The sequence below is a fragment of the Sphingobium sp. IP1 genome (genome assembly GCF_002708645.1).
Taxonomy (GTDB): domain Bacteria; phylum Pseudomonadota; class Alphaproteobacteria; order Sphingomonadales; family Sphingomonadaceae; genus Sphingobium; species Sphingobium yanoikuyae.
Map to the genome: position 1 here is coordinate 1 of NZ_NOIW01000046.1, position 41,339 is coordinate 41,339.

General features: G+C 62.6%; 37 protein-coding genes and 3 pseudogenes. 10 read left to right on the forward strand and 30 right to left on the reverse strand.

Annotated elements, in window-relative coordinates; all coding sequences use genetic code 11:
* Positions 1 to 203 precede the first annotated feature (203 nt).
* The 10 genes from CG471_RS16240 to CG471_RS16285 all read right to left on the reverse strand — a co-directional run bounded on the left by CG471_RS16240 (position 204) and on the right by CG471_RS16285 (position 14,279).
* Positions 204 to 2,360 carry an acyltransferase family protein gene (locus CG471_RS16240; RefSeq protein ID WP_180275723.1) on the reverse strand — a complete coding sequence of 719 codons (2,157 nt, stop codon included), beginning with the start codon at positions 2,358 to 2,360 and terminating at the stop codon, positions 204 to 206.
* 8 nt (positions 2,361 to 2,368) lie between these two features.
* On the reverse strand, positions 2,369 to 4,786 hold the full coding sequence (locus CG471_RS16245; protein ID WP_099232499.1) for a sialidase family protein: 2,418 nt from the start codon (positions 4,784 to 4,786) through the stop codon (positions 2,369 to 2,371).
* Between the two features lie 37 nt (positions 4,787 to 4,823).
* The gene (locus CG471_RS16250) at positions 4,824 to 5,714 is read right to left on the reverse strand and encodes a WecB/TagA/CpsF family glycosyltransferase (RefSeq protein ID WP_206379312.1); all 891 of its coding nucleotides are present in this window, start codon (positions 5,712 to 5,714) and stop codon (positions 4,824 to 4,826) included.
* Positions 5,715 to 5,801: 87 nt separating this feature from the next.
* Positions 5,802 to 6,749, reverse strand: coding sequence for a hypothetical protein (locus CG471_RS16255; RefSeq protein ID WP_143560229.1), 948 nt, complete (start codon positions 6,747 to 6,749; stop codon positions 5,802 to 5,804).
* A 378-nt stretch (positions 6,750 to 7,127) separates the two neighbouring features.
* On the reverse strand, positions 7,128 to 8,531 hold the full coding sequence (locus CG471_RS16260) for an O-antigen ligase (protein ID WP_163000242.1): 1,404 nt from the start codon (positions 8,529 to 8,531) through the stop codon (positions 7,128 to 7,130).
* A 382-nt stretch (positions 8,532 to 8,913) separates the two neighbouring features.
* A complete protein-coding gene (locus CG471_RS16265; protein ID WP_099232502.1) occupies positions 8,914 to 10,131 on the reverse strand; it encodes a hypothetical protein in 1,218 nt (405 codons plus the stop codon).
* Positions 10,118 to 11,656 carry an MBOAT family protein gene (locus CG471_RS16270; RefSeq protein WP_099232503.1) on the reverse strand — a complete coding sequence of 513 codons (1,539 nt, stop codon included), beginning with the start codon at positions 11,654 to 11,656 and terminating at the stop codon, positions 10,118 to 10,120. The genes CG471_RS16265 and CG471_RS16270 overlap by 14 nt, the downstream gene beginning before the upstream one ends.
* A 45-nt stretch (positions 11,657 to 11,701) precedes the next feature.
* The gene (locus CG471_RS16275) at positions 11,702 to 11,941 is read right to left on the reverse strand and encodes an acyl carrier protein (protein ID WP_069338914.1); all 240 of its coding nucleotides are present in this window, start codon (positions 11,939 to 11,941) and stop codon (positions 11,702 to 11,704) included.
* Positions 11,942 to 12,054: 113 nt separating this feature from the next.
* Positions 12,055 to 13,194, reverse strand: coding sequence for a glycosyltransferase family 4 protein (locus tag CG471_RS16280; protein WP_143560231.1), 1,140 nt, complete (start codon positions 13,192 to 13,194; stop codon positions 12,055 to 12,057).
* 62 nt (positions 13,195 to 13,256) lie between these two features.
* Positions 13,257 to 14,279: a glycosyltransferase gene (locus tag CG471_RS16285; protein ID WP_099232505.1), complete on the reverse strand. Its 1,023-nt coding sequence runs from the start codon at positions 14,277 to 14,279 to the stop codon at positions 13,257 to 13,259.
* 442 nt (positions 14,280 to 14,721) lie between these two features.
* Here CG471_RS16285 and CG471_RS16290 point away from each other — a divergent pair, with 442 nt between their 5' ends.
* The gene (locus CG471_RS16290) at positions 14,722 to 16,233 is read left to right on the forward strand and encodes an oligosaccharide flippase family protein (RefSeq protein ID WP_099232506.1); all 1,512 of its coding nucleotides are present in this window, start codon (positions 14,722 to 14,724) and stop codon (positions 16,231 to 16,233) included.
* A 337-nt stretch (positions 16,234 to 16,570) separates the two neighbouring features.
* Here the strand turns inward: CG471_RS16290 and CG471_RS16295 are convergent, their stop codons facing one another.
* The 3 genes from CG471_RS16295 to CG471_RS16305 form a co-directional block, all read right to left on the reverse strand.
* Entirely contained in the window at positions 16,571 to 19,969 is a 3,399-nt protein-coding gene (locus tag CG471_RS16295; RefSeq protein ID WP_143560234.1) for a DEAD/DEAH box helicase, read from the reverse strand.
* A 166-nt stretch (positions 19,970 to 20,135) separates the two neighbouring features.
* Positions 20,136 to 21,437, reverse strand: coding sequence for a glycosyltransferase (locus tag CG471_RS16300; protein WP_099232508.1), 1,302 nt, complete (start codon positions 21,435 to 21,437; stop codon positions 20,136 to 20,138).
* Positions 21,438 to 21,829: 392 nt separating this feature from the next.
* On the reverse strand, positions 21,830 to 22,366 hold the full coding sequence (locus CG471_RS16305; protein WP_234831553.1) for an alpha/beta fold hydrolase: 537 nt from the start codon (positions 22,364 to 22,366) through the stop codon (positions 21,830 to 21,832).
* Between the two features lie 223 nt (positions 22,367 to 22,589).
* Here CG471_RS16305 and CG471_RS16310 point away from each other — a divergent pair, with 223 nt between their 5' ends.
* Positions 22,590 to 23,540, forward strand: a complete 951-nt coding sequence (locus CG471_RS16310; protein ID WP_099232509.1) for an NAD(P)/FAD-dependent oxidoreductase — start codon at positions 22,590 to 22,592, stop codon at positions 23,538 to 23,540.
* Between the two features lie 33 nt (positions 23,541 to 23,573).
* Here CG471_RS16310 and CG471_RS16315 read toward each other — a convergent pair whose 3' ends face one another.
* On the reverse strand, positions 23,574 to 23,837 hold the full coding sequence (locus CG471_RS16315; RefSeq protein ID WP_099232510.1) for a hypothetical protein: 264 nt from the start codon (positions 23,835 to 23,837) through the stop codon (positions 23,574 to 23,576).
* Between the two features lie 89 nt (positions 23,838 to 23,926).
* Between CG471_RS16315 and CG471_RS16320 the strand changes: the two genes are divergently transcribed.
* The gene (locus CG471_RS16320) at positions 23,927 to 24,130 is read left to right on the forward strand and encodes a hypothetical protein (RefSeq protein WP_099232511.1); all 204 of its coding nucleotides are present in this window, start codon (positions 23,927 to 23,929) and stop codon (positions 24,128 to 24,130) included.
* 627 nt (positions 24,131 to 24,757) lie between these two features.
* Here CG471_RS16320 and CG471_RS16325 read toward each other — a convergent pair.
* Positions 24,758 to 25,369 (reverse strand): transglutaminase family protein, encoded by a 612-nt coding sequence (locus CG471_RS16325; RefSeq protein ID WP_306552756.1) that lies wholly within the window; start codon positions 25,367 to 25,369, stop codon positions 24,758 to 24,760.
* Between the two features lie 36 nt (positions 25,370 to 25,405).
* Positions 25,406 to 25,528, reverse strand: coding sequence for a hypothetical protein (locus CG471_RS31710; protein WP_306552757.1), 123 nt, complete (start codon positions 25,526 to 25,528; stop codon positions 25,406 to 25,408).
* A 155-nt stretch (positions 25,529 to 25,683) separates the two neighbouring features.
* Between CG471_RS31710 and CG471_RS16330 the strand changes: the two genes are divergently transcribed.
* Positions 25,684 to 27,189 carry an AarF/ABC1/UbiB kinase family protein gene (locus tag CG471_RS16330; protein WP_099232512.1) on the forward strand — a complete coding sequence of 502 codons (1,506 nt, stop codon included), beginning with the start codon at positions 25,684 to 25,686 and terminating at the stop codon, positions 27,187 to 27,189.
* A gap of 40 nt (positions 27,190 to 27,229) precedes the next feature.
* On the opposite strand, the gene CG471_RS16335 is transcribed toward CG471_RS16330, so the two are convergent.
* From CG471_RS16335 to CG471_RS16355, 5 genes and pseudogenes are all read right to left on the reverse strand, one after another.
* Complete coding sequence (locus tag CG471_RS16335) at positions 27,230 to 27,565, reverse strand: response regulator (protein ID WP_257211573.1); 336 nt, start codon at positions 27,563 to 27,565, stop codon at positions 27,230 to 27,232.
* Positions 27,566 to 27,765: 200 nt separating this feature from the next.
* A complete protein-coding gene (locus tag CG471_RS16340; protein WP_099232513.1) occupies positions 27,766 to 28,101 on the reverse strand; it encodes a hypothetical protein in 336 nt (111 codons plus the stop codon).
* 53 nt (positions 28,102 to 28,154) lie between these two features.
* Positions 28,155 to 29,078: pseudogene (locus CG471_RS16345) on the reverse strand (cation:proton antiporter); the annotation flags it as partial.
* A 225-nt stretch (positions 29,079 to 29,303) separates the two neighbouring features.
* Positions 29,304 to 31,196, reverse strand: coding sequence for a molecular chaperone HtpG (gene htpG / locus CG471_RS16350; protein WP_099232514.1), 1,893 nt, complete (start codon positions 31,194 to 31,196; stop codon positions 29,304 to 29,306).
* 614 nt (positions 31,197 to 31,810) lie between these two features.
* Positions 31,811 to 31,996: a YdcH family protein gene (locus CG471_RS16355; protein WP_037520926.1), complete on the reverse strand. Its 186-nt coding sequence runs from the start codon at positions 31,994 to 31,996 to the stop codon at positions 31,811 to 31,813.
* 206 nt (positions 31,997 to 32,202) lie between these two features.
* On the opposite strand from CG471_RS16355, the gene CG471_RS16360 reads away from it, so the two are divergent.
* On the forward strand, positions 32,203 to 32,619 hold the full coding sequence (locus CG471_RS16360; protein WP_099232515.1) for a low affinity iron permease family protein: 417 nt from the start codon (positions 32,203 to 32,205) through the stop codon (positions 32,617 to 32,619).
* Positions 32,620 to 32,710: 91 nt separating this feature from the next.
* On the opposite strand, the gene CG471_RS16365 is transcribed toward CG471_RS16360, so the two are convergent.
* Complete coding sequence (locus tag CG471_RS16365) at positions 32,711 to 33,265, reverse strand: DUF4142 domain-containing protein (RefSeq protein ID WP_099232516.1); 555 nt, start codon at positions 33,263 to 33,265, stop codon at positions 32,711 to 32,713.
* A gap of 137 nt (positions 33,266 to 33,402) precedes the next feature.
* Between CG471_RS16365 and CG471_RS16370 the strand changes: the two genes are divergently transcribed.
* Both CG471_RS16370 and CG471_RS16375 read left to right on the forward strand, forming a co-directional pair.
* Positions 33,403 to 33,825 carry a DUF3597 family protein gene (locus tag CG471_RS16370; protein ID WP_099232517.1) on the forward strand — a complete coding sequence of 141 codons (423 nt, stop codon included), beginning with the start codon at positions 33,403 to 33,405 and terminating at the stop codon, positions 33,823 to 33,825.
* A 118-nt stretch (positions 33,826 to 33,943) separates the two neighbouring features.
* Entirely contained in the window at positions 33,944 to 34,336 is a 393-nt protein-coding gene (locus tag CG471_RS16375; RefSeq protein ID WP_306552759.1) for a response regulator, read from the forward strand.
* Positions 34,337 to 34,354: 18 nt separating this feature from the next.
* On the opposite strand, the gene CG471_RS16380 is transcribed toward CG471_RS16375, so the two are convergent.
* Both CG471_RS16380 and CG471_RS16385 read right to left on the reverse strand, forming a co-directional pair.
* Entirely contained in the window at positions 34,355 to 35,554 is a 1,200-nt protein-coding gene (locus tag CG471_RS16380; RefSeq protein ID WP_099232519.1) for a zinc-dependent alcohol dehydrogenase, read from the reverse strand.
* 5 nt (positions 35,555 to 35,559) lie between these two features.
* The gene (locus CG471_RS16385) at positions 35,560 to 36,123 is read right to left on the reverse strand and encodes an SRPBCC family protein (RefSeq protein WP_099232520.1); all 564 of its coding nucleotides are present in this window, start codon (positions 36,121 to 36,123) and stop codon (positions 35,560 to 35,562) included.
* 158 nt (positions 36,124 to 36,281) lie between these two features.
* Between CG471_RS16385 and CG471_RS16390 the strand changes: the two genes are divergently transcribed.
* The 3 genes from CG471_RS16390 to CG471_RS16395 all read left to right on the forward strand — a co-directional run bounded on the left by CG471_RS16390 (position 36,282) and on the right by CG471_RS16395 (position 37,830).
* The gene (locus tag CG471_RS16390) at positions 36,282 to 36,842 is read left to right on the forward strand and encodes a PRC-barrel domain-containing protein (protein WP_099232521.1); all 561 of its coding nucleotides are present in this window, start codon (positions 36,282 to 36,284) and stop codon (positions 36,840 to 36,842) included.
* Between the two features lie 100 nt (positions 36,843 to 36,942).
* A complete protein-coding gene (locus CG471_RS31380) occupies positions 36,943 to 37,068 on the forward strand; it encodes a hypothetical protein (RefSeq protein WP_257211574.1) in 126 nt (41 codons plus the stop codon).
* Between the two features lie 66 nt (positions 37,069 to 37,134).
* Positions 37,135 to 37,830 (forward strand): hypothetical protein, encoded by a 696-nt coding sequence (locus CG471_RS16395; protein WP_257211575.1) that lies wholly within the window; start codon positions 37,135 to 37,137, stop codon positions 37,828 to 37,830.
* A 326-nt stretch (positions 37,831 to 38,156) separates the two neighbouring features.
* Here CG471_RS16395 and CG471_RS16400 read toward each other — a convergent pair.
* The 6 genes and pseudogenes from CG471_RS16400 to CG471_RS16425 all read right to left on the reverse strand — a co-directional run.
* Positions 38,157 to 38,324 (reverse strand): annotated as a pseudogene (locus CG471_RS16400) (acetyl-CoA C-acyltransferase); the annotation flags it as partial.
* 72 nt (positions 38,325 to 38,396) lie between these two features.
* Positions 38,397 to 38,870: a chaperone modulator CbpM gene (locus CG471_RS16405; RefSeq protein ID WP_257211576.1), complete on the reverse strand. Its 474-nt coding sequence runs from the start codon at positions 38,868 to 38,870 to the stop codon at positions 38,397 to 38,399.
* Entirely contained in the window at positions 38,867 to 39,760 is an 894-nt protein-coding gene (locus CG471_RS16410) for a DnaJ C-terminal domain-containing protein (RefSeq protein ID WP_099232522.1), read from the reverse strand. The genes CG471_RS16405 and CG471_RS16410 overlap by 4 nt, the downstream gene beginning before the upstream one ends.
* Before the next feature lie 185 nt (positions 39,761 to 39,945).
* On the reverse strand, positions 39,946 to 40,323 hold the full coding sequence (locus CG471_RS16415) for a CrcB family protein (protein ID WP_099232523.1): 378 nt from the start codon (positions 40,321 to 40,323) through the stop codon (positions 39,946 to 39,948).
* 215 nt (positions 40,324 to 40,538) lie between these two features.
* Positions 40,539 to 40,970, reverse strand: a complete 432-nt coding sequence (locus CG471_RS16420) for a PaaI family thioesterase (RefSeq protein WP_036529323.1) — start codon at positions 40,968 to 40,970, stop codon at positions 40,539 to 40,541.
* Positions 40,971 to 41,074: 104 nt separating this feature from the next.
* A pseudogene (locus CG471_RS16425) lies at positions 41,075 to 41,339 on the reverse strand (transcriptional regulator); the annotation flags it as partial.

Sequence of the window (41,339 nt, forward strand, 5' to 3'; positions counted from 1 at the left end):
GGATCGGGCAAAGGACCCTTTCCTGACGCGCGGAAATGACAATGGAATTGCACTATCAATGAGATATTTTAATCACAAATCAAATAGTTTAATTCGCAAATTCAATTATATATTAAAATATAACGTGCCAATTGCGTAATTAGTATATTTATACATAATATATATCAATTGATTGAATAATTTTATGCAGAGAATTATCAGGTTTACCGCAATTGTTGATTGAGTTCGAAAATAATAATTTCACGGAAAACTGCATTCGCAAAAACGATGGAAAGGTGACTATTGTCATTATAAATGATAATTCCATTGCGGATCACAGGACAACGTGTCGCGCCGCAGAACAGGGAAACGGTATCCCAGAGGCGCACGCCCGGTTCGTTGCGCACACGATCGAGCACCGCATCAGGCCCGAAATGATCTGAACGCCGCATATCACAGCGCTGCGGCGCATCACGATTGCGATCGATGCATTCGGGCACACCATAGGATTCGGTCCGCGGATTGTCCCGGATCGCAAGAACCTTGGCTCCCCCGGCGACCAGGCGCCGCCAGACCTGCACAAAGCCCTCGGGCACAACCTCCCCGCGGTTTCCAGACCCTGGCCGGGTCGCGGTCGTGATCACCAGATCGGGCCTGAGCGCAATAGCGCGATCAACGGCTTCGCGCGCCCAGCGCCGACAGGCCTCCGCCTGCCCACCGGCACTTCTGGGCCCGATATAGGTCCCATCGATCGGACAGGCACTTTTGGTGATCGTCATCAGCCGCCAGTTGCGCTCCTTTGCGATCCGTTCGAGCGCCGGAAACCATTGGGTGGAATGGGAGCCTCCGATAAGCAGCAGACTATAGGCGCGCGGATCCTTGCTGCCAAAGCTGCACAGCACGACCTTGTCGGAATGGGAACCGGTATCGCAGCCATTGGAGTAGAGCGCCGGTAACATGCCCTTGACGGCAATCAACTGGCGGTCAATGTCGGCAGGAAGCGGCTCGCTCGTCTCGTCGATCGGTCCCATGATCGTGGGCACGACATGATGGGCCGCATAGTCCGCTGCGATTGCCCCGAAATGCGCCTGCCATGAGAGCAGGAAGACCGCCGAGGGCAAAGCCATGACGAGGCCTGCCAGGAACGGCCGCGCAGGCAGCGCGAAGCGCTGGAACAGCCACCCTGCCCTCACCTTGCCCGCAGATGAATGACCAACCGTCGCATCTCGCGCAGCCCCTGCGGAATGCCATCGCCCCGTCCAGCGCTGCATCGGCCGCTCGACCAGCATGTTGATCAGCGCTGCGGCAAGCAAGGCCAGGAGGATGACGCAGCCGCCCAATGTTGGCCCAAGTCGCGTCGTTCGCGCCAGTTCCTGCACGGCAACGAGGATCGGCCAATGGGCAAGGTAGAAGGCAAAGGATAGTCGCGCCAGTTGCTGCAGCAAGGGCAGCTCAAGCAGGCGCGATGCCAGCGAGGGGCGCACGCCTTCTGTGCCTGCCATCAGAACCAGGGCGGCGCCCATGACGGGCACGAGCGCCGCAACGCCTGGAAATGGTGCGTCACCCGGCACGATCCAGACGCATGACAGGATGAGGAGGAGGCCCGCCGTGCGGGACGCAGCAGCCCATCTGCCCGTCCATTGGGCATGGACGCCAAGACAGGCACAGATGCTGCCCACCATGAATTCCCAAAGCCGCGCGGCGGGATTGAAATAATGTGGCGCGGGATTCTTGGCGAGGACCCAGAGTGCAAAGGCAAAGGAGAAGAGGCCAAGCAGGAGGCTGGCGCATGCCAGAAACCGCCGGTCATCGCCGCGCCTGCCGGCTAGGCGCGCGCATTTCCCCACCAGCACCAGCCAGAGCGGCAGAAAGGCGTAGAATTGCATCTGGGTCGACAGCGCCCAATATTGCTGGAACGGGCTCGCAGGCTGACCGCGCGCGAGATAATCGGTCGACTCCCGCAAGAGCTGGAGATTTTCCAGCTGAAGGAGCGACATCCAGCCATGGAGCGCGAAGCTGCGCCAGAGCGAGATAGGCTGGACGAACAGCCCGGTAAGCAATGTCAGGAACAATATGGTGAAGGCTGCCGGGCAGATGCGCAGGACAATCCGCCCCCAGAAGGCGAAACAGTCCACCCGCCCCTTTTCATCCATCCGGGAAAGCAGGGAGCCTGTGAGCAGATAGGCGGAGATGACGAAGAAGACATCGACCCCGCCCGACACCTTGCCGACCCAGATATGACATATGACCACAAGAGCCATGCCGATGGCGCGCAGGCCCTCAATATCCTTGCGGCGCGGCGCCGCGGCGGGCGACATGGACTTGCCATTGCCGCCCGCATCAGGCTGCCCCGGCTCCAGCGCAAATCCAGAAGGGCGCATGCCGCCCCCTAGCCTCCCACTTTCGAGCATTGGCGCGGCTCAAGGCTGGCGAGCGGCGCTGGCTTGCAGGGGGCAGGCTCGCCCCAGATCCACCCTGACCCCTTATATCCAAGATAGACACGACCAAATATATCCGGATCGCCGGCCATAACAGTTACCTGATCGAGCGTGCCCGCTGGAAAATCGACAAGACGCTGCCAGCCCTTCGTGTCATCAACCGATCGCCAGATACCATAGATGCCGCCCACACGCCCCGACAGGAATATGGTTGGATAGGCAGCGCCGGGCGCCGCCTTGCCAAAGGCAACATCATCGACCCGGTCGACCGTCTCCAATATGCTCCAGTGCGCGCCGCCATCGAGGCTGCGCCGCAATCTCGTGTCGGACGCGGTCGAATGACCGCTGGTGAAAAAGAGATGCCCCTCCTTGCCGGGCACTGCCCGTAACTTGGCGGCATAATTGCTTTGTGGCGAGATTTCGCCGCCAAAGACCTTCTGCCAGCTCTCGCCGGCATCGCGCGAGCGCCACAGGCCTGCCAGAAGCACGTTGGGCGCCTCGCCGCTATGATAAAGATAGAAGGTCCCACCCTTCACCTTGTCTGCGGCCAAGGTCTTTCGCTGGTAGTAAAACTCCTTGAACGAGCCTGGCGTGTCACCAACCGCGCCGGGAAGGTTGACGGGCCGCCAGCTTGCGCCCTGGTCGCCTGTCACGAATGGCTGCCGGTTGAAGGCCGGCGCCCAGACGATATTCTTGGGATCGCTCGCCGACACTGCGATCGTGCCAAAGGACATACGCCAAGCGTCGTCCTCCTTGGTCCCCGGCGGCACCGGCAGGCTCGCAAATTTGCGCCAGCTGCGCCCCCCATCCTTGCTGGTCCCCGCCAGCACGGCATTGCCATCCTGCCAGCAGCAGGAAAGCCGCGTATCGCTTGCATTGGTGACCATGAACCTGGGATCGGCCGGGCTCCAGTCAAGCTGCTGCGCTGCGATCAGCACACGCTCACGCGGGCCATAGCCGGTCGAATAGGCGTTGAGATCATCCTTGACGTGGATGCCAAAATCCCAGGCAGCAAAGGCGGGTGACTGGCCCGGCGCCTGGACCACGTCATTTGCGACCAGTTCCTCGATCCCGCGGCTCTGGCTTTCCCACTGGGCAACGACGCTGCCGGGCGGCAGGTCGGCGTGAAAAACGCCCATGCCTGCGGCAACCCAGAGACGATTGGGGACCTTTGCGTCGAAACGGATATCGGCGGTTGCAAAGAAGGACTGATCCGCGATCCTGAGCCATGGCGGGTCCTTCTCGCCCGCGCGCGCCGTGTGCGACAGGCTGCCCCATGTCCGGCCGCCATCGGACGACTGATAGCCCGCCCCGCTTCCATCGAACACCACGAGCTGATCGGCGGACGGGCTGGCCGCGATCGCGACAAAGCCCATGGGCGGCAGGCCGGCCTGCTCGGAGACGTTGCGCCAGCTGCCCTTTTCATAGGCCCAGATCGCCTGACTCTTCTCGTCCACGCAAAAGAAGACACCATTGCGGTCGAAGACGGCCCGGCGGATCGTCATCGGATGGGCAGTCCCGCTGGAGAGCGGCGTGAAACTGAGCCCCTTGTCGCTCGAGACATAGACGCCGCGCCCCGAGACTTGGGAAAATATCCGGCCGCTCGCCCTGCCGCCAAGGGCCTGCTCGAACCAGATCATGGTCCCGGGCATCTGAAGGCCAGGGGCGTCCGAGCGATCCACGCCAACGGGAATGGAGGAAACACGCGTCCAGTGCGCCCCGCCATCGGCCGAGCGCCACAGCCCGTCAAAAGGCGAGCCGAGAAATACCAGGTCCGGATTGACCGGATCGACGGCAAGATAGGGGCCTTGCGTCCGGTAGGCGCTGTTTGCGTCCCATCCAAGAGGCTCAGGCATGGACGGCAATGTCCAGTTCCTGCCCCCATCATCGGTCCGATACACACGTCCCTTGATCGCCATGTAGATGCGATCCGGGCTCGAGGGCGCGACCGCGATTTCATAGACACCCTGCGCGATGCCGTCCTGAACGCGATCAACCTGCGGCATGGCCGGGGCAGTGAGCAGTTGCTGCCAGCGATCACCCTTCGCGTCCCAAATATAGGCGCCATAGACGTCGGTGCGCACCACCATCGTCTTGCCCGAGGGATCCTGCGACAGGCCGGTGATGAACCCGCCAGCCCCGATCGCGACGGCTTTCCACTGATAGGCTTCGTTCGCGATCGGACCCCCGGCCCTCGAGAGGGCGGGCGGCGGTCCGTGCGCTGCACTTTCCTCGCCCAGCAGAAAATAGGCTCCAGCCCCTGCCAGCGCGAGGAAGGAGAAAGCGGCACCCATGCCCGCCCATTTCCTGTTGTTCGAGCGAGGTCTGGCGAACTGCTCATAACGGATTGCGCTGCGATCCTTCTGCATGATCCCCCTTTTGATGTTCGATTATGTGGATATCGCGTCAGCCGCGGGTCTTGGTGGCAAGATGATAAAGCGCCAGCGGGCTCGTCACAAGATAGCGCCAGCCCAGGCGAACAGGTTCTCGCGCCGCCCGGTAGAGCCATTCGAGCCCCAGTCGCTGCATCCAGTAGGGCGCTCGCGACACGCCGCCGCCATAATGGTCGAAGAGCCCGCCACAGGTCCTGATCCAGGCGAGCCCCGGCAGCGCCTCGCGCACCCTGGCGGCAAATATCTCCTGGCGCGGGGTGCCCATGCCGACCCAGAGTATCTGCGCGCCCGATCGGGCTATGGCGCTGATGATCATGGGCTCCTCGGCATCCGTGAAATAGCCATGGCGCACGCCGGCAATCTTGAGATCGGGGAAGCGGCTGCGCAAATGCTCGGCCGCCCTTGCCGCGACCCCTGGCCGCCCGCCCAGGAAATAGAAGCTGATCCCCTCCCTTGCCGCCAGCGCGGCGGCATCGAGCAGGAAGTCGGTGGTTGCGGCCCGTTCGACCAGCGGCGTCTTGCTGAATATCCGGCTTGCAAATACCAGCGGCATGCCATCGGCATCGATGAGATCGGCCTGGTCCATTGCCGCGCGCAACCCGGCGTCGGAATGATAGGCGGCCACAATGCTCCCGTTGGCAGAGGTCACGAACCGAGGCAATTTGAGATCCCCCGCTCTTGCCGCAACCGCATCGCGCGCCATCAGCCGGGCAAGGTCAAGCCGGGTCATTCTGGCGATCGCAAGCCCCCCGATCATCTGCGTTTCGATAGCAGGGGGAAGAGCAAGGCCGCTCGCGCCGGCATCAGCCAGATTGCCCGACCTGCCCGGATCGCCGCGTTCGGTTCCATTGCCAGGCCCCGCTTCTTTGCCGGCTTCCGCCTCATCAAGGGGAATTTTGCCCATGGCCTCGCCTTTCTCAACGGTCGATGGCGCGGCGTGTGCGCGCTGTTCTGCCCAGTCCCTACCCATGCCTGTTCTTGCCCATGCGCCTCAATCCCTTCTTGCCGTGACCAGGGCCATGGTCGCGTCGCTGGCTGGTCCCGAAAATGAACGTGACTGGAGCTGCCACTTCAATCGGGCGCCGGCTTCCTTGTACAGGAACAGCGCGAAAACCCCCTCACCGATCGCAATGCCCGCAATCGACCATAAGGGGCCTGCCAACATGATCAGCCCGGCAACCGCCAGCAGGGAGAGAATGGCGGTGATGCTGCTCAATCGCGCAAGCCGCCGGAACTGGCCCATGGCAAGCAGCACGGCATCGTCGGGCCCGTGGAATGCGCGCGCAAATATGACCGCGAACCACAGGGCTGCGCCCGTCCAGAGCACCGGACCGGCAAATTTGCCATGGAACAGAAAATCCGGGGCGAGATGCAGCAGCAGTGCGGCAAGGATGAGCGTTGCAAGCCAGGCAAGCAGCAGCGTGCTACGCAATTGCCCTCTGGCCTTTTGCACCTCGGCAGGCTTCCCCTCCTCCAGTCCATGGGCAAAGCGCGCCCGTTCAAATTCGCCAAGGGCATTGATCGCCACGGTAACGGGCCGCACGAGAAGCGCGGTCGCCGCGATCGGTGCAAAGGCCTTGGCGCCGCTCAACATGGTCACGAGATAGCTCTGGCTATTGACCGTCAATTCCGTCGCGATCACCCCGATGAGCGACCAGCGCCCGTCTCGTTGCCAGATAGGCCGATAGCCAGCAATATCGCCGAGCCGGAACCGGACCGTCCGCACACCGGCAAGGCGAGTGAGAAAGGGGAGCAGGCCGCATGAAGCGGCTGCAAGAAGAAGCATGCCCGTCTGGCGAAAGTCGGGACCATGGATCGCCATCGCGATCACCAGCGCCACCTGGAGGGCGAGAGCATAGGAAAGATCCGAGGCCATAGTGAGAAGGGGGCGCTGATGGGCCAGGAACCAGGCGCGCAGGAAATGACGCAGCAGCGCCACCGCGCTCCACATGCCAAACAGCGCCGCCGCGCCCCAATCCCCGCCAAGGCGGTGCGTGAGGCCGGCAAAGAGGAATGTGCCAGGCAAAAGAGCCAGGCTGCTGGACGCGGCCAGCGCCCTTATATCGGCCATATTCCTCGCCGTGCCCGATCGCGCCGCGGCGACCAGCAGCGGCGCTGTAAAAAGGGCGCTCCAAAGACTGGTTGAAAATTGCGAGACGATCAGCAGGAACGCAAAGCGTCCGAAATCTGCGACATCGAGCTGGCGCAGCAGGATGAAGGAGAGAAGGAATTGGGAGGCTGCGACGCTAAGCGGTCCAAGCGCCGCTATGCCATAGCGAGACAGGCGCGCCATCAATTCGGCATTCACCGCCACGCGCTATTTCCGCGCATGGGCACGCGAGCGCCCATCCGTCCGGGCGGGTGGGCGCATTGTCATGTGCCCGCCCGCTCTCCTTGGCACCGCCGTCTTGCCAGGCCCCGTTCTTCCTGACCCCACCATGTCTGAGCGCGAGCGCCGCCGCGTGATCGCCAGCCAGCGCCGCTTGAGCCGGTGATGGGCACCATCACTGAGCGAGGATTGCTCGAAGATGAGCGCGATCGCCAGGACAAGGAATATCTGCACGACCGCCGCGCGGTCCATCAGGCTGGTCTCGGTGACATTATGGCCGATGCAGAAGATCAGCAGTGCCAGCAGAAGCGATCGCCTGCCCTTGGGTATGGAAAGGCTCAGGAGCAGCCGCATGAGCGGCCAGACGATCAGAGCCAGGACCCCAAGCAGGAGCCCGGGGACGCCGAGCGTTACCAGAAGATCGAGAAAACCATTATGGCCATGGCCCGCATATTGGGCGATCCAGCCGTCGGTGAAGCTGTAGATCGGGCTATCATCCCCGATCTGCCAGAAGGATCCAAAGCCTGCCCCCTTGAGCGGATGCTCACTGGCATAGGTCAGGAGCAGCGGCCAGATCTGGGATCGTCCCGACAGCGCCGAAGGGTCGGCCATCATCACACTGAGATCGCCAAGATAAAGCGTCCCCAATTGAAGCGCGAGTCCAGCGCCGATGACGAGCGCCGGCGCGAGCAGAGCGCGATAATCAGCGCTGTAGGGGCGAATGAGCCATCCCGACAGGAGGGCGACCAGAAGTACGCCTTCGGATGTCTTGGAATGGCTGAAATAGAGGAAGAGCGCGCATGCCATCAGCACGGGCACTAGAATGTAGGTCGAGATGCTCCGCCGGTCGAAAAGAAAGAAGATCATGGTGAAGGCGCAGACCGCGCCGCCGATATTCTTGTGCGGCTGCAGACCACGCCAATCACCCACCACGCCCGGATCGCCGCCGGGCGTATCAGGCTGGAGACCCACGCCCGGAATGAGGAGGGAAATGAAATTCGCCACCATGACCCCGAGCAGGGTCCAGCGTATGAGCTTGACCGTTCGCCCATAGCCAAGCTCGCCAACGGCCCGAAAGATCATCCAGATCACGATCACCGTCAGCCCCAGACGCCGCAGCGAGACCAGAGGCGCGATCGCCCAGCTGACGCTGATCAGGCAATAGCCCAGGAAAATGATCATCGAGAAAGGCAGTGGCAGCCCCCCTGCCCGCCTGCTGCCTGACCCCAGGGCAGGCGGCGTTGGGCCCGCCACCAGCAGGAAGACTATGAAAAGCCCTCCAAGGAGGATCTGCCGCACGACATCCCCCTGCTCGCTTTCAGCGGCGGCATCGACGCCCTGGAACGAGACCGTGACCATCGAAACCAGCATCAGTCCGACCAGCGCCACCATGGCGGTTGCCATTCTCTGGCGCGCATTGGCGCCAAGCCAGCCGGCTATGGCGTTGGACGGTCGGCTGCGACTGCCAGCGACGCCTGGCGCCATCAGGCTTGCCCTCTCGTTCATGGCACGTCCCGCCCTTCAATCCGCATATCGCCCCCTTTGGCCTATCATGCCTCGGACTGTTCCATTCCAGCCTGCCGCACAACTGCATGCATGATGGCTCCCCATCCACGCCGCCCAAATGCCATCATTCGGCAGGGGCCATCGAGAGCGCTCACCCCGCGCAATCGCGTCCTTCCCCCTCGAAGCAGCCGGCCGGGCGCGCACGACAAGCGCGATGCGCGCGCCAAGACGCATGGGGCATATATGGCGCGCGGGGACAAGCGCCTGCCTATCGTGCAACCAGGTCATCACATTCCCTCCAACCCGGTCGCCCATTATGATCCGATTGCCCATCGTGATCCGAATGCCCATTATGATCCGATTGCCTTGGCCAGGCTGGACGCCGCCCTGGTCGGCCGTCCCCTTGCCCAGGCCAGGCCGGACCGAGCCCGCCCCGGTCATTCCTGCCAAGATAGGGTGATATCGCCTCTCCACTCAGGCGGGAAGCGACGATCGCGCCTCTGCGGTTGAGATGGGCCGCACTCTGATAAAAGGAGGGCTCGCTCGCCAGGGCGGGAAGGGCAATATTCGTCCCCCACTGCCTGTAGGCATCAAGGGCCCCGACCGGCTGAAGCGGCCCGAAGAAAGGCAATGAAAGAAAGACTATGTCGACGCGCGCCCGCCGGGCCCTGGTCGCCATCGAGGCGACATAGTGGCGATCGATCGCCAGTCGCGCTTCATCCGGCAGGAAGGCCAGCATGGCAAGTCCCGCCTTCTGCCGCCCGATTGCGGCGCGGCTCATGGCAAGAAGCTGCGCCTTGCTCCTGGACTGGTCTCCGTTCACCATTTCGCCACTTGCAAGCCTGTAGCCCAGGGTCCGATCAAGCGCGCAGCCCTCATAATGGGAGGGCGCAAAGGCGCTTGCGACGCCAAACCATTGCGGCCGCCGTTGCTGGGCGAAATTGGCGATCGCGCGATAGGGCCATGCCAGAAGGTTGGTTCCATATTGCAGATTGACCAATAATGGCGCTTCGAGCAATTCGCCAAGACGCGCCGTCTGCCGGAACATCGGGTGCGAATTGGTGACGTCGCCATCATTGGAAAGGACGACAAGACGCACCTCTGGATGAGTGGCAAGCAGCTCCTCCATGATCTTGTCGGCAAAGTCTCGGCCAGGCATGACAATGGCGAGATTGGCGACATGGGGACGATATCCAAGCTTCGCCTCCAAAGCCTCCTCCATCACGGTCGGGCTTATGCCCGCCTCGATCTTGGACGAGCCGATAAGCGCGACATCGATGGGCGTTGGGTCATGATGGAGCCGCTCGAAGATCCAGCGACTGTGGAACATCTGTGTGCCGGAGGACTGTTGCCAGGCAATATAAGGCGAAAAAGGGAACATGGCACAACATGCCAGGCCAACAGCCATGCCCAGCAGGAGGCCGATCCACAGCCGCCCCAGGCCTGCCTCGCCACTCGCCTTACCGCCTTCCTCAATAGCCGACATAGAGAAAGCCTCCTGCACCCCGAGCAATGAAGGCAAGGCCCAAAAATGCCATGACACCAAGGGCAAGCCCCCAACCGATGCCCGGCGAAAAAGTGAAAGCGAGAAGTGGTCGCGCCTTCCCCTTCCAGCTGCGCCAATCGAGCGATGGCGCGTAACGGTCGAGGAACTGGGCGCTGTTGGGCAGCAGGAAAATGATAGCGGCAGCGCTCGCCATCATGACCGCCAGCCCAGCGCCGCCCAGCCCTGGCAACGCCCCCCAGTGCGGCTCGCCCGCCTGCGCGCCCATGCCGACCATTGCGCGCCACAATGCCACGCTCGTCGTCATGTCGGCAGACCGGAACGGGATGAGCGCCACCAGCACGGCAAGGAGAGTGGCGAGATTTCCCCCAAGGCGCGCCGCGGCGCCGGCAGGCTTGCGCCCCTTCTTGCGACGAGCCAGCCGCCAGCTCTCGGCCACCACCATATAGGTGGCATGGAGGAGTCCAAAGACGATGAAGGTCCAGTTGCCGCCATGCCAGGCGCCAATGACGAACATCGACACGAATGTCGGCACGAGGACGGCCAGAATATGGGTCGGCCATCGACCCAGCCGGCGGCGCATGGCAAAACGCGTCAGCGGAAGCGCGAGCGGCGTGAAGATATAATCCCCAACGAAACGCCCCAGGCTCATATGCCAGCGCCGCCACCAGTCGATGATGCTCGTGACGCGCAGCGGCGAGAAGAAATTGAGCGGCAATCGTAGCCCGAACATGCGCGCGCAGCCCGCCGCCATGTCAGAATAGCCCGAAAAATCGAAGTAAAGCTGCAGGAGATAGGCTGACACCATGGTCCAGGCGACAAGAGGACTGACCGCCTTGCCCTGAGCGCTGGCGGCAAAGAGCGGGTCGACCCACAGGGCCAGGCTGTCGCCGATCACCACCTTCTTGAAGAGACCGATCGCCACGAAAATGAGACCCACGCTGACATGCATCCCCATCGACCTACGCTCAGGCGCCTCCTCAGCTTGGGGCGCGAATTCGCGATAATAGGTAATCGGCCCTGAAAGGATCGTGGGGAAGAATAATATCGATGCGGCATAGGTCAGCGGATGCGCCGCGCCCAAACGTCCCCGCCCTGTATCCACAAGAAAGGCGATCTGCTGGAAGCTGTAAAAGGAAATGCCCAGCGGCAGGATGATGCCTGAAAAACTTCCCTGCTGGGCAGATAGCCCGACATTGGCAAGGAAGAAGCCCATATATTTGAAATAGAGCAGGAGCGCTATATTGCCCGCGACGCCGCCGAAAAGCCACATTCGGGCAAGGCGAGGCCCCGCGCCCAGGATGAGGCGCGACACGAGAAAATTGAACAGCATCGAAACCGTCAAGAGCAGCAAAGCTGCGCGTGCGGCCAGAATATAGAAGAAAAGCGAAGCAAGGATAAGGACGAATAGCCGACCGCGCCCCGGAATGAGGCGGGCCACGCCCCAGTAGAGCGCGACCGTCAGCGGAAGAAAGGCCAGCAAGAAGCCGTAACTGTTGAACGCCATTCCCGCCCCGCCTCGACGCCAGGCCCACGCCTGGGCAAAATATCGTCAACCCGCCATCAGCAGATCGACAAGGTCACCGATCTTCTCGAGCGACTGCCACTGCCCGATGGCAATGGACCGGCCAAATTCCTGCTCCACCGCAACCATGAAGCGAATATTGCTCAAACTGTCCCATCCAACGACGTCATCGGCTGTAAGATCGTCACGATATATGACATCATCATTATCGAACGTGTCAGCCAACACGTCCATCAGCTTGTTGATCACCTGATCGCGCGTCATCATCGTCTCTCTCTTGTCGCTCGGGCAGCCATCGTCAAGCATATCCTTGAATTGCAACAATATCGCTTATTTGCCTTGTCTTCCAAATGAAAGATTTCGAGCAGAAAAGGAGGCCCTCAGCAAGACGGCCAGTCGCGCTGTATCCAGGCGCCCAGCATGTCACCCCAGGCAACCGAACGATCATGGCATGACAGTCCATCCATCGCATTGCGCGACAGGCGCGCATAAAGAAGCTGATCAGAAAATAATCGGTCTATTGCCTCGCTGAGCGCCCCGGGTCGGCCCGCCTGGAAGAGCAGCCCGGTTTCACCGTTGACCAGCTGGCAGGCCAGGAGGGGATGATCGGACGCAAGGATCGGCGTTCGTGAGAGGAAGGCTTCCCTCAGGGTCAGCACGCACGACTGCCGCAGAACGGAACGATGAGGAAGGACGATGGCATCGGCGCCGCGCATCATGGCCGCAATCTCGCCATTGGCCACGGCGCCCTTGAACCTGACATGACGCAGGAGGCCAAGGCGGGTCGCAAATTGCTTCATTTGCGCTATCTGCCCCGTCCCCACGACATCAAGTCGACAGGTCAGCCTGCCCTCCAGCAGCCACATCGCCCGAATGAGATCGGCCACACCTGTTTCAAAGGAAATGTCACCAACGAAAAGGAGCCGCGCCTCGACGCCGGCAGGCCCTGCCTTGCGCGGGCAGACCTGGCGCGGCGCGGCATGACGGTAGGTCCAGGTGACCAGCTTGTGCGCCGGCACGCCCTGTGCCTCGAGCAGCGCCACACCAGCGGCGGTACTGTTCGCCACAAGGGAGACATGATCCTCGCTCAGCCGATGTTCAAGCCGCCGCCCGAGCCGATGATAATGTTGCGGCCACTCATCAAGCACGCAAGCCACGGCAAGCCCGTGCCGCGCGCCTGCTGCAAGCATCTGGGTAAACTCCCCCTGAAGGACCATATGCGTCGGCGAGAATTGCGCGATGACCTGCTCGGCCATGTGTCCATGCCAATTGCCGCGCGGCTCGCCTATCAGGAGGACGCCGCTGGGCAAGCGCAGCCTGTACGACCAGTTTGACTGGCACAATATTGCAATATCCGTGAGCGTGGGCGCAAGGCATGCCAGTTCATCGAGCATTTGCCCTCGCCCCGAGCCAAGTTCCAGCCCGGAAAAGTCGCGCCGATAATGGACGTCGCGATAGTCGGCGGATGGATCTACGAGCAGCAGTCTTGCGCCCCCTGCCCGCCGCACGCCCAGCGTCACGATCTCACGGCTGCCGGCCAGCGCATCGGCGCTGTGCCCGGGGCCGATGAGATTGCCCTCGCTCACGCCTCTATACCCTCAGGAGCGCGCGCCTCCTTGAGCATGGTCATGGCCAGGGGGCGATCAGGCGGCGTTCGCTTGCGCAACAATCCCTGCAAGAGCCCGATCGCGGTCACATTCCAGTTGAGATAGGAATAGACCGCCAGGCTCAGACGCTTTCGCCGCCACCACAAAAAGGCAAGCGGCACCAGCAGGAGCACGCCCGCCCCCGCCATGTGCCCGGTGAGCAATGTCGCCAAAAGGAGGCCCCACCAGATGATGACGATCAGGCCATGGCGCAGATGGGCAAAACGTCGCGCGACGACCGCCCAGTGATCGCCTGCAAGCCCGGCACGCATCACCTCGCCCGTCGCCCCGGTATAGCCCGATCGCATCCTGCGGACCAGCAGAGCCATATTATCGAGATCATGGCCAAAATGATCGACCGCCGGCACGTCGATCCGCGCCAGCTTCCAATTGGCAGCGACAAGGCGCGCGCCAAGCTCGAACTCCTCAAAGGCGTGAAGATTGCGGTCGGCAAAATAACCCAGGCCATGAATCGCACTTGCGCGATAGAGCCCGCCGCAATCGAGCCGGTCGACATCAACCAGCTGGCCCTCTCGCCGGGCATCAGCCTTGGCGATCTGCTGAGCCCGCAGCGCGAATTCGAGATTTGCGGTTTCAACCTCGCGCACACGTCCGCCAACGGCCGCATATTCTCGATGGCCCTCGAGAAAAGCCATGCCATGGGCGAGAAAGTCAGGGTCGAGTATCATGTCGCCGTCGAGCAGATAGAAATAGGGCATATTGGCCGCCTGAAAGGCCAGTTGCGCACCGGCCCCACAGCAACGCTGCGAGACATCCGCCAATTGCACGATGCGGACCTGGGGAAAGGATCGCGCGATATCGAGTGTCGCATCACTTGAACCGCTGTCTGCCAGCACGACCTCACCACCAAATGGCTCGACGGCAACCAGCGCGCTGCGAATGGCAGCTGCGATATGCTTCGCCTCGTTGAGTGCCTTGATGCCAACTGTAACCGTCACCCCACCCCCTCCAGACCGTGTCGCCGCCAGATCTGGCCCGGTCTCAACACTTGTGACATCACAAGATCAATAGTTCACCGATCAAACAGCGCGATCAGCCTTGCGTACCTATTCACCGAACAGATATTCCAGCTGACCGGAACATACACAAAATCTCACGCGATCATTTGACCAGGAAAATAATTTCCACATATTGGGAAATGAAGACTTTCACTGATATGCACGGTTGCAACAGAGCAAGACATGATGCGCTTTCTATTCCAGAACGGCGTCGAAGCTATCCGACATGATCGCTCTGCAACCCATAATCCCCACGCGATTCGCGGCTCCAGCATGCTCCCCATTCTCATCCCGGCTATTTCTATAGAAATTCGCCAGGAAGAGTAACCCTTCATATCGACGGATATCGTAGCGATATTTACTGCCGACGCATAGATATTTGATGGAAACAATCCCGTCGCCCGCGCCTTCGCCACAAGAAGATCAATCGGGATCGGTGCGCCGGAAAATCCAGTATCCAGGCGAAATAATTTACCATTGCCGGTTGGCGTTGGCGTTATTGCGCCATAGGAGCGCTCAAGGCGCGCATCCGCGCAGCCAAGGGGATGTCATTGCCATGCGTGCCGCACATGCCTCCATCACGGGCAAATCCATGTGGACCATGGGAACCTACATAGCGTCGGCAGGCATTCGCTTTGGCAGTAACATCATACTTTCCCGGCTTCTGGGTCCGGAAATCCTGGGGATCGTGGTGATTGCACAGGCCATCAGGACCGGTAGCGAGCTGCTGACCGATCTGGGGCTTGAACAAAATGTCGTTCACAGCCCCCATGGCGCCCAGAGGGACTTTCTCAACACGGTCTGGACCATGCAGATCCTCAGGGGACTGCTCGCATCGCTGGCCTGCGTCGCGCTGAGCCCCTTGCTGGGCGACTTCTACCGTATAGATGCGAGCCTTCTGTATGTCGTGAGCGCTACACCGCTGCTCAACGCGCTCATGTCGACGTCGATCTTCAGCCTCGCCAAGCAGATGGACGTGAAGACCAGAAACCTCTTCGAGCTATGCTCGGAACTTGGCGGACTGGCCATTACCATATTGCTTGCCGTAACGTTGCGAAACGTCTGGGCACCCATTCTGGCCATCCCGCTCTCGATCGGCCTGAGATCCGCGCTCAGCTACATGCTGCCACACCCACGTCATCAGCTCCTTCTCTCGAAAACACATGCCCCCGACATCTTCCATTTTAGTAAATGGATCATGCTTTCCTCGCTGGCCCTTTATGCCGCCATCTATGTCGACCGCCTTTTCCTGGGGCGAGCGGTTCCGCTAGCGACACTTGGCGTCTATGGCCTCGCCAAGGCGATTGCCGATCTACCCGGGACCGTGGCGGGTCGCCTCGCCTTCCAGATCGTCTTCCCGTTCGTAGCCGCCCAGGAGGGCGGCATACCGCAGGGCAGTCCGGCACGGCGGGAGCTTGATCGGGCCCGCCGCAATTTCCTGCTGCTTGGCCTTTTGGGCATCGGTACCGTGATGGCCTGGTCGGACTGGGCGGTGATACTTCTTTATGGAAAGCGCTACGCGGCTGCCGGATGGATGCTGAGCCTGCTATTGTGGGGCGCCTGGATCGCGATCCTCTCCTCGCTCAATGAAGCCACGATATTTGGACGCGGCAGGCCGCAAAATGTGGGCCTTGCCAATCTGGTCCGGTTTGGCGTGATGGCCCTGCTGCTTCCCGCCGGCTTTGCCCTCAAGGGATTGCCCGGCGCACTGCTGGCGCTACCTGCAAGCGAAGCGGTTCGCTATGCAATCCTGGCAAGAACGCAGCGGCGTCTTGAAACCAGCTTTCTTGGTCAGGACACGCTGCTCACGATCGGCCTCGCCCTGGTCTTCGCGTTCTGGCTCGCCACTAGGTCCGTTCTGCACCTTGGCTATCCCTGGCCTCAAGTCCCGTAAGGCAAAATCACGGGGGACAAACCACCCGCGGTCCGCCAGTGATCAACTCGACCAGCCCACATGACAAGAGTCCAGCCAAGCCAGCCTCTTTCGCCTCCTCAAACCCTCGATCCGCTTTGGCGCCAAATTCCACGATACGAAGATTGTCGCTGGGATGCCCATGGCATTGATTTTGCCTGTTCTTGAAATCGGGTTGGAGGCGCTGATGGAGGGGCTGTTCGTTCAGAGCGAACTATGGAATCGGGGCTCATGATCTTGCTGGCCAGCCCAAGCTTCGGCTTCATCGCAGCCGGCAGCGCAAACACGCCCCTTGAGCGCATCATCCCAGATATCCGACCTAGCCGAGCAGGAAGTCGATATCGGCATCGGTCAGGCTGGTCGAGCCAGCCCTCGCCTTCTCGTCCCACAGCATGTCGGCAAGTCCCTGCTTCCTTTCCTGAAGTGCCAGGATCTTCTCCTCGATGGTGCCGGTCGCGACAAGTCGGTGCACGAAGACAGGCTTTGACTGACCGATCCGGTGGGCTCGGTCTATGGCCTGCGCCTCGACCGCCGGATTCCACCAGGGGTCGTAAAGGATTACCGTATCGGCCGTCGTGAGGTTGACGCCAGCGCCGCCCGCCTTGAGGCTGACAAGAATGATCGGTGTGCCGCCTTCCTGAAAGCGTCGGACCGGTCGCGCGCGGTCCCGGGTCGTGCCGCGCAATTGCTCGAACGTGATGCCGGCCTGGTCAAGATCGCCGGCGATGCGATCAAGCATTGCAGTGAATTGGCTGAAGATGATGATCCGGCGCCCCTCCTCGACCAGTTCGGGAACCATTTCCAGCAGACGTTCGCGTTTGGCCGAGGGCACATCATCGCCAAGGCCCGATGGCAGCAGCGCAGGATCGCAGCAAATCTGTCGCAATTTGAGCATCGCGTCGAGCAATATGATCTGTGACCGCATCAGCCCGACCCTGTCGATCTCGTCTCGCACCCGCCTGTGCATGAGGAGACGCTGACTTTCATACAGCCGCAACTGCGGAGCGGCGAGATTTATCCGCTCGGATATGATCGTCTTGGGCGGAAGATCAGCCGCCACTGCATCCTTGGTACGGCGCAGCATGAACGGTCGCATACGGCGCGTGAGCGCCGTCCGGGCGAGCGGATCGTCATGCTTCTCGATCGGCGTGCGGTAGCGCGTACGAAAATCATCATGGGTGCCAAGCAGGCCGGGATTGGTGAGGCTGGCGAGCGACCACAGGTCGGTAAGCCGGTTTTCCACCGGCGTGCCGGTCAAAGCGACGACCTGATCAGCGCGCAGCGCAGAGGCTGCCTTGAACCCGGCGGTTTTGGGATTTTTGAGCACATGCGCTTCATCAAGAATGAGCAGGGCAAGATCGCGTGCGGATAATAGCACCTTGTCGCGGGCGAGCAGCGCGTAGCTGGTCAGCACGATATCGAACTCCGCAAAGTCATCGCCATGGACCTCGCGACGGTCGGCGCCATGCCATAACAGGCAGGTCAGACCCGGCGCGAAACGCGCAATCTCCGCCTGCCAGTTGGGCAGCACGGACGTCGGCGCGACAATGAGCACGAGGCGCGGCGTACCGCTGGTCGCGCGAACGGCGAGGATATGCGCGATCGCCTGAAGCGTCTTGCCCAGCCCCATATCGTCCGCGAGAATGCCGCCCATCCCCGCTTCGCGCAGAGCCGCCAGCCATGCACAGCCAATGGCCTGATAGCTGCGCAGCTGCGCCTCAAGACCCGCAGGCGCTACGAACATTTCATGGCCAGGCGCGTTCAGGCGAGCCGCAAGGCGATGCAGCCGGTCCTTCGATGCCCATGGCATGCCGGCATTTGCCAGTTCATGCACGGTCCCCAGATCATACTGGCGCAGCCTTAAGGTGGTTGCATGGCGATCCATGAGCGCCATGCGCATGATCGTCTCGATCAGGGGCCGCACCGCACCCAGTCGAAGCGATGTGAAGCCGCCACCATCCAGAGGCAGCGCGATGCGATATTCATCGTCGCGCTCGAGAACTGCCTCGATGCCGCCCGCCAGCAGGCGGCGCAGCGCAGGCAGGACATCGATCCGACGCCCGCCCTCTATCTGCGCGGCCAGTTCGACATCGAACCAGTCGATCGCGTTGCCCTTGCCGCTGGGCAAGGATGGCCGCACAATCTCCATAGACAGCGTCTGGGAAGCCTCATCCTCGGCCTGGACAAGCATGTGCGGCCATTTGGGCGCGAATTCGACAATCCAGCCCTCATCGCGCAAAGCCCGGGCATCGTTCACGAGGAATTCGCGGAACCGCTGATCAGACCCATGGTCGTCATCGGGGAAACCATGGTCCCAGCCTTGAGGGGGCTTGGCGTCGTAACGCCCGGACAGGGCAAGAGGCGCCAACGACGTCTGCGCAAGGCGATCGACGGCAGCCTGCTCAGCGGCGATGTCGCGCATGATATGAACGATCCCGTCCGCCCCGCCTGCAATCACTTGGGTCGAGCCATGCTGGGGACCAACACGGTGCCCGCCATAGTCGAACTCGAGCCGGGCTACCTCGACGCTGTGCGTTGCCGAACGCGGCCGCCACCCCCAGCCCGGATCGGCGAGCGGCACCTTGTCGACCAGGCAGCGCAAGACCGGACGCAGGGTCAGGTCGGATAAGGCGGTCGTCAATGCCAGTTCCGGCGCAGGCATCAGGCCATGGGCAATAGAGCCCCACCGGGCTGCGAGCGCCGGGATCTCGTGGGCGCCGACCGGCGGCATGGCGAGCAGGCGCCCGACCAGCATCGGAGCACCTGCATCAATGAGCGTGAGCTTGCTCGCCGCCACTTCAAGGAGGACCGGTGGATCGCCAGCAAATATCATGTGCACTGCCGGATCATATCCCTCCCTCTCGAGCCCGACGACCTGCCGGCCATCAGCCAGCATCTCCCAGCGCAGCCTGCACTGGGCATGCTCCCGGCTCACAGTGACAGCGGAACCATCCGGGGCCTTCCAGCGCAGCAGCCCCTCAGCGCTGGCCTCCCATAGCCAGCTCCAGCCATTTGCTCCTGAAGGACTACGGTTTGCCGTGAAGTCCCCTCCGACAGCATGGGTCATGCGCGAGAGGAGGCGCCCAGCCTCCGGCCTCAGGCTCGCACGCCCCTGTTGCACGTCCCATGGATGAGCCAGTCGCCAGTGCGCATCATCAGGCCATCGCCTCCAGGCGCGGACTTCAAGCCTGTATCGCTCGGGCAGTACCGGGAGCGGACTGCCCTTGGGCGGGCGCTTGCCCTGCTTGAAGAGCGCGACGGGCTCGAGACTGAAACAGAGCTCCTCATATCGGGCTATGAGAGCCAGATCATCCACTACCGCAGCGTCGAGCCATTGGGCCAGTGGACCGGCGAGGCTGGGCGCCTGCTGGTCCCTGGCCTGGATCAACAGACGAGGTGGTTCTTGCCCTTCCCTCTCCCCATATCCCGATGCCAGCAAGGCAAAGAGAAGCGCTGCAACATGCTTGCAGCCCATCCCCACCGGGCATGAACATTCACTCGCCGGCAAACCGTCAAATTCTTCCTCATCGTCAAAGATGACCGACGCGACATAATGGTTCCCGCCGCTGCCGCGCACCAGGGCCGAGGCGACGTCATATTGCTGATCGATCCGCAGATGCGATACGCGCCCTTGCTGGAAATATCGTCTTCCAGCCTCGACCATGCGATCGGACTGGATTGCGCAAATCAGGAGGTCTTGCGTGAGCGGAGGGATCATGGGGCCGTTTTCCAATCACAGCATGCATTTGGCAAGCCAGAAGCGCGGCGCCGCCTTACCCGCGGTGATGCCCCCCGTCCTGATAGACCTTCCCCCCACCTGGCCAAGCGGATCACCAACGCCCAACACAGCGCAACCACATCCCTGCCCAAAGGAGCGCTCTCGATCACGCCTGCAACATCAGCTGCGCCCGATGCGCATACACAGCGTCCTCATTATAGAGCTCGCCGCTCGAGGCCGCCTCGGTGACAAGCCTTGCCAGGGCAAGTCGGTCATGATGCAGATACTCAAGCCGTTCGGCGAGTTGCACGCAATCGCCGCGTTCTACAAACAGCCCGCCGCCGCGTTTGGAAACCAGGTCTTGCGGATAGGCAGAGCCATAGCCGACAACAGGACAACCACATACGAGCGCCTCAATCAGGCAACGCGCTGATTCCGGCGTTTGATGGCAAAAAAGCAATAGGTCACTTTGCCGCATTCGTTCGAGTAATATCTCGCGGCGCCCCTCAAATCCGGGAAGCTCCACCAGGCTTTCAAGGCCCGAAGCAGCAACACGCGCGCGCATAGCGGCCAGCTCTGGGCCATCGCCGATCCAGGAGGCCCTGAACGGAACATCGCGCTGATGCAGTAATTCGAGCGCATCAAGCCATTGCATCGGCCCCTTCATGCCAGCCGCACGTCCGACATAGACGATCTTCAGTGGCGGCTGTGCCAGAATATGCGCAATTTTCCTCGAAAGAGCCGCCAGGCCGATCTGCTCGGCAATATCTGTATGCGTATCATAAGTGCAGTGCGGCGCGGGCGCATCAGCCGCATAATATTCGTAAGTGTCCCCCCCCTGGAGCAGCGCGACTTGGCTTTTGCGCAACAGGTAGCGCAGCGCTCCTTGCGTAAAGGGGAACATGCACTCCGCGACCATCCGCTTGACCGGTGCATCTGCCAATTTGTTGCGAATGATGAATGGCTCGACGCGATCGATCCATGCCGCATAGGAACGCTGCTGCCTGATCGCCTCAAAAGCTGCGACTGCGGGCCAGTCCCCAATCACGCTACCCAAGGTGAAGCAAAGATGCCGGTGCGCTGCAATGGCTTGCCGCAGTTCCCTGCGCCCTGCCACCATATGTCGGAGCATCCGCGCACCATCATAAGCCCATGGCATTGCAAACAGCTGCGCGCGCCCATCAGGCACGATCTGCGACAGCTCCACCCAATATGTGCTGCTATCGCTTGTCTGCGGATCCCGTTCGAGAATGCCATAGAAGCTGATCCGGTCGAAATATCGGCACCATTGCCTGATTCCGCGCGCAGTCTGGTCATCGATCATGAGCCCGCGCGGGCCGATGCGGAGCGGCACATGCGTAACCAGCAACAAAGAAGCACCCGACCTCAACGAAAGACAATCGTCGTGGCGCAAATCTTCAAGTGAATCCACGTCGGTCCAAACCGCCTGTTTCTTAAAGAAGAGCATACATGCAAATTAGACAGGATGGCTGCAAGAAAAAGCGACACGCGGGTCTATCCGCACCCCGGCAAGGCGACATCCTCAGATCAAAGCGGCCTCACATGAAAATGATCCCGACACCATAGCATGCAGCGACTCACGCCTTGGTGCCAGGACCACCCAAACCGGCATTCATCTCAATGCGGACAAGCATGCAAGAAGCCGGACATCTCAGCCATCCACCCCACCCGAACGAAGTCACAACATCCGAGCAGGCTTTTCATGTCACATCCGGAACGACATAACAACATCAAATTTATAAGATCGCATAATATATGAAATTTTACTATATTATTACATCAAAATGCACGCCAAATTCACAACATGGGGTCAGATCCGGCTGAGGGCGACATGACACTCTAAGGCGATCGGTCCGATGTATGGGCGAGAGCGTTGACGGCATCGGGATTGCCCATGATGGCGCGTGATCCGTCACGCGCCCATCCGAGAAAGTTGCTGTCGATCACCTCAAGCAGTTCATCCAGGTCCTGGCGCGAAAATCCGCCCTTGTAGCCGGGCTCGTCGACATAGCAGGGCGAGGGACACACCATGATGAGGGAGGCGAAGCGATCCGGCTGCTCGATCGCGGCAAGCATACCCATCATCCCCGCGCCCGAATGACCCGCAACGATGACGTCGGAAAGGTCGAGTGCGTCCAGAACCTCCAGAATGTCGCGCTTGTAACCGTGCAGGCTGCCATATTTTTCTGGATCGAAGGCGGAAAGGTCCGACTGGCCCGCGCCGACATGATCGAAGGCGACCGTCCGGTACTCGGTCGAAAAGGCGGGAATGACGTCCTTCCAGGCCTGTTGGTCGCACCCGAAGCCATGGGCAAATACAATCGTGCGACGGCCGCTGCCAGAGACGGTCACATTGTTTCGCTGAAGGACGCTCATTCGTTCCGCACCAACTCCGTCCGCTATTTCCGGTGGCTTACATCTTCGTACATGCGCGGCGCGGGTGCAAGAACTTGCAAGCCTTGGCCGCCGCGACGGGTCTGGTCCGCGGACGAATGGTTGACCTGTGCAACCCATCCCCTATAGCGGGCACGCGGATCGCCGGTACAGGATTGGGCGTTTCCTTCCCCTGGGGGTATTTGCATGCAATCTGCTGGCCACAATGCCCGATCCTGAAGCCTTGCGAGGCAGCCGCGCAGAACCTGATCATCTGGATTGTCTGGTGATCGGAGGTGGGCCTGCGGGCCTCACGGCGGCAATCTATCTCGCCCGCTTCCATTTGCGGGTCGCGATCGCCGACGCTGGCGCCAGCCGGGCCGGCCTCATCCCCCTCACCCGTAATCACGCCGGCTTTCCCGAGGGTATTGCCGGGGCGGACCTCCTTGCTCGCATGCGCGAGCAGGCTCTTCGCTATGGCGCGACGCTCGCCCAGACCTCGATCGCGCGGCTGGAGCGGGCCGGAGACGATTTCGTGGCCCATGGCGAAACGAACGCGTTCAGGAGCCGGACCGTGCTGCTGGCCACCGGCGTTTCGAACCATCGGCCCCCAATGGATGAGGCGATGCACGCCCGGGCGCTCGAGCAGGGATTGCTGCGTTACTGTCCGATCTGCGACGGCTTTGAAGTGACCGATCGGCGCGTCTGCGTTCTGGGGACTGGCGAGCGCGGGGTGAAAGAGGCGATCTTCCTGCGCAGCTATTCACGCGACCTGTCTCTGATTGCGCCGGCCGGCGCGCATGATCTATCCGACGAGCAGAGAATGGCGCTGCGGGATGCCGGGATCGCGGTCGTGGACGGGCCCTGCACGAGCTTCGCGCTCGGCGAGAACGCCATCGAGGTCGCGACGCCCGCCGGCACGCAGACTTTCGCTAGCCTCTATCCTGCCCTCGGCTCGACGATTCATTCCGAGCTGGCGGTCGATCTCGGCGCCAAGGCAACGGACGATGGCTGCCTGGTCGTAGACAGCCACCAGCGCACCAGCGTGCCGGGCCTTTATGCGGCCGGCGACGTCGTCCTGGGGCTCGATCAGATCAGCCATGCGATGGGCGAAGGGGGAGTCTCAGCGACCACCATTCGCAACGACCTTGCGGAGCGCTCGCCGCTTCGCCGATAACCCCTGACCGCTCATTGAGGGGGCGGGCCCCTTTTAGCCGTCCTTGCCGCCCGAAATGACCGTGAACGGTGGCCCCTCGAGGCCGCAATTGCGGATCGCCTCCACGAACCCTGCCGTCATGGATCCCTCATAGCCCGGGACGAGATGGCCGCATTCCTCAACCAGGTCGCCAAGGCTCTCGGGACTATGGCGGCCCGACAGGAGCGCATCGCGGGCAAAGGCGCCCTGCAGCCGGATGAGATCGCGCTTGAGGTTCTGGACCGTCGTGGCCAAAGCGTCGAGATCTTCCTGGGCCATGCACCGCTATAGCGCTTTACCGAAGCATTCGACAGCGTAATAGCATTGCTCTCGTCCGAGCCGCAGCCGTCGGGGCGGGGAACACCGCAATGAAGAACGAGCATGTCGATACCGACCTTGGGCAGTACCATGCTGCCAAGGCTCTGCTCGCGCTCGCTCAGGCTGAAGACCGTGCCGCCGCTGCTGCTGCTTCGCCCGGTGAGCGCGCGCGTCATGCCGCGGCCTGCTGGATGGCGCTTCAGGAAATGTGGCGCCTCCTCTTCAGCCTGCCTGCCAAAGAGACGCTTCACTGACCAGATATCGAGCGGGACCCCTGCAGACTTTTCTCGCCTCGGATTGCGGCGAGAAGCCGCGGGACGGGGGCCGTCGTCAGGGGAGCAAGCGGACCGAGCTTTCGTGGAAGGAGAGCCAGCGCGCCCGCAGCGTTTCCGCGCTGGAACCGGTGCCCGCCATTCCGGCATAGCCCGCGCCGCGGTCGCGGCCAGGAACAGAAATGTCTTCATGCCGGCTTTTCTTCCGCCGAAACCGTGCCGCGCAGCGCAACGATATGATCGCGTAGCGGCGCGTAGAGCGGCCAGTCGAAGGATATTCCCGCCTCGCCACCGCCGACCCAGCGCACTGTCGCGGGAATACCGTCCAGGCCTTACAGGCGAAGGGTTATCATCTGTGCGGGAGCGACCCGCTGACCGTGGTCACCAGGCAGCAGCTGCCCCGCGACAGGTTGGAGACGTGCCCGGCGATCTTGCTGCGGGATGTTCGGCAGACGGCCGTGGCCGCAATCGCCTCGCGCGGAAACTGTCTTTCATCGCTCTTGCCGGCCGCCCGGTTCACGTATCGCCCCCGCACGGCCTGTTTGCGCCAGCTGTGTAAAGGATCGGTGAAGGGCGCCTTTCCCGCGCAGAATTGGCCTTGCCAGGCGGTCAGGGCGCGGCGGCGACTTCGACAGTCTGGTTGTTCAGGACAGCGCGGCCGTAAGCGGTGAGGAACGCGACGTCAGCTGCATCCCGGCCCACGCCGATCTTGGCCATTGCGGCTTCCTGCGCCATGCCGGTCGCATCGATCAAATGCCATTCGCCGCCCAGAAACACCTCCGCCACCGCGTGAAAATCCTGGGGCTCGACGCCGAGCGCATAGACGCTGGCGATACGCGCCGGGATACCCGCGGCCCGCACCAGGGTGATCAGAACATGGGCATAGTCGCGGCAGATACCCTGCCGGCGAATGAAGGTGTCGGCGGCGGTCGTGTCCGACGTACTGGCGCCCGGCACATAGCTGAGGTGGCCATGGACCCAATCGCGCATGGCAATGATTTTCTGGCCGCCCTCCAGACTATCGAATTCAGCGCAGACGAAGGAGTGGAACTGGTCCGAAGGACAATAGCGGGAGGGCATCAGATATTGTACGGTTTCGCCCGGCAACTGGTTGGGCGGGATCGCTGGCAGCGCCAGGCAATCGTCGAGGATTCGGTTGATCGAAACCGTCGCATGGTAGTCGACGCGCAGTTCGCTGCCGACCCGCACCCAGATCCGCATATCGTGCGCGGCGACACGCGCGAAATGATCCGTCTCCTACAGGTCGATGTGCGCTTCCTCGATCGATTGCTCGGGGATCGCCGCGGCTTCGAGCTGCAGGAGGACGTCTGTCGGCCGGTCGAACCGATAGTCGAGCTGGGCATGAATGGCGATCTTCATCAGGATCCTTCGCGTAGCAAGGCGCAGCCCTGCACGACGCGCGGGATGGCTCTCACGAAACACGCCCTTGCTTCCTACGTTCCTGCCGGCGCACCGCGCCGGTCGCGAAAATGTCGCCCCTTCGTTTCCGGTGCGCTGCCCCTATCTCTGGGGCCATGTTGAAAAGCTTGATGGTAGCGGCCCGGGACCGGGAGCGTCTTGGTGAGGTCACCGGGGTCCTGGCGCGCTATGGCCTCGACACGGCGATCGACCGGTTCGGGCTGGGCGCCAAAGATCTTCTTGCGGGCGAGGCAGCGGCGCTGCCCGCACGCACGCGCCTGGCGCTGGAGGAATTGGGTCCCACCTTCGTCAAGCTCGGGCAAATTCTCGCCACGCGCAGCGATCTTCTCCCTCCCGACTGGATCACCGAACTGGAGCGGCTTCACAGCCAGGCGGCGACGCTTCCGTTCGAAATGGTGCGGCCCGCCATCAAGGAGGCTTTGGGAGAACCTGTCAGCAAGGCGTTCGCCGCGTTCGATCCCGAGCCGCTTGCCGCCGCTTCGATGGCGCAGGTCCACCTCGCTCACCTGCACGATGGTCGCGCCATCGTCCTCAAGGTCCGGCGGCCCGGCATCCGTCCCCGCATGGAAGCGGATCTGCGCCTCATCGCCCAGTTCGCGGCGGTACTCGAGCGGGCCAGTGCGGAAATCCGGCGCTTTGCGCCCACCGCGCTCGTCCAACAGCTCGCTTCCGCAATCCTGGAGGAACTCGACTTCACCAACGAGGCCCGCAATGCCGACCGCTTGCGCGCCGACCTCGTCGGCAACGCGCAGGTCGTCATTCCCGGAATCCACTGGGAATGGACGTCGGAAACGCTCCTCGCCATGGACTATGTCGAAGGGGTCGCGCCGCGCTCGGCAGAGACGCTCGTCCAGGCGGACATCGATCCCCACGCGATCGCATCGCTCGGCGCTCAGGTCGTGCTCGACATGGTCCTTCTCACCGGCCGGTTCCATGCCGATCCCCACCCCGGCAATCTCCTGTGCTTGCCCGGAAACCGCCTCGCCTTGCTGGATCTAGGCCTCATCGGCCATGTCAGCCCCCGGCGCCGGGAAGAGCTTTTGCGCTTCGTCCAGGCCATCAATATCGGGGATCCGCAGGCCCTGGCGGAGACGCTCGCCCTGTGGTCCGCCGGTGAGAGCCCGCCTCGCGAGCGGCTCCTTCTGGCGGCCGAACAGCTTGTCGCCCGCCATGGCGGCACGCGCCTGGTGCTCGCCACCCTGGTCAACGATTTCTTCGCGCTCATGCGAGAGGAGCGGCTGACCGTCCCGCCCGACCTGCTCCTCATCTTCAAGGCACTGGTGACGATCGATGGCGTCCTCGCCAACATCGCCCCCGGCTTCGACCTGACCCTTGCCCTGCGACAGGCTGCAGTGCGCATCGTTGCCTCGCGGCTCGATCCCGCTGCCTGGACCCCGGTACTCCAAGGTCTGCTGCGCGAGATTACAAGGATCGGGCAGGATGGCCCGCGGCTGCTGAGGCTGATCATCGAGCGGCTGGAGCGCGATCAATTCATCCCTCCGCAGCGTGGGGGCACGGAGATCGCCGCGGCCGGGCGGTGGATCGCGGGCGCCATTGTCGCGGGATCCCTCGTCCTCGCGGCCGCTCTGGTGCTTTTCTAAGGCGCCCCTGATGGAGGCTCGCCGCTTCGCGGCTGCCTTTTCAGGCGGCCGAGAGGCGGTCTTCGATCACGCGGAGCAATTCGCGATGGTCGGCCGGCTTCGAGAGAAAGACAGCATCGTCGGGCAACGCACCCTGCTCAGGCCGAACGGCGCCTGAGGAAACGATAAGAGCGATGGGAGGATAGGCATCGCGAATATAGCGCGCCAGGCGCAAGCCATCCATCGATCCGGGCATCTGGATATCGGTGACGACGATCCGGATCGAGGGCAGCGCCTGCAGGACCTCAAGAGCCTCGGCGGCGTTGGAAGCCTCCTCGATCGCATAGCCCTCGCCCTCCAGGAGATCGACAAGGATCATCCGGAGCCGGCTCGTCATCGACAACCAGAACATGTTGCCTATCGGCCATCATGCAATCCTCGGTAATACAGCAACACATATGCCCCGTTTCCCTATGAACGGCGGCAGGGGGCCATGGTTCACAGACAAGGCGGCAAAAGCGCAGAATTCTTTCTGATTTTCGACGAACCGTGACGCTTGCGCCCGCGCCTATGGACGGGTATCCTCGACGGCGGCGATCACTGGATCGCGTGGCCCGTCAGGAAAGCCTCGGCGCAACGTATCTGTTTGACGACCTCGTCCAGGGACAAGCCAAGCCGTGTCGCCACCGTTCCGACGGCCAGTCCATTATGGCGATGCAGGCAGTAGACGCGGCTGGTGAGATGCGGGAGCAAGCTGATCAGGTCCCAATCATCGGGCGCAACCTGGGACTGTCTCGGCTGCGGCATGAGGCGGTCGATCGCGATCTGGACGTGCATCGCCGCATCCTCGTTGACGCCGTCCACCAGGGCCAGCGCGCGCTCCAGCAGGCGCGGCGCTTCGTCGACCCTGCATTCCCGGTCGGCCTCGTCCATGGCCCGCTCCCTTCTTTTCTGTTTCTGGCTCCGTGCTTCCTGTGTCCACGCCGTCAGCCGAGCTGGGCCGCATGGCGGGCTTCTGCGAGATCAAGCTCCCGAATGAGCTTGCGCGCAAGCTCGCTGCCGAGTTCCCGTTTGCGGACCATGCGAAAGATCTGGCTCCGTTCCGCTTTGAGCGCGGCGATGCGCAGGCGCCGTTCGATCGCCTCCCCTCGCCGCATCTCGGCATTTTCCTCGCGTGTCCCCACCCGGCTTTCGATCCGCTCGCGGTAACCGTCCATGATCCGCGCGGCAGCGGACACATAAAGATCGGCATCCGCGCGGCCCTCGGCCAGTTCGTGCTGGACCTCCTCGATCCGGGCAATGGCCGCTTCGGCTGCCTTGACGCGCGCGGCATCTTCGGCGCTCTGCTGGTCATGCTCGGGCGGCACGAGCAGGCCCCGCAGCAGGACGGGAAGGCCAAGGCTCGCGACGAGCAGCGAGACTATGATGACCCCCATCGCCAGGAAAATGGCGAGGTCGCGCCCCGGGAAGGGCGACCCATCGCTGAGCACGAGCGGGAGCGTGAGCACGCCCGCAAGCGTGATAGCGCCGCGCACGCCGGCAAAGGACATCGCTGCGACTATGCGCCAGTTCGGGGTCGATTGTCCGTCGCCCTGCCGGAAGAAACTCAAGCGGAACGACAGCCAGACCCAAAGGAAGCGCAAGGCGGCCAGTCCAAGATTGATCGCAAGCACATAAACGCCCAGCCACCAGGGTTCATGATGACCGGTGAGGCGCACCGTCGCCGCCGCGCCCGCGAGGATGGCCGGCAGCTGTTCACCGAGCAGCACGAAGATGACGCCATTGGCGGTGAACTGGATGACATCCCACACCGTGTTGCGGCGAATGCGCGTCGAGGCGGCAAGTTCGCCGCTCCCCTCGACGAAGCCCATCGTAAGGCCTGCGGCCACCGCGGCCAGGATGCCCGAACAGCTCCATGCGAGACTAGCCTTGCACCCCTCAGAGGCTCATGCCTCGATCATGTAAGTACCATCTATCTACAGAGGCTGTGAATATAGAGATTTGATGTTTTATACATCAGCCGGGGGCGCGCGAGCCCAAGAATGCGTTACGGCCCGGACCCACTCTGAAGCGGAACCGGGCCGTACATCTAACCTTGGCTTAAGCGGCCGGCTGGACGCGCCCGAACCGTGCCTTCAGATCGGGCCGCTGCCGCGCAGCAGGACCCGGCCAAGCCTTTCAGAAAAGGCTCGCGGATCGAGCGGCAGTTCCCCGTCGGCGATGCGGGCCTCGTCGAACAGTAGATGCGCTGCATCCTCGCGCAAGTCGGCCTGCTCTGCACCTACCGCGCTGAGCCTGGTGACGAGGGCGTGCCGGGGATTGATCTCGAGGACCGGCTTGCTCACCTGCGCAAGCTGCCCCGCGCCCGCCAGCAGCCGCTCCATCTGCCGGTCCATGCCATGTTCGGGCGCTACCAGGCACACAGGGCTGTCGGTCAGCCGTTCCGACGCGCGGACATCGGATACGACATCGCCCAGCGTCGCCTTGACGAAGTCGATGAAGCCGGCGACCTCGTCCGACGTTTCCGCCGGCGGTTGCTCGCCATCGGCAAGGGGTATGAGACCCAGATCCGACATGCCCTGTGTCACCGATTTGAACGGCTTGCCTTCGAAATCCGGCGCTCCGGTCACCCAGAAACCGTCGATCTGGTCGGTCAGCAGGAGCACTTCGATGCCGCGCGCGCGGAAGCCTTCGAGCTGGGGCGAGGAGGCGAGCCGCTCGATGTCGGAACCCACCGCATAGTAGATGGCGGTCTGGTTCTCTTTCAGATCGGCAGCATAGTCCTTGAGCGAACGCCATTCATTGTTCGACGTGCTGGTCTTGAAGCGGGCGAGCCCCAGCAGCGTCTCGCGCCGAGCGTAATCCTCGTAGAGACCCTCCTTTAGGACGGACCCGAAATTCTCCCAGATCTTGAGATACTTGTCGCCATCGCTGTTCGAGAGCTTTTCCAGTTCGCTCAACACGCGGTTGGACACACCCTTCTGGATGGCGGCCAGAACCGGGCTCTCCTGGATCATCTCGCGCGAAACGTTGAGCGGCAGGTCCTGCGAGTCGACCAGTCCGCGCACAAAGCGCAGGTAGCGAGGCAGGATCTGCGCCTCGCCCGTGATGAACACCCGGCGGACATAGAGCTTCATCCGCCCCGCCCGATCTGGGTCGAACAGGTCGAAGGGTCGCATCTCAGGCACGAAAGCGAGCACATTATATTCGTGCACGCCCTCGGCGCGGTAGTGCAGCGTCAGTGCGGGGGTGTCGAACTGTCCGGCGTTGGTCCTATAGAAGTCGGTATAGTCTTCCTCGCTGATCTCGGACTTGGGCCGCGCCCAAAGCGCCGCGCCATCGGCAATCTGCGCCGGCTCCGCATCGGGCTTGTCCTTGAGGACGATCGGCACCGGGACATGGCCCGACTGCGCCTTGATCTTGGGCTCCACGCTGAAGCGCCGGGTATAGTCGGCCGCATCTTCCTTGAGATGAAGAATGACGCGCGTTCCGCGCGCCGGAGCCTCGGCCGGATCAGCATCCCCGATCGAGTAGGTGCCCAAACCATCCGACGTCCACAGGCCAGCACCATCCTCACCAGCACGGCGCGATAGCACATCGACCTTGTCCGCAACCATGAAGGCGGAATAGAAGCCGACGCCGAACTGGCCGATGAGCTGGCCGCCCTCGCCATCCTTTTTGGCGGCGATCTGTTCCATGAAGGCTTTGGTGCCCGAACGGGCGATCGTGCCGAGCGCCTCGGCCATTTCGGCCTGGGTCATGCCAATGCCATTGTCCTCGATGGTCAACTGGCGCGCATCGGGATCGAGCGTAATCGTGATCCGCGGCTGAGGGTCGTCACCCAGCAGTGCCGGCGCCGCTATCGCTTCGTAGCGCAGCTTTTCGCAGGCGTCGGCGGCATTGGACACCAGTTCGCGAAGGAAGACATCCTTGTCCGAATAGACGGAGTGCACCATCAGGTGCAGCAGCTTGGCGACATCGGCCTCAAAGGACCGCGTGTCGGGGGAAGCGTCGGTAATCGTGCTCATCGCTATATTTCGCTCTCCTTGGAATGGCGGGCGAAATCTGGTTGGCACGGCCCGGTTTTTCAACCCGGGGGAACCGGCGTGATGGCGGGCACGACCCCAGTGACACACGAGTTCGGCGGGATGATGAGCCCCCACCCGCCGCGGGGGCCCAGGCAGGCAGCGCGTTGCTTGTCCCTGCAATGGTTGGCCGTGACGCTCGGCGCTGCCGATTCAGTGGATGGGTACTGCTTGGCGCTGCCAAGGCGGACCTGCCGCTTGCGCAGTAAGCCTGCCCGCAGCCCACAGCTAGTCGTCAGCCGCAACGCTATCCTTCCCTGAGGGCCGGTCGTAAATGGGAGGCGGTACGCGCCAGGCGCCTTTGTGATCCATCTCAATCGGCAAGTCGCATCGCTCGCAGAACGCTTTGTACTGGCCCTGCTTGTCGCGCGCTATGGAAGCGGATGACGGCTTATGCCGACCCAGAAGACAACGCACATACATGGTCCACGTCTAACGCGATCGACGGGACATTAGTAGCACCCGCGAGTCCATTCCCAACGCACCAACCGATGTACTTGTCATGCCCCCTTCAGCGGAATGGCGGAACCGACGTTCTCGGCTCCGCCGTCCATTCGTCAGGCCGCCGAGCTTTGGGCGCGACCGCGATCCATGGCCGTCAGTCGATCCTTAGCGGCGAGCTTGAGCTTTTTGAGACGGGCGACCAGAAGCTGGTCGGGTACAGGCCGCCGCAGTTCCTGCTCGATCTCTGCCTCCAGACGGGCGTGCTCCTCGCGCAGATGGTTCAGATAATGGTCGGACATCGTCTTCTCCATGCCAGGTTGTGACTATGTGCGCTTTCTCGCGCACAGCCTGAGAATAGGTGCGCGTCCTGTCCTTTTCCAGTCATTCCCGAGGCCTTTGGCGACATCAGCATGGCTTGGTCTGGCACCCCAGCAATCGTACAGCAACACGCCGCCTGGGCGTCAAAGCACCACCATCGTCTCAGCAAAGATTTGGAAAATCTCCCATGGATCGTTTCTTCACCGCCATCGCCACACGTTCTGCCACGATCATGGGCCAGCCGCTGGCCTTCATTATCTCGACGCTGTTCATCGTTCTCTGGGCCATCAGTGGACCATTCCTCCATTATTCGGACACCTGGCAGCTCATCGTGAACACCGCGACCACCGTCCTGACCTTTCTTGCCGTCTTCCTCATTCAGAACAGCCAGAACCGTGACGGAGCCGCAATGCAGGCAAAGCTCGACGAGATCATCCGCGCGCTCGACAAGGCGCGCGTCGAATTTGTGGGCATAGAACATCTGACCGACGCCCAGATCGCCAAGATCCGGGAAGCTCTTGAGAACGATATCCGCAGCGAAGCAGACGACGACAAGGATCGGACCGTCACCCGCACCGTGGAAACTCTGCTCAAGCGCTACTGACGAGCGCACAGCGCCCGTTCGGAGCGCTGGCGCCTCATGATGCGCAGGTCAGGGCGTCCACCAGACACCCGGTTCGTGAAGCTGGCTGGCGTTAGAGGCCCTTGGCCATATTGAGGTGCGCAGTGACGATCGGTACGAGCTCGGACGCGAAAGCCTTGAGGGGCGCAACGTCCCCGCTTGCCGCATAGGCCTTGAGCGCATCCAATGTCTTCTGGTGGCCATCGGCCTGGAGGCGCGCATAGGCATGATCAAACTCGGCGCCCGACTTGGTTTGCAGATCGGCGAGCTCCTGCTGCTGGGCCGGGGTCAACGCCGCATCAGGCGCGATCGCCGGCGTCGCGGCCGCGGCCGCCGTTTTGAGCTTGGCAGTCGAGTCCGTGTGGGCCTTGATCATCTGCTCGGCGAAGGACTTGATCTTTGCGGACTGCGCCTTGCTCGCCGCGAGTTTCGACGTCTCGATCTCGAAAGCGTCGCTTGCTGCCGCCGTGTTTGCAAAGGCCTGTCCCGGGCTCAGGACCGCAGGTGCCGGCGCGGCAGGTTCGGCCGCCGAGGTCGCTGCCGTGTTCTCGACAGGCTCGGCCTTCTTGCCGCAAGCGGAAAGGCAAAGCGCGGCGGCCGAAAGAGATACCAAAAGAAGCGGTTTCATGAATAACTCCCCATTCGAGCAGGACGCCTGCTCAACGCGGGCCAGGCTTCATCGTTCCAGCGGTGGACCTTTTCGAACGCGGGACGTTACACCCCTGCCCGCCCGCAGCGCGGCAAGAGACCCAAGGAGACGAGACGATGAGCATCTTCGGCAACATCCTGAGCAAGATCTTCCACCCGAACGCGGCCAAGGCCGCGCCCGCGAGTCCTGCGCCCTCCGCCGCGCCTGCCGCGCCAAGTCCCGCCCCAGCGCCCACGACAACTGCTCCGGCTCCCGCCGCCGCTGCACCGGCGCAAACATCGGTCAACGTCGGGCCCGTCCTGGAGGCTATGGCCGCAATGAAGGACGATCATGGCGGCAACTACAAGAACTCGATCGTCGATCTTCTGAAGCTTCTCGATCTCGATTCCAGTCTCACCGCCCGAAAGGAGCTGGCCGAGGAACTCGGGGTGAATGCCGGCGAACCCGGTTCAGCCGAACAGAATATCGCGCTTCACCGCGCCGTCATAGACAAGCTTGCCGAAAATGGCGGCATCGTCCCCGACGACATGCGCAATTAGGCGGTTGCGCACTGCGGCTGTTCCGACGGAGCAGCCGCAGTGCCGCAACGACGATCCAGTGAGTGACGACGGCTGCGGAGGCGTGCAGGCCGGGCAGGCGGGGCAGGCCAGATAAAGCTTGGCGCGCCTACAAGGGAGGCATATTGCCGACCCCATGACAAACACACGCAACATTCTTGTCGTTGAGGACGAACCGCTCATCGCCATGATGCTCGAGGATTTCATCGACATGATGGGTCATCGGATCGGCGCGGCCGTAGGAAGCGTCGCCGACGCGCTCGCCGAGATCCAAGCGCAGAGCTTTGACCTCGCCATCCTCGACCTCAACCTGGGCAAGGAAACCTCCTGGCCGGTCGCCGACGCGCTTCAGGATCGCGGCATCCCGTTCGTCCTTGCCACGGGTGGCAACCTCCAGGCGCCGTCCGAGCGCCATGCCGGCGCCCGGACCCTGACCAAGCCCTATACTTACGAGAACGTACAGGCTTCCATCGACGCGCTCGCGGGCGTCTGACAAGGCGTATGTGCAGCGTCAGGCAGCCGTTGCGCCCGCTGCCTGCCCTGGCTTCAAAACGATCTTCGTGTAGCTGTCCTGCTCGTCGTGGAATTTCTGATAGCCGAGTGGCCCATCCTCGAGCGCCATGCGGTGGCTGATAAGGAAGGTTGAATCGATCTTGTCCTCCGCGATCGCGGCATAGAGAGGCTGCAGATAGCGCTGCACATGCGTCTGGCCGGTCTTGAGGGTCAGGCCCTTCTCCATCAGTGCGCCCAAGGGGAACTTGTCGACGAAGCCGCCATAGACGGCGGGCATCGAGACACGCCCGCCCTTGCGGGTCGCCAGGATCACCTGCCGGATGGCGTGGATGCGATCGGTCCCCAGGAAGGTGGAAGCCTTGATCTGGTCAATGACATTGTCGGCAAAGGCGCCGTGCGCCTCAAGGCCCACGCAATCGATCGCCGCGTCGGGGCCGATCCCGCCCGTCATCTCCATCAGCGCCTCATAGACCTTGCTATCCTCGAAATTGACAGTCTCGGCACCGAATTTGCGCGCAAGTTCGAGGCGGCGGGGGAAATGATCAATCGCGATGACCCGCTCGGCGCCCATCAGGAAAGCCGACTGCACCGCGAACAGGCCCACCGGACCGCAGCCCCAGACCGCCACTGTGTCGCCTGGCTCGATCTCGGCATTCTCCGCCGCCATCCAGCCCGTCGGAAGGATGTCCGAGAGGAACAGCACCTTGTCGTCCGGGATGCTTTCGTCGGGAATGACGAGCGGGCCGACATCAGAGAAGGGCACGCGGACATATTCGGCCTGCCCGCCGGCATAGCCTCCGGTCATGTGGCTGTAGCCGAACAGGCCGGGCATCGGATGGCCATAGCCCTCGCGCCCGATATCCTGGTTGTCGGCCGGGTTCGCATTCTCGCAGGCCGAATATTGCGTCTTCGAACAGTGGTAGCAGCTGCCGCACGAGATGGTGAACGGCACGACGACGCGCTGTCCGGTCTTGAGGCTGCTCTTGGGCCCGACCTCGACCACTTCGCCCATGAACTCGTGGCCGAGAATGTCGCCCTTCTGCATCGTCGGGATATAGCCGTCATAAAGATGCAGGTCCGACCCGCAGATCGCGGTGGAGGTCACGCGGATGATCGCATCGCGCGGATTGACGATCGCGGGATCGTCGACCGTGTCGCAGCGTACGTCGTGCTTGCCGTGCCAGGTGATCGCCTTCATCGCACTTACTTTCCTTCTTCTGCGAGGATGCGCGGATTGCGCGCGTTCGTGGCGATTTCGCCGGTTTCCATAAGCTGCTTGAACCGGCGCAGGTCGCGCCGCGTCTGGATCCTCGGCTCGCGCTGGAAGAGCTTGGCGACCAGTTCGCCGATCACGCCGCCGGGCGGATCATAGGCGATCACGGCGCGCACGACGGTGCCGCGCTGCCCCGCATCGCGAAACTCGATCCGGCCGCTATTGGCGACGTCGGCGCCCTCGGCAGACTGCCAGGTTATCTCCTCGCCCGGCACATCCTTGGTGATGACCGACTCCCAGGACACTTCGCGGCCCGCCGGCGCCTTCACGGTCCAGCGCGACCGATCGCGGTCGATCGGCTCGATCGAGACGATATTGTCCATGAACGAAACCAGGTTCGTGGGATCGCGCCAGAAATCATAGAGCTCGCGCGCTGGTCGGTTGATGGTCACCGCCTCGGCCAGCAGCTTGCGATCGGGATCGGCGGTTTTCGACGCGGTGACGGGGGCGTCATCCTGTCCGGCGGTGCGGCTGCGCGTTTCAGAATCTGTCATGGCTGCGGATACTCCTTGGTTCGGGAACGTCATCGCGGAGCGGGGGTTCCGATCTGTGCCAGGATCACGGACCTCCGAAACGACCGATCGGACGCCGGGCAAAGCGATAGGAGTGCAAGCTGGAAGACGCCGCCGGATGGATCGCCCCGATCGCCACGATGATCGCCGCCATGATGACAGCCGCCAATCTTGGTGCTCGCGTGACTGGCTGGGGCTTCGTCGTCTTCACGCTAGGCTCGATCTGTTGGTCACTTGTCGGGTTCTCGACCGGGCAGACAAATCTGCTGGCGACCAACGGCTTCCTGACGCTGGTCAACCTGATCGGCATCTGGCGCTGGCTCGGCCGGCAGCGCGCCTATGAAGATGGCGGCCAATCCGCCAGCGAAGCGAGCCGCCGCTCGGCTCTGCCCACCCTGTTTACCGCCACCGGGATCACCGGGCTCCCCGTCACGGCATCGGATGGCGAGGTGGTCGGCACCGTGGTCGAGGCCCTTGTGACCTGCGCGGACGGCGCCGTGAGCTACGTGGTCACACGCTCAGGCGGCGTGGGCGGCATCGGCGAGACGCTGCGCGCGGTCGCACGCAGCGACCTCGACTTTGGCTGCGAGGGCTTCACCCTGCATCATGAGAGGACATGGTTCGAGGCGCTACCTGGGCTCGCCGATGGCGACTGGCCCGCGGCGCCAGAGGCGGCGGCCGCGACGCCGGCACGCAGCTAGACGGTCAAGTAGTCACAGCGTCGAGGTTCGACCCTCGGTGGTCACCATGACTTGCTGAACAAGGAGAGAGGCGGCAGACTTGCAGGAGGGGGCGACGATCATGCAGGACGGCTTTGCGCGGACTTCCGCGCCCGAATTTCTTTCCATATCCCTGGACAACGCGCTTCCGCCGCTGCCCGGCGAGAAGCCTGAGCGGATCGCCTCGGATCTTGGGCGCGGCCTGTGATCGTTGATGGCGCGCGCCGGCCGCAATGTGTTGCCCGGGCCAGTCCACAGAAGCGAACTTGGCCTTATGGACGAGCTCGATGCGCTGGTGGAGGCTGCCGGCCAGGTGGTTCTCACCAGTGGCCACCGCCTGAGCGAACTCCTCTGGACCCGCAGCGGCCCCTACTGGAATGGGGCACTCGCCCGCACGCTCATCCTGCAGCAGGCGCGCCAAGGCTTTCTTCTGCTACTCGCCCAGTCGGTAACGCCGCGCGCCGTCCTTTTCGGCCATGCCTCGCCGCTGGTCGTCGAGCGCGGCATCGAGGGTGATCTGGAGCTCCCAGGTCCGCATCTCGTGCTGCTCGTCTGTACCGTCGATCCCACAGGCAAGGCGGTGGCACGGCGCGGTTATGCGCAGGCCATCAAGAGCGCGCGCTGCTTCATGCCTGTGGGATCGGCCTTCGAGCGGGACGCGCTCGAGGCGCTCATCGCGCTCCGCGAAAAGCTCGACTGTCATGGTGTGGAGTGCACGATCATGCGCGACCTTGGCGAGGAGGGCTTCGCTCGTGAATGGCAGGTCGGTCTGCGCCGTGAGGCGACGACAATCGGCCAGCTGCGGATCGTGCTTCCCGGCGACGTGGGGATCGCGGAGGATGGGGAGATGGGGGCTGCGATGGCCGGGAACGGTGCCTTTGCCCTGACGCCGGCAAATTTCGAGGATGGGCGCTTCGTCGCCTGGCTTGAGCGGGAAATCGGCAAAAACGGCAGGGCGAACGGCGGATGACGCGGACGGGTCTGCCTGGATAACCACGAACTGGAGAGCCGGTAGGTGGGGCTCGCAGCGCTGACACGCCGCGAGCCGCTTGAGCCCCCGCTCTGTTCCCTTTGACACATAGAGGGGCGCGGTTAGCAATGACCTAAAGGCGGAGCATCCGGGCGGCGCATATTCTGACAGACGTGATTATTCGCCCGACGACGAAAGATGACGTCGCGAACCGTCGATGAGGGCGCGGCCGGGTAACATAGCTTGGCCTTAGGGGGAAGCGCGCCGGCCTTTGCATCAAAGCCTAGCCTGCCGCTGCCAAATAGAATGGCCGCCGAGCGGGTGGATCACGAAAGCCTTGGGCCGAGCCGCTCGATGATCATCGCGATCCCTTGCCCGCCGCCGATGCACATGGTCACGAGGGCGTAGCGGCCGCCGGTGCGGGTCAACTCGTAGAGCACCTTCAACGTCAACATGGCTCCGGTCGCGCCCACCCGATGGCCAAGACCAATCCCTTTTGTGACCACGCGATTTGTCGCTGATGCTCCACGACACGCCGAATTGTATCGCGGTGCGGTCCTGTCCTTTTAACACGCGTTCCACAGTCTTCCGCGCTCTTTCCGCCGACTTTCCCACTGCGCGCGAACCAGGCGCGTCACCGGCGTGCCTTTGGCGATAATCCCCATCTTGGTCGCGCCTATTGGCGGGCGGCGACTGGCCAACCAAAGCCGGCGCTTGCCCAAGCGATAGTAGCGCTGGCGGAGGCGGCTCCCACGCCGGGTCACCCTGCCCCGCCCGGCAGGTTCTGCTCGCTGCATGGCCTCGAGCGCGCGGCGCAGGCCATGGACCTGGTCGAGCAGGTGGAGAACGATCTCGATACCCTCGTCGTTGATCCCGAAATCGCCTTCCAACTGATGAATGAGCCGTGCTCTGGCGGCATCCATCTCCGAGAGCTGCAACGTGCCGGGGTGCTCGGCGACCAGCCATTCGCGCTCGATCCAGGTCGTCAGAACCTGCCGTGCGATACCCGTGCGCTGCACGAAGTCGTCCAGGTCGATCATCGGCTTGCCTCCCGCGGATTATGTGCCCTGCCCGCCTCCCAGTTTTTCACAAAGGCTTCGAGCTCCGGATCGGTCGGCTTGGGCAGTACGATCTTCAGCCTGACCAGTTCGTCGCCGCGGCCGCCGCCTGCGCGCGGGGCCCCCTGCCCCTTCAGGCGCAATGTGCTGCCGCTGTTCGAACCGGCCGGCACTGTCATCGACACCTGACCCGTCGGTGTCGCGACCTGGATCTTGCCGCCAAGTACCGCTTCGCTCAGCGAGATCGGAACCTCGAGAACGAGATCATCGCCTTCTCGCGCAAATCGCGGATCGGGCAGAACATCGAGCATGATATAGGCGTCACCGGGGCCGCCGCTGCCAAAGCCCATCCCGCCCTTGCCCTTGAGGCGCAATGTCTGGCCATCGACGATCCCGGCGGGAATCTTGACGTCGAGCGTACCACCGCCCGGCAGGGTCAGTCGCTGTTCGCCGCCCGTGATCGCCTGCGCCAAGGTCAGACCCAGGCGGAACTGGAGATCCTCGCCGCGCCGATTGGGCTGCGCTCTCCCACGTTGCCGGAACAAGTCGGCGAACAGGTCCTCGTCGAAATCCGCAAAGCCGCCGCTGTTGGCATATCGGCCGTAATCATTGCTGGCATAGTCCCGGTAATAGCCCTGCGGCGGTCGCTCGGCGCCGGTCTCGTCGATCTCGCCGGCGTCAAAGCGACGCCGCTTTTCGGGATCGCGAAGGAGATCATAGGCTCCCGCGACGGCTTTGAACTTGTCTTCAGCCGTCCGGTCGCCAGGATTGAGATCGGGATGGAGGGTCTTGGCGAGTTTTCGGTAGGCCTTCTGAATTTCATCCGCCGAGGCTGTCGGCGATACCCCCAAGACCTCATAAGGACTGCTCAACGTGGTGCCCTCGCTCCTGTATCATTGGCCCAGCGCGTCATAGCCGCGCTCATCCAATTTTGTTGCGGTCGGGACAAAAACAAGATTTCGGTCGGGGCTGGCTGCACGATTTTCTTCTGGCTCCGTCCCGCCGTCAGGGCCGCCGGCAAATGAGCGCTGACACTCAGTCTAATCTCTAATCTGCATCAACCGAAGCAGCGAGCCGCCACCAGGACAACGGCCAGAACCGCGAACGACAGGACGAGACTGCTAAGGACGTAGCCTATCGCTGCCGCCTGTTCGCCGCGTTCCCAGAGACTGTACGCGTGAAGGCTGAACGTCGACCAGGTGGTGAAGCCGCCGATGAGGCCGATGGTCAGGAAGACCCGCAGCTCATGGCTGGTCCCCGAGCGCATCGAAAGCACTACGATGACCAACCCCATCAGCGCTGAGCCGAAGACATTCATGGCCAGGGTTCCAGAGGGAAAGCTCGGTCCGAGCAGTCGAAGCGATACAAGACCTACGAGATGGCGTAGCGCGCCACCTATCCCTGAACCCACGAACACGATGAAGAACAAACGCATGATTCCTCCTTCGCCAGATGGCGCCGGTAGGAATCATCGTCCCTTGCGAGGGCGGTTCGGCGATGTGCCAGGCAGGAATCCATTGCCTTCCGCGACATTTAGCGGGCGATATATGTGATCAACAATTGCCGAAACGACGCGGCCGGCGGCGCCTGGCCGAGCCTCCGGTCGGCCCGGGGATAAGGAGCAGCCGCCAAGTGGCGGGGACACTGCGACTATGGCTGCGCGTATCCAACCGTTGCTTGCGCCACCAGGCGATCCTCGCGCCCCTGCCAGATCCGCACGTCGATCGTTGATAGCCTGCGCCCGAGTTTGAGCAGCCGGGCATCGGCATGGATCGCCTCGAACTGGCAGGCCCGCAAGAAAGAGATCGAAAGGTTATGTGTTACTGCCATAGGTTCAGGACCATAATGGGCGGCAATCGCAGCATACGCCGCAATGTCGGCCAGCGCCATCAACGAAGGGCCTGATACGATCCCTCCAGGCCGCGCCATCGCCGCAGTCGGCTCGAGCAGCATCCGGACACGCCCCGGAGCGATCTCCACGAGCGAACCTAAATTGGCGCGCGCTTCGAGCGGAAAGGCGGCGTCGAGAAACGCATTGAGGCCGTCAAAATCCAGGCGCGGTTCGGGAAGATCATTGTTCATGTCGACCGCTCTTATCGCAGGAAACCTGTTCTGATAACCGAAAGGAAAATCAAGCCGATCAGGCCTATCTACCTCTTCGCTGCCCATACCCGGGCTGGCGGGCCCTAACCCAACCGAGGCGCGCTGCCTCTACCGCTCGTGACCAGGCCGGACGACGCCGCCGAGCGGCCTTCAGGCCTGTCCAAATCACGGCGCGCGAGCTTCATGGCAACGACCACGCCCGCCGCGAACAGCGCGCCCTCAACGAACGCAGAGGCCGCCTCGGCCACCGGACCAAGACCTTGCTCGCTCAACAGGCCGCCGATCTGCGCAAGGCCCATCCGCGATTGCGGGAATGTCTGGACGAGTTGCTCGAAACTCCCGGCCATG

Coding starts and splice junctions, on each gene's coding strand:
- CG471_RS16240 (WP_180275723.1), bottom strand. CDS start 2,360: ATGCGCCCTTCTGGATTTGCGCTGGAGCCGGGGCAGCCTGATGCGGGC.
- CG471_RS16245 (WP_099232499.1), bottom strand. CDS start 4,786: ATGCAGAAGGATCGCAGCGCAATCCGTTATGAGCAGTTCGCCAGACCT.
- CG471_RS16250 (WP_206379312.1), bottom strand. CDS start 5,714: ATGGGCAAAATTCCCCTTGATGAGGCGGAAGCCGGCAAAGAAGCGGGG.
- CG471_RS16260 (WP_163000242.1), bottom strand. CDS start 8,531: ATGGTGGCGCTGGTCGGACTGATGCTGGTTTCGATGGTCACGGTCTCG.
- CG471_RS16265 (WP_099232502.1), bottom strand. CDS start 10,131: ATGTCGGCTATTGAGGAAGGCGGTAAGGCGAGTGGCGAGGCAGGCCTG.
- CG471_RS16270 (WP_099232503.1), bottom strand. CDS start 11,656: ATGGCGTTCAACAGTTACGGCTTCTTGCTGGCCTTTCTTCCGCTGACG.
- CG471_RS16275 (WP_069338914.1), bottom strand. CDS start 11,941: ATGATGACGCGCGATCAGGTGATCAACAAGCTGATGGACGTGTTGGCT.
- CG471_RS16290 (WP_099232506.1), top strand. CDS start 14,722: ATGGAAACAATCCCGTCGCCCGCGCCTTCGCCACAAGAAGATCAATCG.
- CG471_RS16295 (WP_143560234.1), bottom strand. CDS start 19,969: ATGATCCCTCCGCTCACGCAAGACCTCCTGATTTGCGCAATCCAGTCC.
- CG471_RS16300 (WP_099232508.1), bottom strand. CDS start 21,437: ATGCTCTTCTTTAAGAAACAGGCGGTTTGGACCGACGTGGATTCACTT.
- CG471_RS16305 (WP_234831553.1), bottom strand. CDS start 22,366: ATGAGCGTCCTTCAGCGAAACAATGTGACCGTCTCTGGCAGCGGCCGT.
- CG471_RS16310 (WP_099232509.1), top strand. CDS start 22,590: ATGCCCGATCCTGAAGCCTTGCGAGGCAGCCGCGCAGAACCTGATCAT.
- CG471_RS16315 (WP_099232510.1), bottom strand. CDS start 23,837: ATGGCCCAGGAAGATCTCGACGCTTTGGCCACGACGGTCCAGAACCTC.
- CG471_RS16320 (WP_099232511.1), top strand. CDS start 23,927: ATGAAGAACGAGCATGTCGATACCGACCTTGGGCAGTACCATGCTGCC.
- CG471_RS16325 (WP_306552756.1), bottom strand. CDS start 25,369: ATGCGGATCTGGGTGCGGGTCGGCAGCGAACTGCGCGTCGACTACCAT.
- CG471_RS31710 (WP_306552757.1), bottom strand. CDS start 25,528: ATGAAGATCGCCATTCATGCCCAGCTCGACTATCGGTTCGACCGGCCG.
- CG471_RS16330 (WP_099232512.1), top strand. CDS start 25,684: ATGTTGAAAAGCTTGATGGTAGCGGCCCGGGACCGGGAGCGTCTTGGT.
- CG471_RS16335 (WP_257211573.1), bottom strand. CDS start 27,565: ATGACGAGCCGGCTCCGGATGATCCTTGTCGATCTCCTGGAGGGCGAG.
- CG471_RS16340 (WP_099232513.1), bottom strand. CDS start 28,101: ATGGACGAGGCCGACCGGGAATGCAGGGTCGACGAAGCGCCGCGCCTG.
- htpG (WP_099232514.1), bottom strand. CDS start 31,196: ATGAGCACGATTACCGACGCTTCCCCCGACACGCGGTCCTTTGAGGCC.
- CG471_RS16355 (WP_037520926.1), bottom strand. CDS start 31,996: ATGTCCGACCATTATCTGAACCATCTGCGCGAGGAGCACGCCCGTCTG.
- CG471_RS16360 (WP_099232515.1), top strand. CDS start 32,203: ATGGATCGTTTCTTCACCGCCATCGCCACACGTTCTGCCACGATCATG.
- CG471_RS16365 (WP_099232516.1), bottom strand. CDS start 33,265: ATGAAACCGCTTCTTTTGGTATCTCTTTCGGCCGCCGCGCTTTGCCTT.
- CG471_RS16370 (WP_099232517.1), top strand. CDS start 33,403: ATGAGCATCTTCGGCAACATCCTGAGCAAGATCTTCCACCCGAACGCG.
- CG471_RS16380 (WP_099232519.1), bottom strand. CDS start 35,554: ATGAAGGCGATCACCTGGCACGGCAAGCACGACGTACGCTGCGACACG.
- CG471_RS16385 (WP_099232520.1), bottom strand. CDS start 36,123: ATGACAGATTCTGAAACGCGCAGCCGCACCGCCGGACAGGATGACGCC.
- CG471_RS16390 (WP_099232521.1), top strand. CDS start 36,282: ATGATCGCCGCCATGATGACAGCCGCCAATCTTGGTGCTCGCGTGACT.
- CG471_RS31380 (WP_257211574.1), top strand. CDS start 36,943: ATGCAGGACGGCTTTGCGCGGACTTCCGCGCCCGAATTTCTTTCCATA.
- CG471_RS16395 (WP_257211575.1), top strand. CDS start 37,135: ATGGACGAGCTCGATGCGCTGGTGGAGGCTGCCGGCCAGGTGGTTCTC.
- CG471_RS16405 (WP_257211576.1), bottom strand. CDS start 38,870: ATGATCGACCTGGACGACTTCGTGCAGCGCACGGGTATCGCACGGCAG.
- CG471_RS16415 (WP_099232523.1), bottom strand. CDS start 40,323: ATGCGTTTGTTCTTCATCGTGTTCGTGGGTTCAGGGATAGGTGGCGCG.
- CG471_RS16420 (WP_036529323.1), bottom strand. CDS start 40,970: ATGAACAATGATCTTCCCGAACCGCGCCTGGATTTTGACGGCCTCAAT.